At 71.2% G+C, this 56,630-nt stretch carries 49 protein-coding genes (2 of these 49 cut by a window edge); 30 read left to right on the forward strand and 19 right to left on the reverse strand.

Going from position 1 to position 56,630, the window contains the following annotated elements:
* Both dapE and ACWGI2_RS19225 read left to right on the forward strand, forming a co-directional pair.
* A protein-coding gene (gene dapE, locus ACWGI2_RS19220) for a succinyl-diaminopimelate desuccinylase (protein WP_453696474.1) crosses the window boundary here: on the forward strand, positions 1-948 show its 3' portion. The gene continues 144 nt to the left of window position 1, outside the view; 948 of the gene's 1,092 nt are visible here — the last part of the coding sequence; its start codon lies off the left edge, out of view; the stop codon is at positions 946-948.
* Positions 949-1,036: 88 nt separating this feature from the next.
* Positions 1,037-1,792, forward strand: a complete 756-nt coding sequence (locus ACWGI2_RS19225) for an LOG family protein (RefSeq protein WP_453397783.1) — start codon at positions 1,037-1,039, stop codon at positions 1,790-1,792.
* A 62-nt stretch (positions 1,793-1,854) separates the two neighbouring features.
* Here ACWGI2_RS19225 and folP read toward each other — a convergent pair whose 3' ends face one another.
* Positions 1,855-2,715, reverse strand: a complete 861-nt coding sequence (folP, locus tag ACWGI2_RS19230; protein ID WP_453696475.1) for a dihydropteroate synthase — start codon at positions 2,713-2,715, stop codon at positions 1,855-1,857.
* Between the two features lie 124 nt (positions 2,716-2,839).
* Here folP and ACWGI2_RS19235 point away from each other — a divergent pair, with 124 nt between their 5' ends.
* Positions 2,840-3,244 carry a DivIVA domain-containing protein gene (locus ACWGI2_RS19235; RefSeq protein ID WP_453397785.1) on the forward strand — a complete coding sequence of 135 codons (405 nt, stop codon included), beginning with the start codon at positions 2,840-2,842 and terminating at the stop codon, positions 3,242-3,244.
* Positions 3,241-3,840 (forward strand): DNA-3-methyladenine glycosylase I, encoded by a 600-nt coding sequence (locus ACWGI2_RS19240; RefSeq protein ID WP_453696477.1) that lies wholly within the window; start codon positions 3,241-3,243, stop codon positions 3,838-3,840. The genes ACWGI2_RS19235 and ACWGI2_RS19240 overlap by 4 nt, the downstream gene beginning before the upstream one ends.
* A gap of 12 nt (positions 3,841-3,852) precedes the next feature.
* Here ACWGI2_RS19240 and chcB read toward each other — a convergent pair whose 3' ends face one another.
* Positions 3,853-4,653: a 2-cyclohexenylcarbonyl CoA isomerase gene (gene chcB, locus ACWGI2_RS19245; protein WP_453397787.1), complete on the reverse strand. Its 801-nt coding sequence runs from the start codon at positions 4,651-4,653 to the stop codon at positions 3,853-3,855.
* Positions 4,654-4,973: 320 nt separating this feature from the next.
* Here chcB and ACWGI2_RS19250 point away from each other — a divergent pair, with 320 nt between their 5' ends.
* Positions 4,974-5,141, forward strand: coding sequence for a DUF3117 domain-containing protein (locus ACWGI2_RS19250; RefSeq protein ID WP_003966491.1), 168 nt, complete (start codon positions 4,974-4,976; stop codon positions 5,139-5,141).
* Positions 5,142-5,258: 117 nt separating this feature from the next.
* On the opposite strand, the gene ACWGI2_RS19255 is transcribed toward ACWGI2_RS19250, so the two are convergent.
* Positions 5,259-5,957, reverse strand: coding sequence for an O-methyltransferase (locus ACWGI2_RS19255; protein WP_453696772.1), 699 nt, complete (start codon positions 5,955-5,957; stop codon positions 5,259-5,261).
* Positions 5,958-6,110: 153 nt separating this feature from the next.
* Here ACWGI2_RS19255 and sigE point away from each other — a divergent pair, with 153 nt between their 5' ends.
* The 5 genes from sigE (at position 6,111) to ACWGI2_RS19280 (ending at position 11,495) form a co-directional block, all read left to right on the forward strand.
* Complete coding sequence (gene sigE, locus ACWGI2_RS19260; protein ID WP_160507070.1) at positions 6,111-6,878, forward strand: RNA polymerase sigma factor SigE; 768 nt, start codon at positions 6,111-6,113, stop codon at positions 6,876-6,878.
* Complete coding sequence (locus tag ACWGI2_RS19265) at positions 6,875-7,957, forward strand: zf-HC2 domain-containing protein (RefSeq protein ID WP_453696479.1); 1,083 nt, start codon at positions 6,875-6,877, stop codon at positions 7,955-7,957. The genes sigE and ACWGI2_RS19265 overlap by 4 nt, the downstream gene beginning before the upstream one ends.
* 126 nt (positions 7,958-8,083) lie before the next feature.
* Positions 8,084-10,066, forward strand: a complete 1,983-nt coding sequence (locus ACWGI2_RS19270) for a trypsin-like peptidase domain-containing protein (RefSeq protein ID WP_453696480.1) — start codon at positions 8,084-8,086, stop codon at positions 10,064-10,066.
* Positions 10,067-10,148: 82 nt separating this feature from the next.
* Complete coding sequence (locus ACWGI2_RS19275; protein WP_453397790.1) at positions 10,149-10,631, forward strand: sec-independent translocase; 483 nt, start codon at positions 10,149-10,151, stop codon at positions 10,629-10,631.
* A gap of 186 nt (positions 10,632-10,817) precedes the next feature.
* Positions 10,818-11,495: a hypothetical protein gene (locus ACWGI2_RS19280; RefSeq protein ID WP_453397791.1), complete on the forward strand. Its 678-nt coding sequence runs from the start codon at positions 10,818-10,820 to the stop codon at positions 11,493-11,495.
* An 86-nt stretch (positions 11,496-11,581) separates the two neighbouring features.
* Here ACWGI2_RS19280 and ACWGI2_RS19285 read toward each other — a convergent pair whose 3' ends face one another.
* From ACWGI2_RS19285 to ACWGI2_RS19295, 3 genes are read right to left on the reverse strand one after another with little or no spacing between them, the layout of a single operon-like run.
* Positions 11,582-12,715, reverse strand: coding sequence for an Mrp/NBP35 family ATP-binding protein (locus tag ACWGI2_RS19285; protein ID WP_453397792.1), 1,134 nt, complete (start codon positions 12,713-12,715; stop codon positions 11,582-11,584).
* Between the two features lie 44 nt (positions 12,716-12,759).
* Positions 12,760-13,335: a DUF1003 domain-containing protein gene (locus ACWGI2_RS19290; protein WP_453397793.1), complete on the reverse strand. Its 576-nt coding sequence runs from the start codon at positions 13,333-13,335 to the stop codon at positions 12,760-12,762.
* Positions 13,322-14,599: a magnesium transporter MgtE N-terminal domain-containing protein gene (locus ACWGI2_RS19295; RefSeq protein WP_453397794.1), complete on the reverse strand. Its 1,278-nt coding sequence runs from the start codon at positions 14,597-14,599 to the stop codon at positions 13,322-13,324. Before ACWGI2_RS19295 ends, ACWGI2_RS19290 begins: the two co-directional genes overlap by 14 nt.
* A 196-nt stretch (positions 14,600-14,795) precedes the next feature.
* Here ACWGI2_RS19295 and ACWGI2_RS19300 point away from each other — a divergent pair, with 196 nt between their 5' ends.
* A complete protein-coding gene (locus tag ACWGI2_RS19300) occupies positions 14,796-15,572 on the forward strand; it encodes a hypothetical protein (protein WP_453397795.1) in 777 nt (258 codons plus the stop codon).
* A 15-nt stretch (positions 15,573-15,587) separates the two neighbouring features.
* Here ACWGI2_RS19300 and ACWGI2_RS19305 read toward each other — a convergent pair whose 3' ends face one another.
* Both ACWGI2_RS19305 and ACWGI2_RS19310 read right to left on the reverse strand, forming a co-directional pair.
* Positions 15,588-16,100 (reverse strand): hypothetical protein, encoded by a 513-nt coding sequence (locus ACWGI2_RS19305; protein ID WP_453696482.1) that lies wholly within the window; start codon positions 16,098-16,100, stop codon positions 15,588-15,590.
* 51 nt (positions 16,101-16,151) lie between these two features.
* Complete coding sequence (locus ACWGI2_RS19310; protein ID WP_453696483.1) at positions 16,152-17,273, reverse strand: magnesium and cobalt transport protein CorA; 1,122 nt, start codon at positions 17,271-17,273, stop codon at positions 16,152-16,154.
* 471 nt (positions 17,274-17,744) lie between these two features.
* Here ACWGI2_RS19310 and ACWGI2_RS19315 point away from each other — a divergent pair, with 471 nt between their 5' ends.
* Positions 17,745-18,335, forward strand: a complete 591-nt coding sequence (locus ACWGI2_RS19315; RefSeq protein ID WP_453696484.1) for a suppressor of fused domain protein — start codon at positions 17,745-17,747, stop codon at positions 18,333-18,335.
* Between the two features lie 18 nt (positions 18,336-18,353).
* Here ACWGI2_RS19315 and ACWGI2_RS19320 read toward each other — a convergent pair whose 3' ends face one another.
* On the reverse strand, positions 18,354-19,607 hold the full coding sequence (locus ACWGI2_RS19320; RefSeq protein WP_453696485.1) for an MFS transporter: 1,254 nt from the start codon (positions 19,605-19,607) through the stop codon (positions 18,354-18,356).
* Positions 19,608-19,768: 161 nt separating this feature from the next.
* Here ACWGI2_RS19320 and ACWGI2_RS19325 point away from each other — a divergent pair, with 161 nt between their 5' ends.
* From ACWGI2_RS19325 to ACWGI2_RS19335, 3 genes are all read left to right on the forward strand, one after another.
* A complete protein-coding gene (locus ACWGI2_RS19325; protein ID WP_249587912.1) occupies positions 19,769-20,410 on the forward strand; it encodes a DUF6758 family protein in 642 nt (213 codons plus the stop codon).
* Between the two features lie 136 nt (positions 20,411-20,546).
* Positions 20,547-21,413, forward strand: coding sequence for a PHP domain-containing protein (locus tag ACWGI2_RS19330; RefSeq protein ID WP_453696486.1), 867 nt, complete (start codon positions 20,547-20,549; stop codon positions 21,411-21,413).
* A gap of 75 nt (positions 21,414-21,488) precedes the next feature.
* On the forward strand, positions 21,489-22,094 hold the full coding sequence (locus ACWGI2_RS19335; protein ID WP_453696487.1) for a MarC family protein: 606 nt from the start codon (positions 21,489-21,491) through the stop codon (positions 22,092-22,094).
* A 110-nt stretch (positions 22,095-22,204) separates the two neighbouring features.
* On the opposite strand, the gene ACWGI2_RS19340 is transcribed toward ACWGI2_RS19335, so the two are convergent.
* Positions 22,205-22,357, reverse strand: a complete 153-nt coding sequence (locus tag ACWGI2_RS19340) for a hypothetical protein (RefSeq protein ID WP_167829028.1) — start codon at positions 22,355-22,357, stop codon at positions 22,205-22,207.
* Between the two features lie 210 nt (positions 22,358-22,567).
* Here ACWGI2_RS19340 and ACWGI2_RS19345 point away from each other — a divergent pair, with 210 nt between their 5' ends.
* Entirely contained in the window at positions 22,568-23,476 is a 909-nt protein-coding gene (locus ACWGI2_RS19345; protein WP_453696489.1) for an NYN domain-containing protein, read from the forward strand.
* A 22-nt stretch (positions 23,477-23,498) separates the two neighbouring features.
* On the opposite strand, the gene ACWGI2_RS19350 is transcribed toward ACWGI2_RS19345, so the two are convergent.
* Positions 23,499-24,359 carry an alpha/beta fold hydrolase gene (locus ACWGI2_RS19350; protein WP_453696490.1) on the reverse strand — a complete coding sequence of 287 codons (861 nt, stop codon included), beginning with the start codon at positions 24,357-24,359 and terminating at the stop codon, positions 23,499-23,501.
* 379 nt (positions 24,360-24,738) lie between these two features.
* Positions 24,739-26,967: a DEAD/DEAH box helicase gene (locus ACWGI2_RS19355; protein WP_453696492.1), complete on the reverse strand. Its 2,229-nt coding sequence runs from the start codon at positions 26,965-26,967 to the stop codon at positions 24,739-24,741.
* Between the two features lie 463 nt (positions 26,968-27,430).
* On the opposite strand from ACWGI2_RS19355, the gene ACWGI2_RS19360 reads away from it, so the two are divergent.
* Positions 27,431-28,168, forward strand: a complete 738-nt coding sequence (locus tag ACWGI2_RS19360) for a ferritin-like fold-containing protein (RefSeq protein WP_453397803.1) — start codon at positions 27,431-27,433, stop codon at positions 28,166-28,168.
* Between the two features lie 75 nt (positions 28,169-28,243).
* On the opposite strand, the gene ACWGI2_RS19365 is transcribed toward ACWGI2_RS19360, so the two are convergent.
* From ACWGI2_RS19365 to ACWGI2_RS19380, 4 genes are all read right to left on the reverse strand, one after another.
* Positions 28,244-28,516 carry a hypothetical protein gene (locus ACWGI2_RS19365; RefSeq protein WP_453696493.1) on the reverse strand — a complete coding sequence of 91 codons (273 nt, stop codon included), beginning with the start codon at positions 28,514-28,516 and terminating at the stop codon, positions 28,244-28,246.
* Positions 28,517-28,714: 198 nt separating this feature from the next.
* Positions 28,715-28,942, reverse strand: a complete 228-nt coding sequence (locus ACWGI2_RS19370; protein WP_055565193.1) for a DUF3107 domain-containing protein — start codon at positions 28,940-28,942, stop codon at positions 28,715-28,717.
* A 163-nt stretch (positions 28,943-29,105) separates the two neighbouring features.
* A complete protein-coding gene (locus ACWGI2_RS19375; RefSeq protein ID WP_160507089.1) occupies positions 29,106-29,747 on the reverse strand; it encodes a TetR family transcriptional regulator in 642 nt (213 codons plus the stop codon).
* 144 nt (positions 29,748-29,891) lie between these two features.
* Positions 29,892-30,107 carry a hypothetical protein gene (locus ACWGI2_RS19380; RefSeq protein WP_453397805.1) on the reverse strand — a complete coding sequence of 72 codons (216 nt, stop codon included), beginning with the start codon at positions 30,105-30,107 and terminating at the stop codon, positions 29,892-29,894.
* A 267-nt stretch (positions 30,108-30,374) separates the two neighbouring features.
* Between ACWGI2_RS19380 and ACWGI2_RS19385 the strand changes: the two genes are divergently transcribed.
* From ACWGI2_RS19385 to moeZ, 7 genes are all read left to right on the forward strand, one after another.
* Entirely contained in the window at positions 30,375-31,364 is a 990-nt protein-coding gene (locus ACWGI2_RS19385; RefSeq protein ID WP_453696495.1) for an alpha/beta fold hydrolase, read from the forward strand.
* Between the two features lie 8 nt (positions 31,365-31,372).
* The gene (locus tag ACWGI2_RS19390; RefSeq protein WP_453696496.1) at positions 31,373-32,860 is read left to right on the forward strand and encodes a DUF3152 domain-containing protein; all 1,488 of its coding nucleotides are present in this window, start codon (positions 31,373-31,375) and stop codon (positions 32,858-32,860) included.
* A 236-nt stretch (positions 32,861-33,096) separates the two neighbouring features.
* A complete protein-coding gene (locus tag ACWGI2_RS19395) occupies positions 33,097-34,833 on the forward strand; it encodes a DUF3492 domain-containing protein (RefSeq protein WP_453696498.1) in 1,737 nt (578 codons plus the stop codon).
* The gene (locus ACWGI2_RS19400) at positions 34,830-36,050 is read left to right on the forward strand and encodes a hypothetical protein (RefSeq protein WP_453397809.1); all 1,221 of its coding nucleotides are present in this window, start codon (positions 34,830-34,832) and stop codon (positions 36,048-36,050) included. The genes ACWGI2_RS19395 and ACWGI2_RS19400 overlap by 4 nt, the downstream gene beginning before the upstream one ends.
* Before the next feature lie 178 nt (positions 36,051-36,228).
* Positions 36,229-37,182 carry an NAD-dependent epimerase/dehydratase family protein gene (locus tag ACWGI2_RS19405; RefSeq protein WP_453696499.1) on the forward strand — a complete coding sequence of 318 codons (954 nt, stop codon included), beginning with the start codon at positions 36,229-36,231 and terminating at the stop codon, positions 37,180-37,182.
* Positions 37,170-37,919 (forward strand): spherulation-specific family 4 protein, encoded by a 750-nt coding sequence (locus ACWGI2_RS19410; RefSeq protein WP_453696501.1) that lies wholly within the window; start codon positions 37,170-37,172, stop codon positions 37,917-37,919. The genes ACWGI2_RS19405 and ACWGI2_RS19410 overlap by 13 nt, the downstream gene beginning before the upstream one ends.
* 63 nt (positions 37,920-37,982) lie before the next feature.
* Positions 37,983-39,161: an adenylyltransferase/sulfurtransferase MoeZ gene (moeZ, locus tag ACWGI2_RS19415; protein ID WP_399395018.1), complete on the forward strand. Its 1,179-nt coding sequence runs from the start codon at positions 37,983-37,985 to the stop codon at positions 39,159-39,161.
* A gap of 77 nt (positions 39,162-39,238) precedes the next feature.
* Here moeZ and ACWGI2_RS19420 read toward each other — a convergent pair whose 3' ends face one another.
* The 3 genes from ACWGI2_RS19420 to ACWGI2_RS19430 form a co-directional block, all read right to left on the reverse strand.
* Entirely contained in the window at positions 39,239-40,804 is a 1,566-nt protein-coding gene (locus ACWGI2_RS19420; protein ID WP_453696502.1) for an alpha/beta hydrolase, read from the reverse strand.
* Positions 40,805-40,893: 89 nt separating this feature from the next.
* Positions 40,894-42,447, reverse strand: coding sequence for an alpha/beta hydrolase (locus ACWGI2_RS19425; RefSeq protein ID WP_453696503.1), 1,554 nt, complete (start codon positions 42,445-42,447; stop codon positions 40,894-40,896).
* Positions 42,448-42,539: 92 nt separating this feature from the next.
* Complete coding sequence (locus ACWGI2_RS19430) at positions 42,540-45,419, reverse strand: flippase-like domain-containing protein (protein WP_453696504.1); 2,880 nt, start codon at positions 45,417-45,419, stop codon at positions 42,540-42,542.
* Positions 45,420-45,580: 161 nt separating this feature from the next.
* Between ACWGI2_RS19430 and ACWGI2_RS19435 the strand changes: the two genes are divergently transcribed.
* From ACWGI2_RS19435 to nudC, 6 genes are all read left to right on the forward strand, one after another.
* Positions 45,581-46,057, forward strand: coding sequence for an MGMT family protein (locus ACWGI2_RS19435; protein WP_453696506.1), 477 nt, complete (start codon positions 45,581-45,583; stop codon positions 46,055-46,057).
* Between the two features lie 272 nt (positions 46,058-46,329).
* The gene (locus ACWGI2_RS19440) at positions 46,330-50,112 is read left to right on the forward strand and encodes a UvrD-helicase domain-containing protein (RefSeq protein ID WP_453696774.1); all 3,783 of its coding nucleotides are present in this window, start codon (positions 46,330-46,332) and stop codon (positions 50,110-50,112) included.
* A 113-nt stretch (positions 50,113-50,225) separates the two neighbouring features.
* The gene (locus ACWGI2_RS19445) at positions 50,226-50,930 is read left to right on the forward strand and encodes a hypothetical protein (protein WP_453696507.1); all 705 of its coding nucleotides are present in this window, start codon (positions 50,226-50,228) and stop codon (positions 50,928-50,930) included.
* A gap of 82 nt (positions 50,931-51,012) precedes the next feature.
* Positions 51,013-54,525 carry a UvrD-helicase domain-containing protein gene (locus tag ACWGI2_RS19450; RefSeq protein ID WP_453696508.1) on the forward strand — a complete coding sequence of 1,171 codons (3,513 nt, stop codon included), beginning with the start codon at positions 51,013-51,015 and terminating at the stop codon, positions 54,523-54,525.
* A gap of 10 nt (positions 54,526-54,535) precedes the next feature.
* Positions 54,536-55,957 (forward strand): dipeptidase, encoded by a 1,422-nt coding sequence (locus ACWGI2_RS19455; RefSeq protein ID WP_453696509.1) that lies wholly within the window; start codon positions 54,536-54,538, stop codon positions 55,955-55,957.
* Between the two features lie 58 nt (positions 55,958-56,015).
* Positions 56,016-56,630: the 5' portion of an NAD(+) diphosphatase gene (nudC, locus tag ACWGI2_RS19460; RefSeq protein WP_453397819.1), read on the forward strand. The gene runs 333 nt beyond the window's last position; 615 of the gene's 948 nt are visible here — the first part of the coding sequence; the start codon lies at positions 56,016-56,018; its stop codon lies beyond the right edge, outside the window.

Genomic DNA, 56,630 nt, shown 5'->3' on the forward strand with positions numbered 1-56,630 from the left:
CACCTCACGGTCGACCGGCACGGCAACAACGTGGTGGCCCGCACGAACCTGGGCCGGGCCGAGCGCGTGATCCTCGCCGGGCACATCGACACGGTCCCGATCGCGGACAACGTCCCGTCCCGCCTGGACGAGGACGGCGTCCTGTGGGGCTGCGGCACCTGCGACATGAAGTCGGGCGTCGCGATCCAGCTGCGCATCGCGCAGACGGTGACTGAGCCGAACCGCGACCTCACCTTCGTCTTCTACGACAACGAAGAGGTCGCCGCACACCTCAACGGCCTCGGCCACGTCGCCGAGGCCCACCCGGACTGGCTCGCCGGGGACTTCGCGATCCTCCTGGAGCCGACGGACAACCAGGTCGAGGGCGGCTGCCAGGGCACACTGCGCGTCCACCTGAAGACGAAGGGCACGCGCGCGCACTCCGCGCGCGCGTGGATGGGCTCGAACGCCATCCACAAGGCCGCGCCGATCCTGGCGAAGCTCGCCGCGTACGAGCCGCGCACGCCGGTCGTCGACGGCCTGCGGTACCACGAGGGCCTCAATGCCGTAGGCGTCGAGGGCGGCGTCGCCACCAACGTCATCCCCGACGAGTGCACCGTCGTCGTCAACTTCCGCTACGCGCCCGACCGCAGCGAGGACGAGGCACTGGCCTTCGTGCGGGACTACTTCGCCGACTGCGACATCGACGAGTTCATCGTCGACGACCACACGGGCGGGGCGCGCCCCGGCCTCGACCACCCTGCCGCCGCGGCCTTCATGGCGGCGGTCGGCGGCGAGGCGCAGCCCAAGTTCGGCTGGACGGACGTCTCCCGCTTCAGCGCGCTCGGCGTGCCCGCCGTGAACTACAGCCCGGGGAACCCGCTGCTCGCCCACAAGATCGACGAGCGCGTGAAGGCCTCGCTGATCCCGGAGGCCGAGAAGCGGCTGAGCGCCTGGCTGACATCCTGATTTCCCATAAGGATCCGTCGCCCGTAACGCCCGTAGACCTACGCTGAAGCAGCACGTCGAGCAAGACCGTCAGCGGAAGGGGACGTTCATGGGTAGTCCAGAAGGACAGGACCCGCCGGAGGAGCAGCACCTGGGACCCGTGGTGCGGCGGCGTGAGCAGATCACCCCCGGCACGACGGACCAGCGGCTCCTCGACACCGGCGCCGAGGGCGAATCGGAGTGGGTGCACACCGACCCCTGGCGGGTCATGCGCATCCAGTCGGAGTTCGTGGAAGGCTTCGGCGCGCTCGCCGAACTCCCCAGCGCCATCAGCGTCTTCGGCTCGGCCCGCACACCGCCGGGCACGCCCGAGTACGAGGCGGGCGTCCGGATCGGCAAGGCCCTGGTCGACGCGGGCTTCGCCGTGATCACCGGGGGCGGCCCCGGTGCCATGGAGGCGGCCAACAGGGGCGCGCGCGAGGCCAAGGGAGTCTCCGTGGGCCTCGGCATCGAGCTGCCCTTCGAGCAGGGCCTGAACGAGCACGTCGACATCGGCGTGAACTTCCGCTACTTCTTCGTACGGAAGACCATGTTCGTGAAGTACGCGCAGGGCTTCGTGGTCCTGCCCGGCGGCCTCGGCACCCTGGACGAGCTCTTCGAGGCCCTCACCCTCGTCCAGACCCGCAAGGTGACCCGCTTCCCGATCGTCCTCTTCGGCTCGGCGTACTGGGGCGGACTCGTCGACTGGCTGCGCGACACGGTGGTGGCGGGCGGCAAGGCGTCGGAGCACGATCTGCACCTCTTCCACATCACGGACGACGTGGACGAGGCGGTCACGCTGGTAACCAAGGAAGTCGGCCGCTAGGCCCTGTCAGGACCTCGCCGGGCGGGCTTCCGGGTCCGCCCGGCCGGTGGTCGTTCCCACCGCTACGCCAGCCCCCGCCGAGCCACGGCCGGCTCCCGGTGCCCCGCGATGGTGGTGACCATGTCGAGGACCTGCCGGGTCTCCGCGACCTCGTGCACCCGGTACACCTGCGCCCCCAGCCACGCCGACACCGCGGTCGTGGCCAGCGTTCCCACCACGCGCTCCTTGACCGGCTTGTCGAGCGTCTCGCCGACGAAGTCCTTGTTGGACAGGGACACGAGCACGGGCCAGCCGGTCTCCACCATTTCCCCGAGCCGCCGCGTCGCCTCCAGCGAATGCCGCGTGTTCTTCCCGAAGTCGTGCCCGGGATCGATCATCACCGACTCGCGCGGCACCCCGAGGGCGACCGCGCGCTCGGCCAGGCCGAGGGTGACCGAGAGGATGTCGGCCATGACGTCCTCGTACGTCAGCCGGTGGGGGCGGGTCCGCGGCTCGGCGCCACCCGCGTGCGTGCACACCAGCCCCACGCCGTACCGCGCCGCCACCTCCGCGAGCCGGGGATCGACCCCGCCCCACGCGTCGTTCAGGAGATCGGCGCCGGCCTCGCAGACCGCCTCGCCGACCTCGTGCCTCCACGTGTCAACGCTGATGACGACATCGGGGAACCGCTTGCGCACATCGGCGACGAAGCCGACCGTCCGCCGCGCCTCCTCCTCGGCCGTCACCTCATCGCCCGGACCGGCCTTGACCCCACCGATGTCGATGATGGCGGCGCCTTCCGACACCGCCTGTTCCACGCGTGCGAGCGCGGGCTCGTCGCGGAACGTGGCGCCCTGGTCGTAGAAGGAGTCAGGGGTCCGGTTCACGATCGCCATGATCACCGGCTCGTGCGCGTCGAATTCACGCCTGCCAAGCCTGAGCATCCCCTGTGAGCCTCCTTCGTCGGTGCCGTGGTCCGGCCGCCTGCGACCTTAACTGTCACAGGCGCATGGCACGATCGGACTCTGACAGTTTCAGCACGGCAGTCGAGCGTGGGGGCCCGAAGAGATGGTCTTGTTCTTGTTCCTGGTCATCGCCCTCGTCGTGGTGGTCGGCGCGGTGACCTTGGCCGTGGTGGGCGGCGGGGAGCGTGCCGCGCTGCCCGACGTGGCGGCCGAGCGGTTCGTCGACCCGTTGCCGCAGGACCGCGCCCTGCGCCGCGCGGACGTGGAGGCGCTGCGCTTCCCGCTGACCTTGCGGGGCTACCGCATGTGGGACGTGGACGAGGCGCTCGGCCGCCTCGCCGCCGAACTGGCCGAGCGCGACGCCCACATCGCGGAGCTGGAGGCGGCACTCGCCGGCGCCCAGGCCACCGCGGTCGGCGGCCCCGGCCTCCTCAAGACGCATGCCCCGGCCACGCTCCAGGACGAGCCGGCTCCGAAGGACGCCGCGGAAGAGGAGGACGGCCGATGAGCGGCGACGCGGTGGCGGGCCCTGACGGCAGACTGCGCTGCCCCTGGGGCCTGTCGACCGAGGACTACGTGGCGTACCACGACGAGGAGTGGGGCCGCCCGGTCCACGGGGACGACGCCCTGTACGAACGGCTCTGCCTGGAGGCCTTCCAGTCGGGCCTCTCCTGGATCACCATCCTGCGCCGCCGCGAGGGCTTCCGCGCCGCCTTCGCCGGTTTCAAGATCGCCGAGGTCGCGCGCTTCACGGACGCCGACCGTGAGCGCCTCCTGGCCGACCCCGGCATCATCCGCAACCGCGCCAAGGTGGATGCGACCCTCGCCAACGCGCGCGTGCTCGCCGACTGGTCCGAGGGAGAGCTCGACGAGCTCATCTGGTCGCACGCGCCGGACCCGGCCTCCCGCAAGGCGCCGAGCGCACTGGCCGACGTACCGGCGATCACGCCCGAGTCCACGGCCCTGTCCAAGGCCCTGAAGAAGCGCGGCATCCGATTCGTCGGCCCCACCACGGCGTACGCCCTGATGCAGGCCTGCGGCCTGGTGAACGACCACCTGGAGGACTGCGTGATCCGCGTCCCCCGGGGCGGCCGGTCCCGTTAGTCCCGCCGGGCCCTAACGGCCGAGGTACTTGGGCTTCGCCTTGTCCAGGAACGCCTGGACGGCGATCGCGTGGTCCTCGGACGCGCCCGCCTTGGCCTGGAGCTCCTCCTCCTTGGCCAGGGACTCCTCCAGGGTGTGGCCCGCCGCGTAGGCGAGCGACTCCTTGAGGGCCCCGTAGGCGAGGGTCGGGCCCTCGGCCAGGGTGCGGGCCAGCTTCTGGGCCTCGGCCGCCAACTCGGCCTCGGGGACGACCCTGTTGGCGATGCCCAGGTCGTACGCCTCCTGCGCGCTGATGTTGCGCGGGAACAGCAGCAGGTCGCTCGCGCGGCCGGGCCCGACCACGCGCTGCAGCGTCCAGGAGACGCCCGAGTCGGCGGTCAGCGCGACCCCGGCGAAGGAGGTGTTGAAGCGCGCGGTGTCCGCGACGATCCGGTAGTCGGCGGCGAGCGCGAAGCCGAGGCCCGCCCCGGCGGCGACGCCGTTGACCCCCGCGACGACCGGCTTGGCCATGCCGGTCAGCGCGCTCAGGATGGGGTTGTAGTGCTCGCGCACCGTGCTCATCGTCTGTCCGGTGCCCGCCGCGCGGTCCGCCATGAGGGAACCGACGTGTTCCTTCAGGTCCTGCCCCACACAGAAGGCGCGCCCGGTCGCGGTGAGCAGTACGGCACGGACCGCGGGGTCCGACCCGGCCGACTGCACCGCCTCTCGCAGAGCGACCTTGGCCTCGACGTTCATCGCGTTCATCGCCTCGGGGCGGTTGAGCGTGATGGTCGCGAGCCCGTCGCTCACCTCGTAGAGCACGGTGTCGGCCATGGTGAATCCCCTCCAGTGGTCCTGCGCCGGTCATCTTTGTCCGAGCCCAGCATGACGGAGATCATCCGGCTCCGACATGAGGGGAGATATGTGACCTGCGTCAAAGAATTCCCGGCCGTGGGGGCGTAAGAGGCGGCGAAGTATCGCAGCCACATCGCCGAATTGAGTGGTTTTGCGGGCGCGCGTTGCGCAAGCGATGCAGACCGATGTTGGTCATCGGGTCCTGCCATGCGGGATAATGGCCTGGAAGCAATGTGTTCGATGCCGGTGACACCTGGGTTGTCGGCTGCGATGAGCTGGTTTCAGGAAGGGGAACGAGCATGGCGGCCATGAAGCCGCGGACGGGCGACGGCCCGCTCGAGGTGACCAAGGAGGGGCGGGGCATCGTCATGCGCGTTCCGCTCGAAGGCGGCGGACGACTTGTCGTCGAACTGACTCCGGACGAGGCCGATGCACTCGGCGACGCCCTGAAGAAGGTCGTCGGCTGACGCGGAAGCGCCCACACTTTTTCACTGCCCCGGCATCGTACAAACGAGCCGGGGCAGTGCTATGTCCGGGGTTCGAGGGTGCCCCGTGAGGGGCGCGGGGAACTGCGCGACCAGCGTTCAGCGTTTGACCGCGCACAGCAGGCCGTCGCCCACCGGGAGCAGCGCCGGCATCAGGTCCTGGCTCTCGCGCACGGTCCGCAGGAGCTCGCGGATGCGCAGCACCTCGGCGGGCTGCGGACCGGAGTCCACCGTCCGGCCGTCGGAGAAGGCGCCCTCGAAGCAGACGAGCCCGCCCGGGCGAAGGAGGCGCAACGATTCAGCGAGGTAGTCCAGGTACTCCGTGCGGTCGCCGTCGCAGAACACGAGGTCGTATCCGCCGTCGGCGAGGCGGGGCAGTACGTCGAGTGCGCGGCCGGGGATGAACCGTGCGCGGTTGCCGGCGAATCCGGCGGCGCGGAAGGCCTCGCGGGCGAACTGCTGGCGGTCGGGCTCGGGGTCGACGGTGGTCAGGACGCCGTCGGGGCGTATCCCGTGCAGCAGGTGGAGCCCGGACACGCCCGTGCCCGTCCCGATCTCGGCGACGGCCTTGGCGTCCGCCGTGGCGGCCAGCATGCGCAGCGCGGCGCCGGTACCGGGAGACACCGAGGGCAGCCCTGCCTCCTGGGCCCGGTCACGGGCCCAGCGCGTGGCCTCGTCCTCGGCGACAAAGGCGTCGGCGAACGCCCAGCTCGTCTGCCGGTTGCCGGTAATGGCCCTCTCCTGTCCCCGTGGATGCCTGGCCGTGACTGTATCCGTTGGGGGTGGGAACCCGCAGATGGGACCGGGCGTTTAGTAGGGGTAGGCGGACGCCGGGGGTAACGAATGGATCAAGACTGGCCGCGGGCCCTTCGACCAGGCAGGACACCTGGCAGGAAGCCCGTACCAAATTCCAGTAAAAACGCTTATCCGGAGCTAACGGGCGAGGTGGTTATGGTAGGGGCTCCACTGGACACCACCAGAGCCGACAGGGGAGGTGCGGCTGCGTCCGCGAATCGGAGGGGAGCGCTGAAGCGCTTCCTCAGGTTGGTGGGTGAGCCGAAATCCGTGACCGACACCGCTGACCGATTCCACGCTGCCAGCTCCGCTCAGACCGCGACCTTTGCCGCTGACGCGGATTCGCAGGCGTGGACTCCGCCCACCTGGGAGGAGATCGTCAGCACGCACAGCGGACGGGTCTATCGCCTGGCGTATCGCCTGACCGGCAATCAGCACGACGCAGAGGACCTCACGCAAGAGGTCTTCGTCCGTGTCTTCCGGTCCCTGTCGACCTACACCCCCGGCACGTTCGAGGGCTGGCTGCACCGCATCACGACGAACCTGTTCCTGGACATGGTGCGCCGTAAGCAGCGCATCCGTTTCGACGCCCTCGGTGACGACGCTGCCGAGCGCCTCCCGAGCCGTGAGCCGTCGCCGCAGCAGGTCTTCAACGACACGCACTTCGACGCGGACGTGCAGCAGGCGCTCGACACCCTCGCCCCCGAGTTCCGCGCGGCAGTGGTCCTGTGCGACATCGAAGGTCTCTCGTACGAGGAGATCGCCGCGACCCTGGGCGTCAAGCTGGGCACGGTCCGCAGCCGTATCCACCGTGGCCGCTCGCAGCTGCGCAAGGCCCTTCAGCACCGGTCGCCCGAAGCCCGCGCCGAGCGTCGCTCGCTCGCAGGAGCCGTGGCGCTGGGAGGAGGGGGCGCGACCGCGTGAGTGGATCACGGTCGAATCCTGTTGAGCGGCATCTGGCCGAGCAGCATCTGGGGGACCGACTCGCTGCCCTGGTGGACGGCGAGTTGGGCCATGACGCGCGTGAGCGGGTTCTCGCTCATCTCGCGACCTGTCCGAAGTGCAAGACCGAGGCCGATGCGCAGCGGCGGCTGAAGAGTGTCTTCGCCGAGGTGGCGCCGCCGCCTCCCTCCGAGAGTTTCCTCGCCCGGCTCCAAGGCCTTCCCGGCGGTGGCAGCGAGCCTCCTTCCGGCCCAAGACCCCCTGGTAGCGGCGGCTTCGCCACCTCGGACAGCGAGTCGGGGTTGCCCCCGAGCGGAGTCTTCGGTGTGCGGCCCGAGACCTTCGGCTATGCCCCTGCGGGTGCGCATGCCGCGGTGCTGCCGAGTTCGGGGCGCGGTTTCCGCATCCATGACGTCGACCGCCGGGACGTGGGCCGTCACGAGGCCGAGCGGTCGCTGTGGCGCGGGCGGCGGTTCGCCTTCGCCGCAGCGGGTGCGGTGTCGCTGGCCGCGATAGCGCTGGGCGGTGTCACGACTGGCATCCCCGCCGACCCCGGTGACCCGCGCGCGGGGTCGGGCACCAGCAACAGCTCCGGCAGTACGAACAATTCGGGCAGCGGCAACAGCAACGCGTCGCCGATGCGTTCGCCGGGCGCGGGGGCCATCACTGCTCCCGATTCCGTCCGGCGCCGTGGCAGCGGGCCGCTGACGGTGCAGGGACAGCGTCCGGGAGTCCTGGCGGCGCCGGTCGCGCCGACGCAGGCGACCGGGCCTCTGCTGCCCGGAGTGCCCGCGCGCGCTCCCCATGTCCAGCAGCCCGATCCGGGGTCGGTCCGCCATCAGCTCGCGGCGCCGATGCTGACTGGTGCGGCGATCATGTCCCCGCTGATCCGGCCGATCCCTCCCGCAGTGCCGGGCGGCGCGTCTCCCGTCGGCACCGTGCCGACGCTGGGCGGGGTGGCTTCGGAGGGCGCGGCTTCGGGCGACGGGGTGGACCCGGCGCGCACCTCGGCGTCCTCGCCCATCGAGGGCACACTGCAGGGCACTTCGCAGATCCGCTGACGTGCTCTGCGCTTCGGCGCGGGAACCTGGTTGAATCCTCGGTGGGCCGTGCCTGCCCGAGGCTTGTGGCGGGCGCGGAGTTGAGCACGTGATCGGCGTCCGCCGTAGGCCAGGTGTGGGGAGAGCATGGACGAGGGCAAGCCCACGAAGGCGAAATGGTGGAGCCGCCCCAGGTCGGCGTCCGCGCCTGACGGAACGGGGCCGGAGCGGGGCGGCCCCGACGAGGCGATAAGCACCACCGGGGACGAGTCGACAGGCGCCAGCGGCCGAGCGGAGGACACGTCCGGCGACTTCACCCTGGCCGCGGCGGTTCCGCCTGGCGCGGGGCCTGACCCGACTCCGCTCGGCGCGACCCCCGAGCCCACTCCGCCCGGAGCGACGCCCGACGCCGCGGCCTCGGCTGCGGCAGCTCCTGCGCCGGGCGCCCCGGCCTCGGGCGTTCCCACGCAGGCAGGCGCGGGCCCCGTCGCGCCCGTGGACGCCGCTCCGGGTGGCCCGGCTCCGGACGCCTCGGCTTCGGACGGCGTGACTTCCGTTGCGGCCACCGAGCCTGGCGCCCCCGACTTGGGCGTTCCCGCCCAGGTGGGCCCCGCTGCCGTTGCGCCCGCCGACGCCACTCCTGGCGGCCCGGCTCCGGACGCCCCCGCTCCGGGCGCCGCCGACCGCCCCCGCCCGCTGCACGACCCCGATCCGTACAGCACCCCGCCCTACGGTGAGCCCGGCCCCTGGGCCCCCGCCCCTCCCGTACAGCACCCGGCGGCAACCCCGGCCCACGGCACACAACTCCCGGCGGCGAACCACAGCGGAACCCCGGCCCACGGCACCCCCGCCCCCGCCCCCAGCGCCACCCCGCCCCCCGCCACTCCCCAGCCCCAACCGCACCCCCACCACCCCCAACCCGCAGCCGCAGCCGTAGCCCCTCCCCGGCAGCCCTACGACCCCTGGAACGCGCCCCTTCAGCAGAGTGGTGCCGTTCCTGTCGATGAGGCCAAGCAGAAGAAGAGGGCCCGGCGGGTCATCCTGGTCGGGATCGCCGTCATCACGCTCGTGGCCGGTGGCATCGGCGGAGCCATCGGCGCCTACCTGGAGCGGAACGCCGGTGTCTCGGACATCGAGCTGCCGCAGGCGGACTCCCAGGACAAGGTGCGGGCCAAGGACAGCGTCGCCGGGATCGCGGCGAGCTCGCTGCCCGGCGTCGTGACCCTGCACGTCAGCGGCGACGAGGCGCAGGGCACCGGCACCGGCTTCGTGCTGGACGGCAAGGGCCACATCCTCACCAACAACCACGTGGTCGAGCCCGCGGGCACGGGCGGCGAGATATCGGTGACGTTCAGCGGCGGCGAGACCGCCAAGGCGGAGGTCATCGGCCGCGACGCCGGGTACGACCTCGCCGTGGTCAAGGTCTCCGGCGTACGCGGACTGAAGCCGCTGCCCCTCGGCAACTCCGAGAACGTCCAGGTGGGCGACCCGGTCGTCGCCATCGGCGCCCCCTTCGACCTCGCCAACACCGTCACCTCCGGCATCATCAGCGCCAAGGAGCGCCCCATCACGGCCGGCGGGGAGAAGGGCGACGGCAGCGACGTCAGCTACGTCGACGCGCTCCAGACCGACGCACCCATCAACCCCGGCAACTCCGGCGGCCCCCTGGTCGACTCCGACGCCCGCGTCATCGGCATCAACAGCGCCATCCGCTCCGCCGACGACAGCTCGGCGCCCGGTGGCGGCCAGGCCGGTTCCATAGGGCTCGGCTTCGCCATCCCCATCAACCAGGGCAAGCGCGTCGCCGAAGAGCTGATCAACACCGGCAAGGCCACGCACCCTGTGATCGGTGTCACGCTCGACATGGAGTACTCGGGCGACGGCGCCCGCGTCGGCGAGAAGGGCAAGGACGGCGGCCCCGCCGTGAACGCGGGCGGCCCCGGCGACCGCGCCGGAATCGAGCCGGGCGACGTCATCACCGAAGTGGACGGCCAGCGCATCCACTCCGGCGACGAGCTGATCGTCAAGATCCGTGCCCACCGGCCCAAGGACACCCTCGAATTGACCGTCCAGCGAGCGGGAAAGGACCGGAAAGTGACGCTCGTGCTCGGAGCGTCGGACGGCAGCTGATCCACGTCTGTCGCCCAGCGGCTACCGGACGGACAGGAACGCCGGGTACCGTGGACCCGGTCCGGATGGCAAGGAGCTCAAGGTGTTCTCAGACATTGGCCCGCTCGAGGTAGTGGCGCTGATCATCCTCGCCGTGCTCGTTTTCGGCCCGGACAAGCTGCCCAAGCTCATTCAGGACGCCTCGCGGACCATCCGTAAGATCCGTGAATTCTCGGACAGCGCCAAGGCGGATATACGCAGTGAACTCGGCCCGGAATTCAAGGACTTCGAGTTCGAGGACCTGAATCCGAAGACCTTCATCCGCAAGCAGCTCGACAACGACGAGCTCGGCCTGAAGGAAATCCGGAACGGCTTCGACCTGAAGAAGGAGATGGCCGAGGTCACGGACGCCGTGAACGGGCGGGAGAGTGAATCCTCCGACGGCGCGACCGGCACGGGCAGCGCGTCCGACGCGAGCGGCAGCCGTATCGACATGGCCAAGAAGGACGGCAGCGTCGACATGGACAAGAAGCCCGAGAAGGCCGCGCCCGCAGCCCCTCCGCCCTTCGACGCGGACGCCACCTGACCTCCTGCGCGTCACCCGCGGTACGCCCCTGAGCACGCACCCCGGCACGCCCGGCGAGACACCCGTCCGCCTACCGGCGTCCCAGGTTCCGGAACGGGTGTGGCTATCCTGCCTTGTTGTCCGGCTGAGGACGCCCGAGGGGGGCGGGCCCTGCGGACCGATGAGAACGAGGAGGCGGCCGGGTACATGGAGACGACAAGTCGCGTAGGCGCACAGGCGCCGGCCGCGGACGGCACCGCACAAGCGATGCCTGCCGCTGCCCGGCGCACGGTCGACAGCTATCTGCTGGCGCCCTTCCCCTGGTACGGCCTCGACGAGGCCTTCACGGGTGAGCGCTGGCTGATGCAGGTCGGCACCGCCGCGGACGGCGCGGTGGAGCACGGCTCCATCGGGCACGGCGATGAGCCGTCGGTACGGAGTGACGGACCCTTCGGGAACAGCGACAAGGAGCGCTTCGCGGTCGTGGTGACCGTCGCGGCCAACCCGGTGCGCCGCAGCCCGGACGGCACGGGCCTGTTGGAAGCGACCTCGGTGTCGTCCGCGGCCTGGCTCGCCGGAGTGGGGCTGCTGTCCTTCACCTGGCCCAGCCAGATGGACCACACCCTGCGCGACGACTGGCTGGACCAGCAGACCGAGACGGCCTGGGTTCTCGCGGACGATCTCCAGGGCGAGGACTGGTCGACGCTGTCGCTCCCGGTGGACGGGGTGCCGACCTCGTTCCACTACCGCGAGTCCGAGTTCGGCTGGGTGCTCGCCGGGTCCACCAAGGAGGGCGTCCACCTGGGCGCCTACGGGCGCGGCATGAGCGCGTACGGCCTGGGCTTCTCGGCGGTCAAGGACATCCACGAGTACGCGGCTGACTAGCCGGGCCACCGTGTACATACGCCGATGGGGGCGCCGCTCATGACGAGCGGCGCCCCCATCGGCGTACGGAAGGAGCCTTGAAGGCCTCAGAACTTGTTGCGCGGGGTGATCCCCAGGGTCATGCCCGCGAGGCCGCGCTGGCGGCCGCCCAGCTTGCCCGCGATCGTGCGCAGCGCGGAGCCCGCGGGGGAGTCCGGGTCGGTCAGGACCACCGGCTTGCCCTCGTCGCCGCCCTCGCGCAGGCGGACGTCGATCGGGATGGAGCCGAGGACCGGGACGTTCGTGCCCGTCGTCTTCGTGAGGCCCTCGGCGACCCGCTGGCCGCCGCCCGTGCCGAAGACGTCGACCATCTCGCCGCAGTGCGGGCAGGGCAGCCCCGACATGTTCTCGACGACGCCGACGATCTTCTGGTGGGTCTGCACCGCGATGGAGCCCGCGCGCTCGGCGACCTCGGCCGCCGCCTGCTGGGGCGTCGTCACGACCAGGATCTCGGCGTTCGGGACCAGCTGGGCCACGGAGATCGCGATGTCGCCCGTGCCCGGGGGCAGGTCGAGGAGCAGGACGTCCAGGTCGCCCCAGAAGACGTCCGCGAGGAACTGCTGGAGGGCGCGGTGGAGCATCGGGCCGCGCCACACGACCGGGGCGTTGCCCGGCGTGAACATGCCGATCGAGATGACCTTCACGCCGTGCGCCGACGGCGGCATGATCATGTCCTCGACCTGGGTCGGCTTGCCGTCCGCGCCCAGCATCCGGGGCACGGAGTGGCCGTAGATGTCCGCGTCCACGACGCCGACCTTCAGACCGTCCGCCGCCATCGCGGCCGCGAGGTTCACCGTCACCGATGACTTGCCGACGCCGCCCTTGCCGGACGCGACGGCGTAGACACGGGTCAGCGAGCCGGGCTTGGCGAAGGGGACCTCGCGCTCGGCGGTGCCGCCGCGCAGCGCGCTCGCGAGCTCCTTGCGCTGCTCGTCGCTCATCACGTCGAGGGTGACGTCGACGTGCGTGACGCCCTCGACGGCGGCGACCGCGTCCGTCACGTTCTTCGTGATGGTCTCGCGCATCGGGCACCCGGAGACCGTGAGGTACACGGTGACCGCTACCACCCCATCAGGGGAGATATCTACCGATTTGACCATCCCCAACTCGGTGATGGGTCGATGGATCTCGGGGTCGTTCACCGTCGCCAGTGCTTCACGCACCGCGTCTTCCGTAGCCATACGTCCGATAGTACGGCGCGGTAACCGTCCCCCGGAAAGAGCCGTCAACGGTCGCCTACATCACGCCCGCCGCTCTCCTCGGCCGGGAATACGACGCGGTTCCCCCTGCGCTGCTCCTCCAGCTCCCTGACCAGGTCCTGGAGTTCGGAACGGATCCAGTCGCGGGTGGCCACCTCGCCGAGGCCCATGCGCAGCGAGGCGATCTCGCGGCTCAGATACTCGGTGTCCGCGATGGAGCGCTCGTTCTGTTTGCGGTCCTGTTCGAGGTTGACCCGGTCCCGGTCGTCCTGCCGGTTCTGCGCGAGCAGGATCAGCGGAGCCGCGTAGGACGCCTGGAGGGAGAGCGCGAGGGTCAGGAACAGGAAGGGGAAGGGGTCGAAGCGCAGGATCTCGGGCGCCCAGACGTTCCAGCAGACCCACACGATGATGGTGACCGTCATCCAGACGATGAAGCGCCCCGTGCCCAGGAACCGCGCGATCCGCTCGGACAGCCGCCCGAAGGCCTCGGGGTCGTACTCCGGCAGGAACTTGCGGCGCGGCGGCCGCGGCTGGTCGAGCCGGAAGCGCGGGGCGGTCCGCGGCTCGACGCGGGTGTCCCGCTCCCGGTCAGCCGGCGGCATGGCGCGCTTCCTCCTCCTGGTGGAACTCGGTCTCGCGCCAATCGTCCGGCAGCATGTGGTCGAGTACGTCGTCGACGGTGACCGCGCCGAGCAGCGAGCCGCTCTCGTCGACGACGGGGGCCGCCACCATGTCGTACGTGGCGAAGAACCCGGCGACCTGCGGCAGCACGGTCTGCGGCAGGAGCGTCTGCAGATCGTCGTCGAGGATCGAGCTGACCAGCGTGTACGGCGGATCACGCAGGAGCCGCTGGAAGTGCACGGTGCCCAGGTACTTGCCCGTCGGCGTCTCGTCCGGCGGGCGGCACACGTAGACCTGTGCGGCGAGCGCGGGGGACAGGTCCTGCTGGCGCACCCGCGCGAGGGCGTCCGCGACCGTCGCGTCCGGCCTGAGCACGATCGGCTCGGTCGTCATCAGACCGCCGGCGGTGCGCTCCTCGTACGCCATCAGGCGCCGCACGTCGGCCGCGTCGTCCGGCTGCATCAGCGTCAGCAGCCGCTCCTTGTCGTCCTCGGGCAGCTCGGCGAGCAGGTCGGCGGCGTCGTCCGGGTCCATCGCCTCCAGGACGTCGGCGGCGCGCTCCTCCTTGAGCTTGCCGAGGATCTCGATCTGGTCGTCCTCGGGGAGCTCTTCGAGGACGTCGGCGAGCCGGTCGTCGTCGAGGGCGGTGGCGACTTCCGCCCGCCGTTTCGGCGTCAGGTGGTGCAGGACGTTGGCGAGGTCGGCTGGGCGCAGCTGTTCGAAGGTGGCGAGCAGGCTCTCGGCGCCCTGGCCGTGCTCCTCCAGGGAGAAGCCGTCCACGGCCGACCACTCGACGGTGAGCGTCTCCCCCTTGCGCCGGAAGGTGCCGCCCTTGCCCTTGCGTACGAAGACCCGGTCGATCTCCCAGTCGCGGCGGGCCGGCAGCTGCTGCACCGACACGTCGAGGACGGTCACCTCCTCGTCCGACTCGACGAGCCTGACCCGCCGGTCGAGCATCTCGCCGAGCACGAGGCGCTCGGTGGGCCGCTGCTCGAATCGCCGCACGTTCAGTACGCCGGTCGTGATGACCTGGCCCGTCTCGATGCCCGTCACGCGGGTCATCGGCAGGAAGATGCGGCGCCGCGTGGACAGCTCCACGACGAGGCCGAGGAGTCGGGGCGGTCTGCGCTGCACGCGGAGCATCGCCACCAGGTCGCGCACCCGGCCCACCTGGTCGCCGTTCGGGTCGAAGACGGCGGTACCGGCCAGATGGGAGACGAAGACCCGGGAGGCGCTTGCCGCCATTGCACGCGCCTCCTCCGCTCGCGGTCCTTTTTCTGGCGTTCTGTCGAGCAATGCGGGCTTCAGGCTAGCCCGTCCCGGTCGGATACGCCCCGGCGGAGCGTCCGGCAGGACTGACGACGATCCAACTGGTCAGCACGGGTACGCTGCCGTACTGCCGTAGCCGTAGCCGTCGTCCCCACGAGAGGCAGCGCCCCCTGTGTCAGCGATTCCCCCGGTCCGCCGTACCCGCAAGACGGCACTCGTGAGCGTGATGTGCGCGGGTCTCGTCCTGGGGGTCACAGGTCTGACCGGGTGCAGCAGCGAGGCGGACCCTGACGCGGGCACGAACGGCATCGGCAAACTCTCCGCCGCGAAGATCCAGAGCAAGTCCCGCGCGGCCGCCGACGCGGCGCCCGCGGTGCGGCTCTCGGGCACGGTGGTCAGCAAGGGCCATACGTACAAGCTCGACATGCGGCTCAAGGACGAGGGCGGCACCGGCTCGGTCACATCGAAGGGTGAGACCTTCCAGCTGCTGCGCGTGGGCAAGCAGCTCTTCCTGATGGCCGACTCGGCCTTCTGGACCCACGAGGACGCCAAGGGCGGCCAGAAGCCCGGCAAGGCGGACGACGACGCCGCCGCGGCCAAGCTCGACGGCAAGTACGTGAAGGTCCCCGAAGAAGACGCGTCCTACCAGCAGCTGAGCGGCTTCACCGACAAGGATGTCCTCCTGGAGGGCATGCTCACCCTGCACGGCAAGCTGGCCACCGGCGAGCGCGGCACGACGTCCGGCAACCCCAGCATCAAGATCACCGGCGACAAGGGCGCGGGCGGCACCCTGGACGTCTCCCTCAAGGGCAAGCCCTACCCGCTGCGCCTGGTGCGCGCGGGCGACGCGGGCACCCTGCGGCTCAGCGACTGGGGCAGGGACTTCCCCCTCAGCGAGCCGGAGAAGGACGAGATGGTGGACTACGGCGAGCAGCTGCCCGACTCCTGAGGGCGCGCGGACGCGCTAGCCGCGCCGCCTCTTCCGCTTGAACAGCAGCCGGGGCAGCGCCTCCGGCACCGGCTGCCGGGTGGTCGCCGGGGTCGGCAGGGGCGGGGCCGCGAGGGAGCCGTCGGGCAGGTCGGTGATCGTGTCCCGCGGGGTGAGCCTGACGACCCGGCACTCGTCCGCCCAGCGCTGCGGCATCCGCTCCCCGTCGGGTGCGTTCAGGCGCTTGCCCTTGAGCTCGGCGACGGCCGCCTCCCACGCCTCGGAGCGCGGCGCGAGCTCGGTCACGAGCGCCGTCCAGGCGAGGAGACGACCGCCCTTGTCCTTGCTGCGTACGGTCACTTCGGCGGTGCCGCCGTCGACGAGACCCGGCAGCGGCTGCTCGCCGGGGCCGTCGCCGATGACGTGCGCCGCACCCTCGTGCCACACGTGCCACAGGGCACGGGCAGGTTCTTCGCCGCGCACCCAGATGAGGCCCGACTTCTTGGTGGCCTCTTCCAGGAGGGCCTGGGCGAGCAGCGTTTCTGTCATGCGCGCAGCCTACCGAGTGGGGTGCTGCGGGGTTCCGGGCACCGACAGGGCCTAGAGCCAGCCGTTGCGCTTCAGGGTGCGGTGGATGGCGTAGCAGACGCCGCCGATGAGGCCGAGCACCATCGGGTAGCCGAACCGCCAGTGCAGCTCGGGCATGTAGTCGAAGTTCATGCCGTAGACCCCGCAGACCGCCGTCGGCACGGCGATGATCGCCGCCCAGGAGGTGATCTTGCGCATGTCCTCGTTCTGCGCGACAGCGGCCTGCGCGAGGTTGGCCTGGAGGATCGAGTTGAGCAGTTCGTCGAAGCCGACGACCTGCTCCTGGACGCGGGCCAGGTGGTCGGCGACGTCACGGAAGTACTTCTGGATGTCCGGGTCGACGAGCCGCATCGGCCGCTCGCTCAGGAGCAGCATGGGCCGAAGCAGCGGCGAGACGGCCCGCTTGAACTCCAGGACCTCGCGCTTGAGCTGGTAGATGCGCCCGGCGTCGACACCGCGCGCGGAACCCTTGCCCTTGCTCGGGGCGGAGAAGACCTCGGTCTCCACCTCGTCGATGTCGTCCTGCATCGCGTCGGCGACCGCGAGATAGCCGTCGACGACGTGGTCGGCGATGGTGTGCAGGACCGCGGAGGGTCCCTTGGCGAGGAGCTCGGGCTCCTCCTGGAGCCGGCGCCGCAGGGCGCGCAGCGAGCCGTGGCCGCCGTGCCGCACGGTGATGAAGAAGTCCCGGCCGGTGAAGCACATCACCTCGCCGGTCTCCACGATCTCGCTGGTGGCGGTGAGTTCGGCGTGCTCGACGTAGTGGATGGTCTTGAAGACGGTGAAGAGCGTGTCGTCGTAGCGCTCCAGCTTGGGCCGCTGGTGTGCGTGCACCGCGTCCTCGACGGCGAGGGGGTGCAGCCCGAACTCGGCGGCGATACCGGAGAATTCCTCCTCGGTCGGCTCGTGCAGACCGATCCAGGCGAAGCCGCCGTCGCGCCGCACCTGGAGCATCGCCTCGTGCGGCGTGAGCGTGTCGTCGCAGGCCGCGCGGCGGCCGTCGCGGTAGACGGCGCAGTCGACGACGGCGGAGGCGGCGGTGGGGTCGCGCGTGGTGTCGTACGAGCTGTAGGCGCTGCCGTCCTTGCGGAGCGAGGGACGGACGGCGGCGCGAAGGTCACGGATCATCGACATGGGCAGGCTCCTTTGACGGAGGCCGCCGGCGACGGTTGGAACTACCCGGAATGGGGACGTCCTGCTGTGGGTGTTTGGCACGTCCACAAAGCGGGGAGCACCGCACCATCGCGGTGGCAGCTTCGCTACTGACTCAGATCAGAGAACTCAGAGAGATCAGGTGGAAACGAAGTGCTCTTCCGTCGCACGCGAGTACGGGGAGTACAGGCGCACAGTGGCAGCTACAGGGCTGCGTGAGGTGTCAGACGGAAGAACGGGTGGTACTGCACGGTCGACTTCGATCCATGGCAGCCCCACCTCCTCCGGCCGGTCCCCCGTAGGGGAAGTCCCAAGCGCGTAGCGCGCGAAGTCATCTGCCCGGGCTTGAAAGCGCGCTCTGCGTGCTGCCCGGAACCAGCGGCCAACACTATCAGCCGACTGAAGAGTCAAGCCCCGCCTTTACCCACCCCTGACGAGTTCTATGCTCGCGTCATGGCTGATGTTCTTGCTCTGGTCGAAGCCCGTCTCCGCACTGGCCTCGGTGAACCGGACGCCCGCGCCGCGGTGACCTTCCTCGGCACCGACCGCGTCGAAGTGCTGCGTTTCACGGACGGGGACGTGGTCAGATACGCCACTCTCGGCATGTCGGCTCAGCCGATGGCTGACCCCACCGCTCCGCTGGCCGACTCGGTCAAGGGCCCGCGCGCGGAGCTGATCCTCTCGGTGCGGGGCGGCGTCGCCGACACGGACAAGGTGCTGCGCCCCCTCGCCGTACTGGCCGCTTCGCCGCAGGTCGAGGGCCTGATCGTGGCCCCCGGTGCCTCGCTCGACGTGGGTGAACCGCTGTGGCCCGGCGCGCAGTTCACGTCGGTCCTCGTCGCGGAGCCGGGCGGGCTGGTGGAGGACCTGGAGCTCGACGAGCCGATGGAGCCCGTACGGTTCCTTCCGCTGCTGCCCATGACGCCGAACGAGGGCGCGTGGAAGCGGGTGCACGGCGCGCAGGCCCTCCAGGAGCGCTGGCTGAACAGCGGGACGGACCTGCGCGATCCGCTGCGCAAGTCCGTGTCCCTGTCCATGGACTGAAGTCCCGTTCGGGGCGGCTCAGTTGGCGAAGACGGTGACGCTGTCCTCCGTGGCGTGCTTCGGTTCGAGCTCCTCGGCTTCGTGGGTGAGGGAGTCCTTGCGGGCCCAGACCACGACCGCGCCGAGCACCGCCGTGACGGCCGCCACCACGAAGGGGATGTGGATGTCGCTCCACTCCTCGATCTTCGGCGCGAAGAACGGGGCGGCGGCCGCCGCGAACCACCGGACGAAGTTGTAACCGGCGCTGGCCACCGGGCGCGGCGCGTCGGATACGCCGAGCGCGAGCTCGGTGTAGACGGTGTTGTTCACGCCGATGAAGGCGCCGGACAGGATCGTGCAGACGATGGCCGTGGCGTGGTTCCCGTACCCGAGCACCAGCACGTCGGCCGCGAGCAGCACGAGCGAACCGCCGAGCACCTTCAGCGAGCCGAGCCTGGCTTGCAGTCGCGGGGCCACGAGCACCGAGAAGACCGCGAGCAGCAGACCCCAGGCGAAGAAGATGGCGCCCGACTTGTACGGGGTCATGTTCAGGACGAACGGCGTGAAGGCCAGGACCGTGAAGAACGTGTAGTTGTAGAAGAAGGCGGAGGCGGCGGCCGAGGCGAGCCCGCCGTGACCGAGGGCCTTGATCGGCGCGAGCAGGGACGTCTTCTGGGCGGGCTTCGGCTGTTCCTTGAGGAACGCCGTGATGCACAGGAAGCCGACCGCCATCAGGACAGCCGTGCCGAAGAACGGGTAGCGCCAGCTCGCGTTGCCGAGCACCGCGCCGAGCAGCGGCCCGCACGCCATGCCGAGGCCGAGCGCCGACTCGTAGAGCAGGATCGCGGCGGCGCTGCCGCCGGCCGCAGCGCCGACGATGACCGCGAGGGCGGTCGACACGAAGAGCGCGTTGCCGAGCCCCCATCCCGCGCGGAACCCGACGAGCTCGCCGACCGAACCCGAGGTGCCCGCGAGCCCCGCGAAGACCACGACGAGCGCGAGGCCGAGCAACAGGGTCTTCTTGCCGCCGATCCGGCTCGAGACGAAGCCGGTCACCAGCATCGCGACGGCGGTGATCAGGAAGTACGAGGTGAAGAGCAGGGAGACCTGGCTGGCGGAGGCGTCCAGGCCCTTGGCGATGGAGGGGAGGATCGGGTCGACGAGCCCGATGCCCATGAAGGCGACGACGGAGGCGCCGGCGGTGGCCCAGACGGCCTTCGGCTGGCGCAGGAGACTGGTCGCTCCCTCGTCGAACGGGTCCGCTCCGGCGGGACCTCTTGTACTGCTGTTCATGCCTGCTCCTTCAGCGGCTTCCTTCGAGATCGTTGACGTATACACATATTAGTTAGCCAAGCTAAAAGGTGCAAGCTACATCTAGTTTCCCCTGGTGACAGGGCCACCGGACGGGTGATCGTCCTTGACGGGGCGACGACCGGGGAGGACCGTTGGTCGCTATGAGGGGCGAACCCAGTTGCCCGAAGTGTGGTGGCCGGGTCAGGGCTCCCGGTCTCTTTGCCGACTCCTGGCAGTGCGATGTGCACGGGACGGTGCATCCGCTGCAACCTGTGATCCCGCCCAGCGTCGAGGCCCTCCAGGTCGTGGTGCATCGCGCTCAGGTGCCGGTGTGGATGCCGTGGCCGCTGCCGGTCGGCTGGCTGTTCACGGGCGTGGCCTGCGCGGGCGACGACCGCAGCGGCGGCCGTGCGACCGCCGTGGCCTGCTCGGGTCCCGCGCCGCTCGGCGGCATGGGCGAGCTGGTCCTGGTCGCCGAGGAGCTCGGCGTCGGCCTCGGCGCGCGGTATGCGGGCATCGACGGCCCGGACCCCGGTCCGTATCTGAACGTCGAGAAGCCGCCGCAGGCCAAGCTCCTCGCCGCGGGCAGGCCGACCCCGATGTGGCATGTGGCGGGCACGCCGGACGACCGCGCGGTCTTCGCGGGCGAGGCACGCGGCCTGTGGCTGTGGGCGATCGCCTGGCCGGAGCAGTCGGGACTTCTGATGTACGACGAGCTGGTGCTCACCGACCTGCGGGACGCGGGTGCAGAGGTGGACCTGCTGCCGTGCGGGGCGCTATCGCCGCGGATTCTCATGCCGTGAGGGAGCTGCCGCCGCCGAGGGGCCCGCTGCCGGTGCCGTGAGGGGTGTCTCCTCTGTGGCGGGCGGTGGAACGTTCGAGTCCCGTTATCCTTGAGCGTCCCCTCGTCCGCCCCGTTCAGAGCCTGGAGTCCGCGTCGTGCGCATCGACCTGCACACCCACTCCACCGCTTCCGACGGCACGGACACCCCGGCGCAGTTGGTGCGCAACGCTGCCGCCGCCGGCCTCGACGTCGTCGCGCTCACGGACCACGACACCACCCGCGGGTACGCGGAAGCCGTCGCGGCGCTCCCCGCAGGCCTCACCCTCGTCACCGGCGCCGAACTCTCCTGCCGCCTCGACGGCGTCGGCCTGCACATGCTGGCCTACCTCTTCGACCCCGACGAGCCCGAACTCGCCCGTGAGCGCGAGCTCGTGCGCGACGACCGGGTGCCCCGCGCGAAGACGATGGTCGGCAAGCTCCAGGAGCTCGGCGTCCCGGTCACCTGGGAGCAGGTCGCGCGCATCGCGGGCGACGGCTCGGTCGGCCGCCCGCACATCGCCGAGGCCCTGGTGGAACTGGGCGTCGTGCCCACCGTCTCGGACGCGTTCACGCCGGACTGGCTCGCCGACGGCGGCCGCGCGTACGCCGCGAAGCACGAACTGGACCCCTTCGACGCGATCCGCCTGGTCAAGGCCGCGGGCGGCGTCACCGTCTTCGCGCACCCCGCGGCCGTCAAGCGCGGCCAGGTGGTGCCCGAGGCCGCGATAGCGGCGCTGGCAGCCGCCGGTCTCGACGGCATCGAGGCCGACCACATGGACCACGACCCGGCCACCCGCACCCGGCTGCACGGCCTCGCCGCGGACCTCGGTCTGCTGGCCACGGGGTCGAGCGACTACCACGGCAGCCGCAAGACCTGTGTGCTCGGGGAGTTCACCACCGACCCCGAGATCTACGGGGAGATCACGCGCAGGGCGACCGGAGCGTTCCCGGTGCCGGGCGCGGGCGGACGCCCGGGCGCGTAGCGCTCGCTTCCCCACCCTTCCCGCCGCCCTCGCGCGGCATTTTCGTACGACTCACTTCACTGCAAGGCCATCACTGTGTTCGACGTCGCCGTCTTCGGATCCCTCTTTCTCACCCTTTTTGTGATCATGGATCCCCCTGGGATCACCCCGATCTTCCTCGGACTCACCTCCGGGCGCCCCGCCAAGGTGCAGCGGAAGATGGCCTTCCAGGCCGTGTGCGTCGCCTTCGGCGTGATCGCGGTCTTCGGGGTCCTCGGTCATCAGATCCTCGACTACCTGCATGTCTCCGTCCCCGCGCTGATGATCGCGGGCGGTCTGCTGCTCCTGCTGATCGCGCTCGACCTGCTCACCGGCAAGACGGACGAGCCGAAGCAGACCAAGGACGTCAACGTTGCCCTCGTGCCGCTCGGCATGCCGCTGCTCGCGGGTCCCGGCGCGATCGTCTCCGTCATCCTGGCCGTCCAGGACGCCGACAGCCTCGGCACGCAGCTCTCCGTATGGGCGGCGATCGTGGCGATGCACGTCGTGCTGTGGCTGGTGATGCGCTACTCGCTGCTGATCATCCGGGTCATCAAGGACGGCGGCGTCGTCCTGGTGACGCGGCTCGCGGGCATGATGCTCTCCGCGATCGCGGTGCAGCAGATCATCAACGGCGTGACGCAGGTGATCAACGGCGGTTAGGGCGGGCTGAGCTGGGCGCGGGCCGCCCCGCGTGAGCCCCCCGGGCATGCCAAGGGCCCCCGTACCAAAGGTGTACGGGGGCCCTTCAACCTGTCAGTGCAACGTGTGCGTTACGAGGCCGGGGATTCGGCCGGGCGGATATAGATGCGCTGGCCGATCGCTGCGGCCTGCTGCACGATCCGATTGACGGAGGCGGCGTCTACGACGGTCCGGTCCACGGCGGCGCCGTCGACGTCGTCGAGTCGCATGATTTCGAAGCGCATAGGGCTTCTCCCTTCGTCTGGTCATCCTCCTGAAGGAGAACTACTGGAGTTGCGGCCGCCGGGACAGCAGTGTCCGGCGTTCCATATGGGTAGAACGAGTTGCCCCCAGCAAACATTCCCTACGCTAAGGAAATTTTTCGACAGACTAATTACTCACGAGTAGCGAGACCAGTTGTGTTCGCTGCGTGACCAGCAGGACAATGAGCCCCAATGAACGACGAGATCGAGATCAGCGCCCAGATCAGTGCCCAGCTGGAGCGCGCCAACGGACTCCTCGAGCGCATGCTCGCCGAGGTGGCGAAGACACCGTCCACGCACGCGATCTTCGTCGACGCCGGATATGTGTACGCGGCGGCGGGGCGGCTCGCGGTCGGCACGGAGGACCGGCGCGCCTTCGACCTGGACGCGGAGGGGCTGATCGATGCGTTCATCGACAAGGCGCGCACGATCTTCGCGGACAGCCGTCTGCTGCGCGTCTACTGGTACGACGGTGCGCGGCGCCGCATCCACACGGTGGAGCAGCAGTCGATCGCGGAGCTCCCCGACGTCAAGGTCCGCCTGGGCAACCTCAACGCGAACAACCAGCAGAAGGGCGTGGATTCCCTCATCCGGACGGATCTGGAGTCACTCGCCCGGCACCGCGCGATCAGCGACGCGGCTCTGATCGGGGGCGACGAGGACCTCGTATCGGCGGTGGAGGCGGCGCAGGGGTACGGCGCGCGGGTGCATCTGTGGGGCATCGAGGCGAGCGAGGGCCGCAATCAGGCGGAGCCGCTGCTGTGGGAGGTCGACAGCCAGCGCACGTTCGACCTCGATTTCTTCAAGCCGTACGTGTCCCGGCGCAGCGCCGCGGCGACGTACGAGACGGCGGGCACGCCGCGGCCCTCCCGCGAGGACGTGCGGTTCGTGGGCGCGCAGATCGCCGCGAAGTGGCTGGCCGCGCGGGGGAGCGGGGCGCTGGTGGACCTGCTGCCGGGGCATCCGTACCTGCCGGGGGCCGTGGACCAGGAGCTCCTGGTGGAGGCCGAGAAGCTCCTCGCGTACTCCCTGCGGGGGCAGTCGGACCTGAGACGGGCGCTGCGGGACGGCTTCTGGGGGCACTTGCAGACGCAGTACTAGATGTACGAGCAGTGCTAGCGGCCTAGGCCTGCTGGTCCCAGAAGGCGATGAGGGCGGCGGCGGTCTCCGCGGGGCGGTCGGTGTTGGGGGAGTGCTCCGCGCCCGCGATGACCGTGCGGTGGGCCCGCAGCCGCTCGGCCATCTCGTCGAGCCAGGGGATGGGCCAGGTGTCGTCGCGCTCGCCGGAGATGACGTGCTTGGGCAGGGGCGTGGCGGCGAGCTCCGTGACGCGGTCGGGCTCGACGCAGAGCTGCTTGCCGGTGGCGACGAGCTGGGCGGGACTGTGCCGCAGCCAGCGCCGGCGCAGGGCCTCGCCGTCGAGGTCGGCCTCCTCCGGCGGGTCCATGGCCTGGATGGCCGCCCAGGCCTCGGCCATGGACAGGACGCCGAGCGCGTCCGTCAGCATCTTGGCGCGGGCCTGCTGTGAGGGTGCGATCTGGGCCGGGCCTGACGCCATCAGGGTGAGCGAGGCGAAGGTGTCCGCGGGGGCGCGGAGGGTGGCGGCGCGGAGAGTGGCGGCGCGAGCGATGAGCCCTCCGAGGGAGTGGCCGAGGAGGTGCGGCGTGCCGCCGACGGCGTCGGCCTGGGCGAGGACGTCCTGGGCCAACTCGTCCTGGCTGTAAGGGAATTCGTCGTCGGCCGGGCCTGGGGTCTCGTACTGCCCCCGGCCGTCTACGGAGACGGCTCGGTACCCGGCATCGGCGATGGGCCTGAGCAGGGCGATGAAGTCCTCCTTGCTCCCGGTGAACCCGGGGAGCAGCAGGACGGTGCCCTTGGCCTCGCCGGCCGGGCGGGCGTCCAGGGTGGCGAAGCTGCCGCGCACGGTCTGGAGGAGCCGCGCGTCGACGCCGGGGGGCGGGGTGAAGGTCGGGGGCCTGCTCATGCCTTGAGGCTAGCTGCCGGCTTGGCGGGTGGGTGGGCGGGGCTGTCTCGACGCCTACAGGGCGATGGGGTAGCTGGCGTCGGTTGTTGGCCACCTGTACCGGCGCTTCGCGCCGGATCTCTCCCACCCGCCCACCCGATACCCCGCAGCGGTGAAACAACCGATCGAGCGGGCCGGGAGGTCCCCGATCACTCCGCTACTGCCGAGTAAACGGGTGGGTGGGCGGGAAAGATCCGGCGCGAAGCGCCGGTACAGGGAGCGGGGCCGCGGACCGCAACTCGCGGACGCTGGCGCGGAGTTGAGAGGGGGAGCGGCACGGCGAAGGCCCGGCACCCCCGCAGGGGACCGGGCCTCAGACGTTGAAACTCAGCGGAGCGCCTCAGCTCTCCTCGGCCGGCGCCGCCACCGCCTTGCGCGTACGGCGGCGCGGCTTCGCAACCGCTGCCTCCTCCGTGGCAGCCGGAGCTTCCGCAGCCTTGCGCGTACGGCGGCGCGGCTTCGTCTCCTCCGTCGACTGAGCGGGGATCTCCGCCTCGACGGCGTCCACGACAGCTTCCGCGGCCTTGCGCGTGCGCTTGCGCGGCGGCTTCGCTTCGGCCTGCGTCTCCGCCGCCGCCTCGGCGGCGACCGGCTCCGCGGTCTTCCGCGTACGGCGGCGCGGCTTGGCCTCGGCGGTCTCCGCGGCCTCGACCGTGTCGACGACCGCCTCCGCGGCCTTGCGGGTCCGCTTGCGCGGCGGCTTCGCTTCGGCCTGCGTCTCCGCCGCCACCTCGGCGACAACCGGCTCCGCGGCGGCCTTGCGCGTACGACGGCGCGGCTTCGTCTCAGCAGTCTCCACGGCCTCCGCAGTCTCCACGGCCTCGACCGCCTCGGCGGCAACCGGCTCCGCGGCCTTCCGCGTACGGCGGCGCGGCTTGGCCTCGGTGGTCTCCGCGGCCTCGGCCGTATCGACGACCGCTTCCGCGGCCTTGCGGGTCCGCTTGCGCGGCGGCTTCGCCTCGGCCTGCGTCTCCGCTGCCACCTCGGCGGCAACCGGCTCCGCGGCGGCCTTGCGCGTACGGCGGCGCGGCTTCGTCTCAGGAGTCTCTACGGCCTCGGCAGTCTCCACGGCCTCGACCGTCTCGACCGACTCGGCCGTCTTGACCACGGCCTCCGCAGCCTCAGAACCGCTCCGCGTCCGACGGCGGCGACGCGGCGTGCGCGGCTCCGTCAGTTCGGCCTCAGGGGCGGAAACCACCTCAGCCGCGGCCACCGCCGGAGTCTCCAGCGGCGTACCCGACCGGGTGCGGCGGCGCCGACGCGGCGTACGCGCCTCACGCGGCTCGCGCTCCGGGGCGGGCTCGGAAGCGCGCCCACGGTCACGGTCCCGCCCGTCACGGCCTCGGCCGCCACGATCGCGCGAGCCACCCTTGCCGCCGGTCTCGCCGAGGTCTTCGATCTCCTCGGCGCGCAGCCCGGCACGGGTCCGCTCGGTGCGCGGCAGCACACCCTTCGTGCCCGCCGGGATGCTCAGCTCCTCGTACAGGTGAGGAGAGCTGGAGTACGTCTCGACCGGGTCGTTGAAGCCGAGGTTCAGCGCCTTGTTGATCAGCTGCCAGCGCGGGATGTCGTCCCAGTCGACCAGCGTGATCGCGATGCCCTTGGCGCCCGCGCGGCCGGTGCGGCCGATGCGGTGCAGGTACGTCTTCTCGTCCTCGGGGGACTGGTAGTTGATGACGTGCGTGACGCCACCGACGTCGATGCCGCGCGCGGCGACGTCCGTGCAGACGAGCACGTCCACCTTGCCGTTGCGGAAGGCGCGCAGCGCCTGCTCACGGGCGCCCTGGCCGAGGTCGCCGTGCACGGCGCCCGAGGCGAAGCCGCGCTTCTCGAGCTGCTCGGCGATGTCGGCGGCGGTCCGCTTCGTACGGCAGAAGATCATCGCGAGTCCGCGGCCCTCGGCCTGGAGGATGCGCGAGACCATCTCGGGCTTGTCCATGTTGTGCGCGCGGAAGACGTGCTGCTTCGTGTTCGCGACGGTCTGGCCCTCGTCGTCCGGCGCGGTGGCGCGGATGTGCGTGGGCTGCGACATGTAGCGACGGGCAAGGCCGATGACCGCGCCCGGCATGGTCGCCGAGAAGAGCATCGTCTGGCGCTTGGCCGGAAGCATGTTGATGATGCGCTCGACGTCGGGCAGGAAGCCCAGGTCGAGCATCTCGTCGGCCTCGTCGAGGACCAGGCACTTGATGTGCTTGAGGTTGAGCTTCTTCTGGCCCGCGAGGTCGAGCAGACGCCCCGGCGTGCCGACGACGATGTCGATGCCCTTCTTGAGGGCCTCGACCTGCGGCTCGTAGGCACGGCCGCCGTATATGGCGAGGACGCGGACATTACGCGCCTTGCCGGCGGTCAGGAGGTCGTTCGTGACCTGCTGGCAGAGCTCACGCGTGGGGACGACGATGAGCGCCTGCGGTGCGTCGGTCAGCTGCTCGGGCTTGGCCCGGCCCGCCTCGACGTCCGCGGGGACGGTGACGCGCTCCAGGAGCGGGAGTCCGAAGCCGAGCGTCTTGCCGGTGCCGGTCTTGGCCTGGCCGATGACGTCGCTGCCCGAGAGCGCGACGGGGAGCGTCATCTCTTGGATGGGGAAAGGGCTGATGATGCCGACGGCCTCAAGGGCCTCGGCCGTCTCGGGGAGAATTCCGAGATCGCGGAAAGTCGTAGTCAGGGCATTGCCTCTTCTGTGAGACGCGGCGCGAGGCGAACGCTGGGGGTCGTGACCGTGCCACTACCGCCGGCTGCTTGGGGGGCGGGGCCGGGGGCGCGGGACCACTGCCTGCGCTCGAGCGCTCGTACCGCTGAGGTTCCCTCCTCGTGCCGTCCGCACTGTGCGGGCCGCCTGGAGGGCTGTCGGGTCGGAGCCGATCGGGCCTCCGACCGGGCATCCTCATTCGTACGGCCCGTCGAATATTCGGCGGGCGCATTACCACTGTACCCCGGAATCTCGCAGCCGTGTCTGGCGAAAAGGTCACGTAGTCGTCGTCACAGTCACTGACCAGGCCCTTACGCGTTGCTGCGAGCGGGCTATTGTGCGGTTTATGGAGACGCCTGACACCGCCGCTGACACACCTGCCGAACCCACGGGAATCGCCGCCCAGGACTGGAAGACCGCTTCCGCCGACCCGAACTACCGCGCCGCGGTCGTGGACCTGCTCGGAGCGCTCGCGTACGGAGAGCTCGCGGCGTTCGAGCGGCTCGCCGAGGACGCGAAGCTGGCGCCGACGCTCGGCGACAAGGCGGAGCTGGCGAAGATGGCGTCGGCGGAGTTCCACCACTTCGAGCAGTTGCGGGACCGGCTCTCGGCGATCGGCGCGGACGCGACCGAGGCGATGGAGCCCTTCGTGGCCGCGCTCGACGGCTTCCACCGCCAGACGGCGCCGTCCGACTGGCTTGAGGGCCTGGTCAAGGCGTACGTGGGCGACTCGATCGCCAGTGACTTCTACCGCGAGGTCGCGGCGCGGCTCGACGGCGACACCCGTGGTCTCGTCCTCGGTGTGCTCGACGACACGGGGCACGCGAGCTTCGCGGTGGAGAAGGTGCGGGCCGCGATCGACGCGGATCCGCGTGTGGGTGGGCGGCTCGCGCTGTGGGCGCGGCGGCTCATGGGCGAGGCCCTGTCGCAGTCGCAGCGGGTCGTTGCCGACCGGGACGCCTTGTCGACCATGCTGGTCGGGGGCGTTGCCGATGGGTTCGACCTTGCCGAGGTCGGGCGGATGTTCTCTCGGATCACCGAGGCGCATACGAAGCGGATGGCTGCGCTTGGCCTGGCGGCTTAGTCGCTCGGGCTGAGTTTCGCCTGCGGGTGTTTTGTGGTTGCTCGCGCAGTTCCTCGCGCCCCTTTGGGCGCCCCCTTACGCCGTCGCCGAGCGACGGCGTAGTTGGCCCCGGCTGGGGCGGATCAGGAGTGAGAGCAGGGCTGCTGCCACGGCTACCGCGCCGACGATGGTGCCGGTCGCGTGGCCCGCGCCCAGCGCCATGTGCGTGACGAAGGCGCCGATCACGGCGCCCGCGGCCCCCGTCGACAGGACCAGGCTGCGTGCGGGGAGCCGGTGGGACAGTCGGTGGGCCGTGGCCCATGCCAGGGCGAAACCGAGCAGTGCGGATCCGAGTGCTTCCAGAATCACAGGGTGTTCCCTCCCTCGCGGCCAGGTGCAAAACGGTCGTAGCCGGTCTTACCCGTGGCGGCCGGAATGCAACCCTCCAGGGACAGAGCCGGAGCCGGAGCCTCCCTGCGCGGAGCGCGCGTCAACGCACGAGAACGGCCCGGTGGTTGTCACCACCGGGCCGTTCTCGTACTTCGTCCTGCGTGCCGCGCCCCTGAACTACAGGGCGCTGAAACCCACCTTGCGCGCGGTCGGCTCGCCGAGCTCGACGTACGCGAGGCGGTCGGCCGGAACCAGGACCTTGCGGCCGTGGTCGTCCACGAGGCTCAGCAGCGGCGACTTGCCGGTCAGCGCCTCGGACACCGCGTGCTCGACTTCCTCGGCACTCTGGCCGCTCTCCAGCACGATCTCGCGGGGCGCGTACTGCACGCCGATCTTGACCTCCACGGCTTTGTCCCTCCGACGGTCAGTGATGTGCGCGGCCTGCCGCGCCGTACTCAGCACACATTAGCCCGGTGAGGCGACCCGCATGCTTCCGCCGCTGCACGCCAGTAGCGAACAGAGATCGGGAACAGAACGCGGGAAGGCGAAACCGGGCTCCCGGCCGGCGTCAGTGGCCGTCCACGCCGTGCAGCGGGAAGCCGGCGATGCCGCGCCACGCCAGCGAGGTGAGCAGCTCCACCGCCTTGTCGCGCGGGACCGTGCTGCCACTGGCGAGCCAGTACCTGGCGACCACCTGGGAGTAGCCGCCCAGGCCCACGGCGAGCAGCATCGCCTCGTCACGGGGCAGGCCCGTGTCCTCGGCGATGACCTCGCAGATCGCTTCCGCGCACTGGAGGGTGACCCGGTCCACGCGCTCGCGGACCGCGGCCTCGTTCGTCAGGTCGGACTCGAAGACGAGGCGGAAGGCGCCGCCCTCGTCCTCCACGTACGCGAAGTACGCGTCCATCGTGGCCGCGACGCGCAGTTTGTTGTCCGAGGTGGAGGCAAGCGCCGTGCGGACGGACTGCAGCAGTGATTCGCAGTGCTGGTCGAGCAGGGCGAGATACAGGTCGAGCTTGCCGGGGAAGTGCTGGTAGAGCACCGGCTTGCTGACTCCGGCCCGCTCGGCGATGTCGTCCATCGCCGCCGCGTGGTAACCCTGCGCGACGAAGACCTCCTGCGCCGCGCCCAGCAACTGATTGCGTCGGGCACGACGCGGCAGGCGTGTGCCCCGAGGGCGCGCTGCCTCTGTCTGCTCGATGGCTGTCACGCCGCCTCCCATGATCGTGAATGTGCGGTGTGCGCCGCGCGGCCATCGTACTTTTCGGTAACCGTGATGTGCGCGGTACGAGCGGAGAATTTCACGGACTGGATGCCCGGGAAAGCCGTGCGTAGCAGGGCAAACACGGGCAGCTCAGCGATAGTCGTCTTCGTCGATGCTGACGACGCGGGCCTGTTCGGCCAGGTCTGCCTCGTTGGCCGCGTCCGTGTCCGCGTCCCGCAAGGAGTCGTCCTCGCGCGGCGCGAGATCGGTCTGCTGCTCCGCGGCGTCGGCCTCGGGCGCTTCGGTGCTGTGGTCGGCGGTTTCTTCGGCCTCGAAGGTCTCGGGGTCGGACGGGTCGACGGTCATCGTGGCTCTCTTCCCTGGAGGACTAATGGTGCGAGTGCCCTGTTCGCCCTCTTCTATGAGCGTAGGAGACTGCCGAACCGGGCGCTACGCGATCTCTGGGCGATCTGCGGGCGATCTACAGGCGATCTGCGGGTGGCCTACGGGCGATCTCTGCGCGGTCTCCGGGCGGTCGCCGGGCGATCTCTGCGTGATCCCCCCGGCGACATCGGCCGGATCTGTGACGGCGAACACATGAACCACCGTGTGATCGTCTCGTAACATTGCCGCATGTCTTCGACCGAGCTGCCGAACGTGATCGCCGCCTCCGTCGCGCCCAAGCCGGGTGCCGTCGGGGTCGCGGCGGGCGAGCGGCTCGACTCGGTCAACCTTCCTGGGCTCACGCTTTCGGTGCGTTCCAGGCCGTCGGTCCGTGAGGGCCTTCCGGCCGCGTTGTACGTGCACGGGCTCGGCGGGTCCTCGCAGAACTGGTCGGCCCTGATGCCGCTGCTGGAGGATGTCGTCGACTGCGCGGCCCTCGATCTTCCGGGCTTCGGCGACTCGCCGCCGCCGGACGACGGCGACTATTCGGTCACAGGGCACGCGCGCGCGGTGATCCGATATCTGGACACGCGCGAGCATGGGCCCGTGCATCTGATCGCGAACTCGCTGGGCGGCGCGATCACCACCCGCGTCGCCGCCGTCCGCCCCGACCTGGTCCGCACCCTCACGCTGATCTCGCCCGCGCTCCCGGAGCTGCGGGTGCAGCGCACGGCGGTGCCGACCGGGCTCCTCGCGGTGCCCGGCGTCGCGGCGCTGTTCACCAGGCTCACCAAGGACTGGACGGCCGAGCAGCGGGTCAGCGGCGTCATGGCGCTCTGCTACGGGGACCCGGGCCGGGTCTCGCCGGAGGGTTACAGCGCGGCGGTGCGGGAGATGGAGCGCAGGCTCGCCCTCCCGTACATGTGGGACGCGATGGCCCGCTCGGCGCGCGGCATCGTGAACGCGTACACACTGGGCGGGCAGCACGGTCTGTGGCGGCAGGCGGAGCGGGTGCTCGCGCCGACGCTGCTCATCTACGGCGGCAAGGATCTGCTCGTGTCGTACCGCATGGCCCGCAGGGCCGCCGCCGCGTTCCGTGACTCACGGCTGCTCACGCTGCCGGACGCGGGGCATGTGGCGATGATGGAGTATCCGGATACGGTGGCCACGGCGATCCGCGAACTCCTCGCGGACACGGGCGAGTTGCATGCATCCGGTCATCCGGGCGCGGGGAGCTGAGGCGGCGAGTGGGACGTCATAGCCGCCGGGGTTCGGCCGACCTCGCAGACAACACGGGCAGCACGGGCAACACGGGCAATACGAACACCAACGACATACCGCCACAGCAGGGCGCGCGCCCGCCTGGCCCCGGCACGGGACGCCGCAGGCGTGCCCCGGGCGACGCCGGCACGCCCGCGCACGGCGTCCCCCAGGCAACTCCGCCGCATGGTGTCCCGCAGGCCACTCCGTCGCACGGCACGCCCCAGGCCACCCCGCCGCACGGCACGCCGCATGTCCGTGGCGGGCACCCCGAGCAGCGTGAGCCGGGCGGGGCGTGGGGATCCGGGCCGCGGATGGGCGCTGCCTACGGGGCGCCGGGAGCGCGGCCCGCGCCGCCCCACACGCCGGGGCCACGCCGCGAGTACGTGGACGCGTTCAGCGGCGAATTCGCCGACGATGACCTCTTCGGGGGCGGCGCGAGCCGTCCCTCGCCCATGTCGGCCGGGGGCCCGCCCCGGGACCCGTACGCCTCCGTCACCGACTGGGACCGCTCGGTCGACGAGGACGAGAAGGCGCGGGGAGGGCTCTGGTCCGACGGAGCCGACGGAGCTGCCGGGACTGACGGGGTCGACGGAGCCGATGGGTTCGACGGCCCCGGCGGCATCACGGTCGGCGACGCCGAAGATGCCGAAGGCGCCGATGGCGGCAAGGGAGGCGGCAAGGGCCGTACCTTCACCGGGATCGCCGCCGCCGCTGTCACCACCGTCCTCGCGGTCGTCGTGGCCGGCCAAGTGACCGACGGGCCAAAGGATTCTGCTCCCCGAACGCAGGCCGCGAAGGGCCAGGAGGGCAGGGAAGCGGCCGAGGACGCGTCCCGGTCGGACGAGCGCCCCACGCCTCCCGAGTCCGCCCCGGCGACGTACGAGACGAAGATGGCGAAGAAGTACCCGCTCGACGCCAAGCTCACGGCGTCCGGCGACTTCGACGCGATGGCCGGGTTCGACAAGGCGCCGGGCAAGGGGCAGTTGTTCCGCTACCGCGTCGACGTCGAGAAGGGGATGGGCCTGGACGGCGAGCTGTTCGCGTCGGCCGTGCAGAAGACCCTGAACGACGACCGGAGCTGGGCGCACGGCGGAGGCCGGACGTTCGAGCGGATCTCTTCGGGGCATCCCGACTTCGTCATCACGCTCGCCAGCCCCGGGACGACCGCGAAATGGTGCGCGAAATCCGGGCTCGACACCATGCAGCAGAACGTCTCCTGCGACTCCGCCGCCACGGACCGCGTGATGATCAACGCCTATCGATGGGCGCAGGGCGCCAAGACTTACGGCGACCGCATCCATCCGTACCGGCAGATGCTGATCAATCACGAGGTCGGTCACCGGCTCGGCTTCAACCACACGGACTGCACGAAGGACGGCCAGCTCGCGCCGGTCATGCAGCAGCAGACGAAGTTCCTCGACCACGACGGAATCAAGTGCAAGGCCAACCCCTGGGCGTTCCCCAAGAGTTGAGCCCGCGCCCCGACGGGAGCTGGCCGCAGCTTGACTCTGCGTAGCTAAAGAGCGCTCTCCGAGCGCCATAGCGCGACAGAACGCTACCGGTGCGGGAAAGTTACTGCCGTTCACCCCTTTTGGTGGCGTGATGGACAACCGTCCATCACGCCACCGGCATGTCCGCATACGTTCGTCCCGCTGCGAGCCACCGGGTCCAACGGCGGCTCTCCACATGGGAGATCGGGGGTGTACGCGTGCGCATCGGACTGCTTACGGAGGGTGGCTATCCGTATGTGAGCGGTGAGGCCAGGCTCTGGTGCGACCGGCTCGTGCGCGGGCTCGGGCAGCACGAATTCGACATCTACGCCCTCAGCCGCAGCGAGCGGCAGGAGGCGCAGGGCTGGATCGAGCTGCCGCACCAGGTGAACCGGGTGCGGACGGCGCCCCTGTGGACCGTCGACGGGAGCGTCGACGAGGGGATCGCCCTCGGAGCCGGGTACGGACGGCGCGCGCGGCGGCGCTTCGCGGAGTGCTTCGGCGAACTGGCCGCGGCGGTGTGCGACTCGGGGGCGGCGGGATCCTCTGCTCCTCCTGACGCGTTGGCGGACCGTTTCGGCAGTGCGCTCTACGGCCTCGCCGAACTCGCGAGGGACCACGGCGGCCTCGTCGCCGCACTGCGCTCCGAAGCCGCCGTGCGCGCCCTGGAGGGTGCGTGCCGCGCGCCGGGCGCACTCCGCGCCGCCCGCGCCGCACGAGTACCCGACCTGCTCACCGTGGCGGGCCTCCTGGAGCGCGCCCTGCGCCCGCTCTCCCTCGACTGGTACGGGGACGACGCCCTCGGCGCGGCGGACCTGTGCCACGCCACGTCCGGCGGCCCGGCGGCGCTCCCCGGTCTCCTCGCCCAGCACTTCTCCGGAGTGCCGCTCCTGGTCACCGAGTACGGCGTGCAATTGCGGGCGCACTACCTCGCGACCGGAGACGAGGCGCTGAGTGCGCCGGCGCGGGCCCTGCTCACCTCCTTCCACGGCAGGCTCGCCGCCGAGGTGTACCGCCAGGCCAAGATCATCACCCCCGGCAACACGCACGCCCGCCGCTGGCAGGAGCGGTGCGGAGCCGAGCGGGCGAAGCTGCGCACGGTGTATCCGGGCATGGAGGCTTCCCGCTTCGCGGAGGTCGGCGAGCGGGAGGACCCGGGTGACCCCGACACCCTCCTCTGGATCGGGCGCATCGAGCCGGCCAAGGACCTGATCTCCCTGCTCCACGCCTTCGCGGAGGTCCGCAAGGAGGAGCCGAAGGCGCGGCTGCGCATCGTCGGGGCCCCCGGGGATGACCCGGAAGCGGGCGCGTACCTCGCGCACTGCAGGACGCTCGCCGCGCAGCTCTTCCCGGATGAGGCGACGGGCGCGCACGCCGTCGGCGACAACCCCGTGTCCTTCGAGGAGATCGGCGCGCCCGAGACGCCCGAGCTCGCGGACGCGTACGCCGCGGGGAGTGTCGTCGTCCTTTCGAGCGTCGTCGAGGGGTTCCCGATCAGCCTGGTCGAGGCGATGTTCTGCGGGCGCGCGACGGTCTCCACGGATGTCGGCGCGGTCGTCGAGGTCATCGGCGGCACCGGGCTCGTGGTGCCGCCGCGCAATCCGCGGGCGCTCGCGGAGGCGTGCGTGGCGCTGCTGCGCGACGCCGGGCGGCGCGAGCGGCTCGGGGCGGCGGCGCGTGCGCGGGCGCTCGAACTGTTCACCGTGGAGCAGAACACCGAAGCCTTTCGCGGCATCTACCTGGAGATCGTCTCGCACTGTCCGGTGCGCAGGGAGGCGGTCGACGACGCGGGCGAGCCGGTGCCCTTCGGTCATCCGGCGGAGGCGTACATGCCGGGGCGCTGGGCTGTCGCCGCGGGCGGCGGCGGGGACGCGGGCTCGGGTGGCGCGCCCAGCTGGGCGCAAGAGGCTGACGGAGCTGACGGACCGGAGCGGTTGAAGGGGGCGGGCGTATGAGCAAGGAGCAGCAGGTGGACGCGCCACGGGCTCCGGAGAGCCCGGGCGGGTGGGACGCGCGGTCGGAGGAACTGGTCGCAGACGCGGCCCTGGTGCGGGAGCCCGCGGCCTGGCGGGGTCCTGGCGGTGGTGCCGGAGCGGGTGCCAAGCCCGCGCGGCGCGGTGCGGCGGACCCCGTGAAGGCGCTGATGCACCGGCACCGGGAGCTGTGCGAGCGCGCCGTCGACCCGCTGGAGATCGCGGCGGGGCTGGAGGCGCACGGAGTGACCGATCGGACCGCCGCACGCTTCAGGCACCGGGACGTGTTCGCACTCGCCGAGGAGATGTACGCGCGCGTGCCGCGCGACGAGGAGGACCGCGGCGCCTCCGTGGCCCTCCCCTCGCGCGGAGCCCCCGAAGTGCCCGCCGGATGGGCGCTGTTCGCCCTGCTGCCGGGTGTGGCCTGCGGCCTCGCCGCCGTGGGGATCGAGCTGAGCGAGGGGCGCGCGCGGTACGCGGTGGGGCTCGGCGGAGCACTCGCCGTGGCCGTCGCGCTCCAGGTGGCCCTTCGGTACGGTCCGCTGCGTTCCGCGCACCCTGTCGCGCCGGCCACGCGCGCGTGGCTGTGCTTTCTCGTCGCGTACGCCCTCTTCGGCGACGGGCTGATGCGGGCCGCCGTCTCGGGCGGGCCCGAAGGACCCTGGGCGCCGTCGACCGCCGCGGCACTGGGGCTCTCGCTCGCCGTGGCGCCCGCGGTGTGGTGCGCGCGGCTGTTCGCCGTGGGGGCACGGCGACGGCTTTCGCTCAGCCGGGGCCTCGCCGAATTCACCTCCGCCGTGCGGCCGTTGCTGCTGGGCGTCGTCGCGCTGTACGTGTGCGCCCTGGGGGCCCTGCTCGTGGGGGCCGGGGCCGTCCATGGCGTGTCTGCCTCCGCCGGGGCCGGGTCGCTCGGCGCGCTGCTGCTGCTTTCCCGGCTGCTCTCCTCGTACGGGTTCACGCGCGCGCCCCTGCTGATGCTGGGGGCCGCGGGTGCGGTGGAGGCGGTCTCGCTCGCCTCCGTGTTCGCGGGGCGCCTGCCCGGGTGCGCGTGGTCGGCGGCGCCGGTGGAGGCGGCGGTCCGGGCCTGGGGGCCCGGTGTCGTACCGGTCGTCGCGTGCGGCGCCGCCGCGGGCGTGCTGTTGCTCCACTCCCTGCGCGTGCTCAGCCGGGCCTCCGCGCACGGCGACGGGGCGCCCTGAGGATGCGCCCCGCCAGAAGTCCCTGGCCCCATGCGAAATCTTCCGGGCCCCATTCGCAAACTCTCTCTCCCGCGGGGCCGACACCGCGGGCCTTACCCCGTGAATTACGGCAACCCCCTGAAGGAGAACGCCAGATGAGCACCCCCAGCATCCGAGAATCCAAGTCGGGAGCCGCCCGATGAGGGTGCTGCTGATCGGAGCCAACGGATACCTCGGCCGGTTCGTCGCCGACCGGCTGCTCGCCGACCCGGCGGTGCAGCTCACCGCGCTCGGCCGCGGCGACGACTCGGACGTACGGTTCGACCTCGCGAGCGGCAGCCCCGGCGCGCTCACCCGCTTCCTGGACGCCGTGCACCCGGGCGTCATCATCAACTGCGCGGGAGCCACCCGCGGCGGCGCCCGCGAGCTGACCCGGCACAACACCGTCGCCGTCGCCACCATCTGCGAGGCCCTGCGCCGCAGCGGATGCGGGGCGCGGCTCGTGCAGCTGGGGTGCGGTGCCGAGTACGGGCCGAGCCAGCCGGGGTCCTCCACCGCAGAGGACGCCGTGCCCAGGCCCGGTGGACCGTACGGCGTCAGCAAGCTCGCGGCCACCGAGCTGGTCCTCGGGGCCGGCCTCGACGCGGTCGTCCTGCGGGTGTTCTCGCCCGCCGGGCCCGGCACCCCGGCAGGATCGCCGCTCGGGCGGCTCGCCGAGGCCATGCGGCGGGCCATGCAAGCCGGTGACGGCGAGCTCAAGCTCGGGGGCCTCGGTGTGCAGCGGGACTTCATCGACGTACGCGACGTGGCGCGCGCCGTGCACGCCGCCTCGCTCTCCGCCGCCCAGGGGATCGTGAACATCGGCGCGGGCCGAGCCGTGCGGCTGCGTGACGCGGCGGCTGTCCTGGCGCGCGTCGCCGGGTACGGCGGAGCCCTGCACGAGCTCGACCAAGGGGCCCTGAGGCAATCCATCGGGCACCCCCGCGCCGAATCCGACCACGGGAGCCCGGCCGCCTACCCCTACCCCGACGGGTGCGGCAGCTGGCAGCAGGCCGACGTGCGCACCGCGCGCGACCGGCTCGGCTGGCGCCCCCGGATCAACCTCGAAGAATCACTCGCCGACATCTGGATGGAGGCGGCATGCCGCATCTGACCAGCACAGCCACAGGCACCGCACACACCGACGTACGACTCGGCTTCGGTATCCCGGGCTTCGCGCACCCCCTCGTCGCGCCCGCCGAATGGTCCGAACTCACCCGGCCGGCCACACCCTTGCACTGGGTCGTCCTGAACGTGAGCAGAGGGCCGGGGGACAGGCCCGACCCGCACTGCCTGGAGGCGGCGGGGCGGCTGCGGAATGCGGGCGTGCGTGTTCTCGGTCACCTCGACGTGATGTACGGCGCCCGCTCCTTCGGAGAGCTGATCTCGGACGCGCACCGCTACCTCGACTGGTATCAGGTCGACGGCTTCTCCCTGGACCGCTGTCCCACGGAGCGGGCGGCGCTGCCGGAGGTGCGCAGGACGGTGATGACGCTGCGCGCGCTCTGCGACGACGCGCACATCGTCCTGGGGCACGGCACCCATCCGTATCCCGGATACGCCGAATCCGCCGACCAGTTGGTGACGTTCTCCGGCCCCTGGAGCGATTACCGCTGGTCACAGGTGGCCGAGTGGACCGCCGACTACCCTCCCGAGCGCTTCTGCCACTTCGTGCACGGCATGCCGCGCGGCCATCTCGACGAGGCGCTGCGCATCGCACGCTGGCAGGGCGCCTCGACGATCTACTTCACCGACCGGGTGGACGGCGGGGGAGCGGACGACCCGTGGGAATCGATGCCCGGGTACTGGGACGAAATCGTCTCGCGTATCGGAACGGGTGTCTCGGAATGAAGAAGGGCGTGGCAGTGTTACACGCAGAACAACTGTTCCGAAATACCGACCAACGGAGTCCCCGTGTCGCTGCCACCCCTGGTCGAGCCAGCATCTGAGCTCACCGTCGACGAGGTTCGCAGGTACTCCCGCCACCTGATCATCCCCGATGTCGGGATGGACGGGCAGAAGCGGCTGAAGAACGCCAAGGTGCTGTGTGTCGGCGCCGGCGGCCTCGGGTCACCGGCGCTGATGTACCTCGCCGCGGCGGGCGTCGGCACGCTCGGCATCGTGGAGTTCGACGAGGTCGACGAGTCGAACCTGCAGCGCCAGATCATCCACAGCCAGGCCGACATCGGCCGCTCCAAGGCGGCGTCGGCGAAGGACTCGGTCCTCGGCATCAACCCGTACGTGAACGTGATCCTCCACGAAGAGCGGCTCGAGGCCGAGAACGTGATGGACATCTTCAGCCAGTACGACCTGATCGTCGACGGCACGGACAACTTCGCCACGCGTTACCTGGTCAACGACGCCTGCGTACTGCTCAACAAGCCGTACGTCTGGGGTTCGATCTACCGCTTCGACGGCCAGGCGTCCGTCTTCTGGAGCGAGCACGGCCCGTGCTACCGCTGCCTCTACCCGGAGCCCCCGCCCCCCGGCATGGTCCCGTCCTGCGCCGAGGGCGGCGTGCTCGGCGTGCTCTGCGCGTCGATCGGCTCCATCCAGGTCACCGAGGCGATCAAGGTCCTGGCCGGCGTGGGCGACCCGCTGGTCGGCCGCCTGATGATCTACGACGCCCTGGAGATGCAGTACCGCCAGGTCAAGGTCCGCAAGGATCCGGACTGCGCGGTCTGCGGCCCGAACGCCACCGTCACGGAGCTCATCGACTACGAGGCCTTCTGCGGCGTCGTGTCGGACGAGGCCCAGGAGGCGGCGCTCGGCGCGACGATCACTCCCAAGCAGCTCAAGGAGATGATCGACGCGGACGAGAAGATCGAGATCATCGACGTGCGCGAGCAGAACGAGTACGAGATCGTCTCGATCCCCGGCGCCAAGCTGATCCCCAAGAACGAGTTCCTCATGGGCACCGCCCTGGAGAGCCTTCCGCAGGACAAGAAGATCGTCTTGCACTGCAAGACGGGTGTCCGGTCCGCGGAGGTCCTCGCCGTGCTGAAGTCCGCGGGCTTCAGCGACGCGGTGCACGTGGGCGGCGGCGTGATCGGCTGGGTCAACCAGATCGAGCCCGAGAAGCCGGTCTACTAGGCGTAGCGCCTGAAGCGCCTGAACGGAGATGGGGCCCGCACCTTCAAGGTGCGGGCCCCATCGCCGTTGGTGGAATGTTAGTTCTCGCAGACCTTGCCGTCCTTCGGGGCCTTCCCGTTCAGGAGGTAGGCGTCGACCGTGTCGTCCACGCAGTCGCTGCCCATGCCGTACGCGCCGTGGCCCTCGCCCTTCCAGGTCAGCATCACGCCGACGCCCTTGCCGAGCTCGTCGGCCATCTTCTGCGCACCCTCGTAGGGCGTCGCCGGGTCTCCGGTGTTGCCGACCACCAGGATCGGGTCCGCGTCGGGGGCGGAGACATCGGGGGAGTCGTGCAGCCCGGCCACCGGCCAGGAATGGCACCAGCCCGCCGTGTCCCAGCCCATGAACTCGCCGAAGACCGGCGACATCTCGCGGAAGTCGGCCAGCTGCGCCTTCGCCTCCGCGGGCGTCGTCCGTGCCTTGCCGTCGCGGCAGGAGATCGAGCGCTGCGAGTGGCTCTGCGTGCTGTAACGCCCGGATTCGTCCCGCTCGTTGTAGGCGTCGGCCATCTGCAGCAGTGCCGAGCCGTCGCCCTTTTCGGCCTGCTCGAGGCCGCGGGTCAGGGCGGGCCAGCTCTGCTTGCTGTAGAGGGTGACCGTGATGCCCGTGAGCGCCAGGGACTGGGTGAGCTTCCGTTCGCCCGCCCCGGGCAGCGGCTCGGCGTCGAGCCGCTTCAGGAGGCGCACTATCTTCTGCGAGCCCGCCTTCGGGTCCTGGCCCGAGGACTTCAGGTAGTTCTCCAGGGCGCGCTGGAAGCCCCGCGCCTGGTTCTTGGCGTGGCCCACCGAGTCAGCGCTCGGGTCGACGACCGCGTCCAGGGTGAGGCGTCCCACTTTCTTGGGGAACAAGTGGGCGTACGTGCCGCCCAGTTCGGTGCCGTACGAGATGCCCATGTAGTGCAGCTTCTCGTCGCCGAGCACCTGGCGCAGCACGTCCATGTCCTTGGCCGCCTCGACCGTCGAGACGTGGTCGAGCAGCTTGCCCGCGTTCCGCTCGCAGCCCGCGCCGAAGTCGGCCGCGTCCTTGAAGTACGCCGCTTCCTCGGCCGGAGTGTCCGGGGTGAGGTCGACGGACTCCGCGGCCTGCGTCTCCTTGTCGCTGCGGCAGCGCACGCCCTCGCTGCCGGCCACGCCGCGCGGGTCGAAGCTCACCAGGTCGTACCGCTCGCGCAGCGTGTCGTACATGTCCGCGAACGACGGCAGCATGGAGACGCCGGAGCCGCCGGGTCCGCCGAAGTTGAACAGGAGCGAGCCGATGCGCTTGCCCTCGCCGGTGGACCTGGCGCGTATCAGCGCGACGTCGATCGTCTCGCCGTCCGGCTTCGCGTAGTCCAAGGGGACCTTGAGGGTCGAGCACTGCCACTCGGAGCCGGGCGCGGGGTCGCTTCCGGTCGCCTTGCAGCCGCCCCAGTCGAGCTTCTGGGTGGTGAGCGAGGCGGGCAGGGTGGAGGAGGGGTCGGGCTTCGGCGACTGCTCGGGTCCGGTCGGCGCGGGCTTCGCGTCGTCCTTGCCCCCGTCGCCTTCGGAACCACCGCAGCCGACGGCGAGCCCGGCCACCAGAACCCCTGCGGCGGCCAGAGCTGCTGACCGTACGAAACGCGGCATGGAACGCTTCCCCCCTCGGAAGACAGTCAAGCCATAGTAGGCGGGCCCACCGACAGTGATCCGGGGCGCCCCGGGTGGCCCTCACCACGTCACGAGCAGACCGTGCCCTCCTTCGGCACCGTGCCGTCCAGCAGATAGCCGTTCACCGCGTTCCGCACGCACTTGTTCTTGCTGTCGTAGGCCCCGTGCCCCTGGCCCTTGTACGTCAGCTCGACGCCGACGCCCTTGCCCAGCGCGTCCGCCATCTTCTTCGCACCCTCGTACGGCGTGGCAGGGTCGCCCGTGTTGCCGATGACGACGATGGGTGGCGCGGCAGGCGCGCTGACGTCCGGGTGCTCGGCGGCGCCGTCCACCGCCCAGTCGGTGCAGCCGACCATGCCCCACGCCAGATAGTCGCCGAACAGCGGCGACGCCTCACGGAACCCGGGGAGCTTCTCCTCGACGTACTCCGGCGTGTAGCGCGCCTTGTCGTCCGCGCAGTTGATGGAGATGTTGGCGGCCTGGATGTTGCTGTACGTACCGTCCTGGTTGCGGCCGTTCATGGAGTCGGAGAGCGCCATCAGGATCTTGCCGTCGCCGTCGTACGCCTCGTCGAGGCCCTCGGTGAGATACGGCCAGAAGTCCTCGGAGTACAGCGCCTGCGCGATGCCGTTCGTGGCGGCGGTCTGTGTCAGTTCCCGCGGGGCGATGGCGGGCAGCGGCTTGGCGTCCAGGTTCTTGAGGAGCTTTGCGATCTTGTCCTTGACGTCCTGCTCCGTGTCTCCGACGGGGCAGTCGGCGACCTTCGACGTGCAGTCCTTGGCGTAGTTGTCGAGCGCGAGCTGGAAGCCCTCGGCCTGGCCGAGCGAGCCCTCCTCCGCCGTCTCGGTGGGGTCGACGACCGCGTCGAAGACGGCACGGCCCACCTTCTTGGGGAACAAGTGCGCGTAGACGCCGCCGAGTTCGGTGCCGTACGAGATGCCGAAGTAGTGCAGCTTCTCGTCGCCGAGCACCTGGCGCATCAGGTCCATGTCGCGGGCCGCGTCGGTGGTGCGTACGTGGGGGAGCACCTCGCCGGAGTTCTTCTCGCAGGCTCCGTTGAAGCCCTTCACGTTGTCGACGAGCTTTTTGCGCTCGGCGTCGTCGTCGGGCGTGGAGTCCTGCTGGAAGTACGTGTCGAGCTGTTCGTCGTCCTCGCACTTCACGCCCGCGCTGCGGCCGACGCCGCGCGGGTCGAAGCTCACCAGGTCGTAGCGGGTGCGCAGCTTGGCGTAGTCCTCTCCGAAGGCGGGCAGCGTGGTGATGCCCGAGCCGCCGGGGCCACCGAAGTTGAAGACGAGCGAGCCGATCCGCTGGCCCTTCTCGCCGCTCGCCGCGGCGCGGATCAGGGCGATGTCGAGCGTGTCCCCCTTGAGCTTGTCCCAGTCGAGGGGAGCCTTCATGGTGGCGCACTGCCATGCGGTGCCGCCTGGCAGCGGGGACGGGGCCTCACCTCCGCCTTCGGACGCGGCGGGTGCGCGGCAGTCCTTCCAGCTGAGCTCCTGGGCCGCCAGGTCTGTGTCCTTGGAGGCCTCGGAGTCCTTGGAGTCGTCACCGCCGCAGGCCGCGAGGGACGCAGACAGCAGGACGACGGTGGCGGCGGCACGCGCCTTGAGGTTGGGCATGTTCCCCATCCTGCGGGGGGCGCAGACGGGGCGCACGGCTGGCTCGGCCTTCCGTGAACAGGCGTCCTTCTGTTGAAGAAGGCCCTTCCTTTTTAAAGAAGGCCCTTCCTTGTCAGGTGGTTGAAGAACAGCCACCCCGGAAGCACCGGCAGCCACAGCGTCAGGAGCCGGTACAGAAGCACGGCCGGCGCCGCGACGTCCTTGGGCACGCCCACCGCGATGAGACCGAAGGTGAGCGTCGCCTCGACCGCTCCGACACCGCCGGGCGTGGGCGCCGCGGAGCCGAGCGCGTTGCCGGCGAGGAAGACCACGGCGACGCTGGCCAGGGTCAGCGGCTTCATCTCCGTAGTGCTGAAGGCACGTACCGAAGCGTCGAGACAGAGCACGAACAGGAGCGTCAGGAGCAGCATGCCGCCGATGCCGGTGAGCAGCTTCTGCGGGCGCTGCAGCACGTCGAGCATGCGCGGCACGACGCCCGCGAACAGCGACCGCACGCGCGTGACCACGAACTTCCGCAGGAAGGGGATCGCGGTCACCACGAGCACGAGCACCGCGACCGAGAGGAGACCGGCGATGACGGTCCGGGACGGCGACAGGGACGGCGTCTTCTCCGTACCGGTCACATAGCCGAAGATCATCAGCAGCATGATGTGCGAGCCGAGCCCGAACAGCTGCGAGGCCCCGACGCTCGCCACCGCGAGGCCGGAGCGCACCCCGGAGCGCTGAAGGAAGCGCGTGTTGAGCGCGACGCCGCCCACCGCGGCGGGCGCCACGATCTTCACGAACGACCCGGCGACCTGCGCCTGCACGGCCCGCAGGAACGGCACACGCTCCGGCACGAAGCCGAGCAGGCTCATCGCCGCCGCGAAGTAGCTCAGCGCCGAGCACGCCACGGCCACGGCGACCCAGCCCCACTCGGCCTCGCCGATGATCGTGTTGAAGTCCACGTGAGTGAGCTGGGACAGCAGGAAGTACGCGCCGATGGCACCGGCGATGAAGCTGATGAGCGTGCGCGGCCTGATCCGCTCCAGCTGAGCGGGCTCGACGGGCGCCTGCGGCCGGATGAGCAGCACTTGGTGGCGGATCTGGGTGAGCAGATCCTCCTCGCGGGCCTGTTCGAGCGCGACGTCTATCGCCTGCTTCTCCGCCTGCTTCTCCGCGCGCACGGTCTTGCGGTCGGGAGCCTTGGCACCGTCGACGGTCTCCGCCACTTCCGCAGCGGCGCTGTCGTCCGCCTCCGCCGCGCGGGCCAGCTTGTCCTTGCGGGACGCCTCCAGGACCGCCTCGCGCTCGCGCTGCGACCGCTCCCTGGCCAGCTTGCGCAGGGTCCCGCGGGTGGAGCGGGTCAGGGCGATGGGCTGGAGCAGCGGAAGACAGTCGGCGACCGTGTCGGGGCCGAGCACGTCGACCGCGGTCGCGACCGCGCGCTCGGCGCCCACGCGAAGACCGAAGGCGGTCAGGAGCTGGGCGATGTCCATCCGCAGGACCAGGTCGCCCGCGGCGATCTCACCGCCCCGCAGGTCGGTCAGGATCACCGTGCCGGAACGATCCACCAAAATCGCGTCGCCCGCGAGCCTGCGGTGCGCGATCCGCCGCGACTGGAGCGCCTGCACCTGCCGCCAGGTGTCGCACAGCAGCTCATCGGTGATGACATCGTCCGGCAGGGAGTCCAGGGTGCGGCCACCCGTGTGCTCGTAGACGAGGATCACCGCGTCGGGGCCGAGCTCGGAGGTGGCGATCAGCTTGGGTGCGTTGGCCCCGGCCGCGATCGCCGCGTACGCCAGGAGGGCCTCCTGCTCCAGGGCCTGGCGCAGCGACTGAAGGCTGCGGCGCTGGGTGATGCCGCGCAGCGTGAGCCTGCGCCACACGCGGTAGAAGAAGCCCTGCGCCTGCTGTTCGCGGTCGATGACCGTGACGTCGAGGGGCGGGCCGTCCTCAAGAGTGACGAAGTAGCGGCGGCCCCGGTCGCCGTGCTCGCTGTCCGGGGAGTCCTCGCGGGCCGCGCTCACCGGGCGGAAGCCGACGTGCCGCAGGCCGGCGAGCAGCGTCTGGCCGGTGGGTCTGACGTTCGGGGAGCCGACCGCGTACAGCGTGCCGTAGGCCACGCTCCAGCCGAGCAGGACCGTCAGGATGATCGAGAACGGCGTCGTGTAGCCGGTGACCAGCATGGTGAAGGCGTCGAGCAGGAGCACTACCCACAGGACCACCCGCCAACGTGGTCGTCGCGACATCCCCACCGCTGTCATGTACGCGATGACGGGCGCGAGATAGCCGTGCACCGGGTCGGTGAGCGCGTGCAGCTCGCCGGGGGACGGCCGGGTCAGAGCCTCCTGGATGGAGTCCGGTGCGGCCTTGGCGACCCAGAGGTCGGTGGCGAGCGTCACGCCGTGCGCGAGGACGGCCGCGAGGACGCCGTCGGCGATGCGCAGCCCGTCCCGTTTGACCAGGCGCTCGATCGCGAACGCGACGGGCACGAGCAGCACGCCGATGCTCGCGGTGAGGCCCGCGAACTTGATCAGGAGGTCGGGCGCCTGGTCCGTGCCCTTGTCGATGTCCTGGGCGAGCCCCGACGTCGTGCCGTGCGCGAACGCGGCGATGGCGAGGACGACGGCGATCCCGAGGATGCCGACGAGCAGCCGCATCAGGTCCGAAGGACGGTGCACGCGCGCGGCGAGCAGCGGTTCGTCACCGGCGACGCGGTCGGTGTGAGCTCCCTCGCCGTCGGCGCAGTCGTCGGCACACTCGTCGGCACGGTCTTCGGGCACGAAGGCGGCGTGGGCGTCCTGCTCGGCCGCGGGGCGCCCGTCCTCGTCCCAGGCGGACTTCTCGCGCTTCTCGGACTTCTCGTGCTTCTCGTGCTTCTTCAGGGAGTGCCCACCGGTGTCCGGGTGCGCCTCGGCCGCAGGGGTGCCCGCCGTCTCATCGGGGTGCACATCCTGCTGCTCCGTCGCCTCTTCTTGATCTCGTATCACCAGTCACCGCCCGCACGATGGTGGCATGCCCCACCGACAGAGGGGGGCATCAGGGTGCAATGCGGGGGCGCAAAGTGTTCACCGAGCTCCAGTTTGTCTCGTACCGCACACTCTGTCGCGGGCCGCTCACGGTGTCGGTGGGGTACGGCAGGATGGACCGGATGAGCGAGGAGAGCGGACCGGAGCAGGGGCTTCCGGAGTACCCGGAGTACGCGGAGCGGGTCCTGGAAGTCGCGGAGCTGATCCCTCCGGGGCGGGTGATGACGTACGGGGACGTCGCCGAGTGGCTGGAGGAGGGCGGCCCTCGGCAGGTCGGCCGGGTGATGGCCCTCTACGGGGGCGCGGTTCCGTGGTGGCGTGTGGTGCGCGCGGACGGCAGGCTGCTGCCGGGCCACGAGCTGCGGGCGCTCGGCCACTACCGCGCGGAGGCCACGCCGCTGCGGGAGGCGGGCCGCGCGTCCGAGGGACATGTGCCGCGCCTCGACATGCGGCGGGCGCGCTGGGACGGCACGGCAGCTGTCCACGACGCGGCGGGCGGCGGCGCGGCGGGCGGCGACGCGGGCAGCGGCGCGGCGGGCGGTGACGCGGCAGACAGTGGCGCGGCCGCTCACCCGCGTGCTCCGGAGGCTCACATCTGACAGCTTCGGCCATCCCGCGGAGTCGTGGAGGACCGGTGGCCCGTACGGGGGAAGCCACGCGTCCCGCACGCCCGCTGGCGTAGCGTCGACAGCACGCATTTCTCTCACCCCGCAGCCATCGCGCAGCTGATTTTCACCACGTACACCCACCAGGACCGGCGACCCACGTGAGCTCCACTTCTTCCGCCCGGCACACCCGGCACCCGTCGCACCAGCAGGTGCGACAGGGGTCCCAGGGCGCCTATCGACTGGTGCGTACACCGCCGGTCCGTGTGGATCCCCCTCGTCTTGACGCACGGCAGCGCGCGGTGGTTGACCACGCCGGGGGGCCGCTGCTCGTCCTGGCGGGGCCCGGCACGGGCAAGACGACGACGCTCGTGGAATCCGTCGCCGCGCGGATCGCGAAGGGCACGGAGCCGGAGCGGGTCCTGGTCCTCACCTTCAGCCGCAAGGCCGCGGTGGAACTGCGTGACCGCATGGCGCTGCGCATAGGAGCGGCCAACGCCCCGCAGGCGACGACCTTCCACTCCTTCTGTTACGCCCTCATCCGCGCCCACCAGGACGCGGACCTGTTCGTCGAGCCCCTCCGCCTCCTCTCCGGTCCCGAGCAGGACGTGGCCGTACGGGAGCTCCTCGCGGGCCAGATCGACCTGGCGGGCGAGGGACGCTCCCACGTCCGCTGGCCGGACGAGCTGCGCGCCTGCCTGACGACACGGGGCTTCGCCGACGAGGTGCGCGCGGTGCTCGCCCGGAGCCGTGAGCTGGGCCTCGGACCCGACGCCCTGGACGCCTTCGCCCGCCGCGCGGGGCGCCCGGACTGGGGCGCGGCGGCGGCGTTCCTCGCGGAGTACCTGGACGTACTCGACATGCAAGGAGTGCTCGACTACGCGGAACTGGTGCACCGCGCGGTGCTGCTCGCGCGGCGTCCCGAGGTCGCACGGGCGCTCGGCGCGCAGTACGACGCCGTGTTCGTGGACGAGTACCAGGACACGGATCCGGCGCAGGTACGGCTGCTGCACGCGCTGGCCGGGGGCGGGCGCTCCCTCGTCGCTTTCGGCGACCCGGACCAGTCGATCTACACCTTCCGGGGCGCCGACGTGAACGGCATCCTGGAGTTCCCCCACCGCTTCCCGCGCGCGGACGGCACCCCGGCGCCGGTCGAGGTCCTGACGACGTCCCGCAGGTCGGGAGCCGGTCTGCTGGCCGCCACGCGCCTGCTCACCCGCCGCATGCCGCTGACCAGGCTGCCCGCGGAGAAGGTACGGGCCCACCGGGAGCTGGCGGCGGTCAGGGACGGCGGCCGTGTGGAGACCTACACGTACCCCACTTCCGGCGCCGAGCTCGACAACATCGCGGACATCCTGCGCCGCGCGCACCTGGAGGACGGCGTCCCCTGGGGCGAGATGGCGGTCCTGGTCCGCGCGGGCGCCCACACGATCCCCGCGGTCCGCCGCAGCCTCACCGCGGCCGGCGTCCCCCTGGACATCGACGGCGACGACATCGCCCTCCGCCACGAGCCGGCGGTCACACCTTTGCTGACGGCGCTGCGGGCGGTGGCGACGGCGGTGGTGTCCGAGCTGTCGGCTGGTGGGGTGGAGTCCGAGGTTGGGGTGGAGGTCGAGTCCGAGGCTGGGGGCGTGGCCGAGTCCGAGGGCGGGGTCGTGGACGGCCCCGAGGCTGGGCGGCTCGCGGCTGGTGCCGGTGCTGGTGCCGAGTCCGGGGCCGATGCCGAGTCCGAATCCGAACTCGCGGCTCATCAGGTGCCCGAGTCTGAAGCTGGGCGTGATCCCGTGTCTGAGGCCGGGCAGGTCGCGGCCGGTGCCGGTGCCGGTGCCGGTGCCGGTGCCGGTGCCGATGGCGGTGCCCATGCCGAGTCCGAGTCCGAGTCCGAACCCGCGGCTCATCAGGTGCCCGAGCCTGAAGCCGGGCGTGATCCCGTGTTCGAGGCCGGGGGCGTGGTCAAGTCCGAGGCCGGGCGGCTCGCGGTCGATGTCGATGCCGAGCCCGAACCCGCGGCTCATCAGGTGCCCGAGCCTGAAGCTGGGCGTGACCCCGTCTCCGAGCCCGTGTCCGAGTCCGCGTCCGGCCTCGGCCCGGCGCCGGAGCCCGACGCGGGAGTTGTGGCCGGCCCCCTATCCGACTCCGACCCCGTACCCGAGCCCGAAGCCGTCGCCCCCACCGCCTGGCTCGACACCGAGACCGCGCTCACCCTCCTCACGTCCCCCCTCGCCGGCATGGACGCCGCCGATCTCCGGCGGCTCGGGCGGGCCCTTCGTGCGGAGGAGCGTGCCGCGGGGAACCATCTGCCGCCGCCCTCCGATGAGCTCCTTGCCCGTGCGCTGGCCGAGCCGGAGCGGCTCGTCGCGCATGATCCCGCGTACGCGCGAGGTGCCCAGCGGCTCGGTGCGCTGCTGCGCAAGGCCCGTGAGCGGCTCGCGGGCGGCGGCACCGCCGAGGAGGTGCTCTGGGAGCTGTGGGACGGCACACCGTGGCCACGCCGCCTGGAGCGGACCGCGCGCCGCGGAGGCGCCGCCGGGCGTAACGCGGACCGCGATCTCGACGCGGTCTGCGCCCTGTTCGCGTACGCCTCCCGCGCCGAGGAGCGCACCGGAGGGCGCGGCGCCCTCAACTTCCTGGAGGAGACCGAGGCGCAGGACATCGCCGCGGACACCCTCACGCGCAGGGCGGTGCGCCCGGACGCCGTACGCCTGATGACGGCGCACCGTTCCAAGGGCCTCGAGTGGCGGCTCGTGGTGATCGCGGGTGTCCAGGAGGGCCTCTGGCCCGACCTGCGCCGCCGCGGCTCCCTCCTGGAGGCCGACCGCATCGGAAGCGACGGCCTCGCTGAGCCCCTCACCCCCGGAGCGCTCCTCTCCGAAGAACGCCGGTTGTTCTACGTGGCCGCCACGCGCGCGCGTGAACGCCTCGTCGTCACCGCCGTCAAGGCGCCCGCGGACGACGGCGACCAGCCCTCCCGCTTCCTCACCGAACTCGGCGTCGAACCCAAGGACATAACGGGCCGCCCACGCCGCCCCCTCTCCGTCTCCGCGCTCGTCGCCGAACTGCGCTCCACCACCGTCGACCCCCGGGTGTCGGAGCCGCTGCGCGAGGCCGCCGCCCACCGCCTGGCCCGGCTCGCCGCGCTGAGCGACGCAGACGGGCGCCCGCTCGTGCCGTCCGCGCACCCGTACCGCTGGTGGGGCATGTACGAGCCGACGGCGAGCGAGGTCCCTCTGAGGGACCGCGACAAGCCCGTCGTCCTCTCCGGAAGCGCCCTGGACCAGCTCGCCAACACCTGTTCCCTGCAGTGGTTCCTGGGCCGCGAGGTGAAGGCGGACGCCCCGGCGACCGCCGCCCAGGGTTTCGGCAATGTGGTGCACGTCCTGGCCGACGAGGTCGCGTCCGGCAGGACACCTGCCGACCTCGCCGTCCTCATGGAGCGCCTCGACTCGGTCTGGGACGCGCTGGCCTTCGACGCCCCCTGGAAGTCGACGCAGGAGAAGGAGCACGCGCGCGTGGCGCTCGAACGCTTCCTCCAGTGGCATGTGATGGACCGCGCGACCCGCACCCCCGTCAGCAGCGAGCACGACTTCGACGTGACCCTCGAAGCGGGGCCCTACGAAGTACGCGTGCGCGGCTCCATGGACCGTGTCGAGCAGGACGCGCAAGGGCGCGCCTACGTAGTCGACTTCAAGACGGGCAAGCAGACGCCCACCGCCGCCGAAGTGGCGCGCCACCCGCAGCTCGCCGTCTACCAACTCGCCCTCCGCGAGGGCGCGGTCGACGACGCCTTCGAAGGCGTACGTCCGGAGGCGGGCGGCGCGGAGCTGGTGCAGCTGCGTCAGGGTGCCGCCAAGAAGGACGGCGGCGAGGCCCTCCCCAAGGTGCAGGCCCAGGAGCCGCTCGCCGGGGAGTGGGTGGGCGACCTGCTCGCCACTGCGGCGGGCAAGGTCCTCGACGAGCGCTTCTCGCCCACGACGGGCCAGCACTGCACGCACTGCGCCTTCCGCGCCTCATGCAGCGCCAAGCCGGAGGGCCGGCAGGTCGTGGAGTGACACCCGGGGCGGCGCCAGTGGCCAACGTCACCTCTCGCCGCTCGCGTTCATAGCAGCCGCACAGGCCATCTAAAGTCGCCGCAAAGCTCAACGTCTTTTGAGGAGAAACACACATGGCAGCCAACCGGAAGCTCCTGGCCGCGGCAGTCGTCTGCGCCGCCGCAGTCGTCGGCGTCACGGGCTGCAGCAAGGACGACGGCAACGACCCGTTCAAGGGGATGAGTGCCGACAAGATCGCCAAGAAGGCCATCGACGCCTCCAAGGGCGCGGGTTCCTTCAAGGTCTCCGGCAAGGGCGAGCAGCAGGGCAAGCCGATGCAGGTGGACTTCGCCGTCGCCAAGTCCGGCGACTGCCAGGGAAAGACCGGCTCCCCGACCACCGGCACGGGCGAGATCCTCGTCTCGGGTAAGTCCTCGTACTTCAAGGGCGACGACAAGTTCTGGAAGAGCACGGGCAGCTCCGCCCTCGGCGACAAGCTCAAGGGCCGCTGGATGAAGTCGCCGGACGGCCAGACGAACAAGACCTGCGACCGGGACCAGATGTTCGAGTCCAAGGAGCTCAAGGGCCTGAAGCGCGAGAAGGACGCCGAGGTCGACGGCAAGAAGACGGCCGTCCTCACCAAGAAGGACGGCGGCCAGACCCTCACGTACCACGTCGCTCTGGAGGGCAAGCCGTACTTCCTGCAGATCGACAAAAAGGGCGGCAAAGACCCCGTCGAGCTGACCTTCACTGACTACGGCAAGCCCGTCGTCGTCAAGGCTCCGCCGGCCGACCAGGTCGTCGAGCAGGACGACCTGAAGGACCTCATGGGCTCCTGACGGCCCGACCGTCGCTCGCGGCGGTGGCCACTGGCAGCCGGAGACGCCCCGATTGTCAGTGGCCGCCGCTAGCCTCTCTCACGTGCCACCTCGTATCACCGACCCCGAGCAGCTCAAAGAGCTCCTCGGCATCCCGTTCACCCCGGAGCAGACGGCCTGCATCACCGCGCCGCCCGCCCCGCAGGTGATCGTGGCCGGAGCCGGGTCGGGCAAGACGACGGTGATGGCGGCCCGCGTGGTGTGGCTGGTCGGCACCGGGCAGGTGGCTCCCGAGCAGGTCCTCGGCCTGACGTTCACGAACAAGGCGGCGGGTGAACTCGCCGAGCGGGTCCGCCAGGCGCTCATCAAGGCCGGGGTCACGGACCCCGAAGCGCTCGACCCGGACCACGCTCCGGGCGAGCCGGTCATCTCCACGTACCACGCCTTCGCGGGCCGCCTCCTGACCGACCACGGCCTGCGGATAGGGCTCGAACCCACCGCCAGGCTGCTCGCCGACGCCACCCGCTTCCAGCTCGCCGCACGCGTGCTGCGCGAGGCGCCGGGCCCGTATCCCGCGCTGACCCGTTCCTTCCCCGACCTCGTCAGCGACCTCCTCGCGCTCGACAGCGAGCTCGCGGAACACCTCGTACGGCCCGACAGGCTCCGCGCGTACGACACCGAGCTGCTGCACACCCTGGAGGGCGCGAAGCTCTCCAACGCCGACCTGCGCAAGGTGCCGGAGACGGCGGCGGCCCGGCTCGAACTGGCCGAGCTCGTCGGCCGCTACAGGGAAGCGAAGCGCTCCCGCGACCTCCTCGACTTCGGCGACCAGATCGCCCTCTCAGCGACGCTCGCCCGCACCCGCGCGGAGGTCGGCGAGATCCTGCGCGAGGAGTTCCGCGTCGTCCTGCTCGACGAGTATCAGGACACCTCGGTGGCCCAGCGCATCCTCCTGGCGGGCCTCTTCGGAGGCGGCACGGGCCACCCCGTGACGGCGGTCGGTGACCCCTGCCAGGCGATCTACGGCTGGCGCGGCGCCTCCGTGGCGAACCTGGACGACTTCCCCGAGCACTTCGCGCACGCCGACGGACGCCCCGCCGCCCGCCAGTCGCTCAGCGAGAACCGCCGCAGCGGCGGCCGCCTCCTGGACCTCGCGAACGGCCTCGCGGAGCCGCTGCGCGCGATGCACGCGGGCGTGGAGGCCCTGCGGCCCGCGCCCGGCGCCGAGCGCGACGGCATGGTCCGCTGCGCCCTGCTGCGCACGCACGCCGAGGAGATCGACTGGATGGCCGACTCCATCGCGCACCTCGTGCGCACCGGAAAGGCCCCCGGCGAGATCGCGGTCCTGTGCCGCACGGCGACGGACTTCGCGCAGATCCAGGGCGCCCTCGTCGCCCGCGACGTCCCTGTGGAGGTCGTCGGCCTCTCCGGGCTTCTGCACCTCCCGGAAGTCGCCGACCTGGTCGCCGTCTGCGAGGTGCTCCAGGACCCGGGTGCGAACGCCTCCCTGGTGCGCCTGTTGACCGGCCCGCGCTGGCGCATCGGCCCGCGCGACCTCGCCCTCCTGGGCCGCCGCGCACGCCTTCTCGTACGGCATGGGCACGCGGCCCCGGACGACGATCCGGACCGGCGTCTGGCCGAAGCGGTCGAGGGGGTCGACCCCGCCGAGGTGATATCGCTCGCGGACGCGCTCGACACGTTCCTGGAGACGCCGCTGGAGGAGGACACGGAGGACGACGGGCTGCCCTTCTCGCCGGAGGCAAGGGTGCGGTTCGCGCGCCTCGCGGCCGAACTGCGCGATCTGCGCCGCTCGCTCGCCGACCCGCTGATGGACGTGCTGCACCGGGTGCTCGCCGTCACGGGCCTTGAAGTCGAACTTTCCGCGTCACCGCACGCCCTCGCGGCCCGTCGCCGCGAGACGCTGTCGAACTTCCTGGACGTCGCCGCGTCCTTCGCCGCGAACGACAGCGGGGCGAGCCTGCTGGCCTTCCTCGCCTTCCTGAGGACGGCCGCGCAGTACGAGAAGGGCCTGGACAACGCCCTGCCCGGCGGCGAGAACACGGTCAAGGTGCTCACCGCCCACAAGTCGAAGGGCCTGGAGTGGGACGTCGTCGCCGTCCCCGGCCTGGTCACCGGGACGTTCCCCAGCACCCAGGGCCGCGAGAAGTGGACGGCCCAGGGCAAGGTCGTCCCGCACGCCCTGCGCGGCGACGCGGCGACCCTGCCCGACATCGAGGCGTGGGACTCCCGGTCCATGAAGGCGTTCCACGAGGACATGAAGGAGCACCAGCGCACGGAGGAGCTCCGCCTCGGCTATGTGACGTTCACCCGCCCCCGCTCGCTGCTCCTGGGCTCCGGCCACTGGTGGGGCCCTTCACAGAAGAAGCCGCGCGGCCCCTCGGACTTCCTCCGGGCGCTGTACGACCACTGCGCGGTGGGTCACGGGGAGATCGAGGCCTGGGCGGACGAACCGGAGGAGGGCGAGGAGAACCCCGCCCTGGCGGAGGCCGCCGCCGAGCACGCGTGGCCGCTCCCGCTGGACGACACGGCCCTGGCCCGCCGCCGGGCCGCCGCGCGGACGGTCCTCACTCAGCTGGACCGCCTGACGGGGGAGGGGCCACCGGACACACCGGACGACGCCCGCTCGCACGAAGAGCCCCACCCGTCGGCGTACGACGACGTGCCCCCGGCCGAGGACCCAGACTGGCCGCCCCCTCCGGAGGACGAAGAACCGCCCTACGGAGAAGCCGGGTTGCCCGAGGCCGCCCCCGAGGACTGGGACTCCTGGACATCGGCCCGCCCGACGATCCCGCACCAGGCGACCCCCCACCCGGAGGAGACCCACCCCACCCCGGAGGAGACCCGTCTCACCCCGGAGGAAGCCCGCACGCTCGCCTCCTGGGACCGTGACCTGGACGCCCTCACCGGCGAACTCCTGCGCGCCCGCGAGGCGATCAGGGACATCCCCGTCCCCGCCTCCCTCACCGCATCCGAAGTACTGCGCCTTGCAGCCGACCCGGAGGGCTTCGCGCAGGAGCTCGCGCGCCCCATGCCCCGCCCGCCGCAGCCCGCGGCCCGGCGCGGCACCCGCTTCCACGCCTGGGTGGAGACCCGCTTCGAGGAACTGCGCCTCCCGCTGCTCGCCCCCGACGACCTGCCGGGCGGCGCCCCCGGAGAGGCCGAGATCGCCGACGAACGCGACCTGGACGCACTGAAGGAAGCCTTCGAGCGCACCGAGTACGCCCACCGCACTCCGCACCGCGTCGAGGTGCCCTTCCAGCTGACGCTCGCGGGCCGAGTCGTCCGCGGCCGGATCGACGCCGTCTACAAGGAGGTCGACGGCGACGACGTGACGTACGAGATCGTCGACTGGAAGACCAGCCGCACCCGCACCGCCGACCCCCTCCAGCTCGCCGTCTACCGCCTGGCCTGGGCCGAGCTGCACGACGTGCCACCGGAGTCCGTGAAAGCGGCGTTCCTGTACGTCCGCAGCGGCGAGACCTCCCGCCCCGCGCACCTGCCGGGCCGGGCCGAACTGGAGCGGATCCTGCTCGAGGAACCGGGCGGGCAGTCGGGTGACGAACCACCGGACGGATCGGCTCCCGGGGGCGGCTAGGCTCGTGACCATGAGCCAGTCCGTTGACAGTGACGTCAGTGGCGTCAGCGCCGTCCGTACGTACATCCAGACCCACCGTGCCGCCTTCCTCGACGATCTCGCCGAGTGGCTGCGCATCCCGTCAGTGTCGGCACAGCCCGACCACGCACCGGACGTGCGGCGCAGCGCGGACTGGCTCGCGGCCCAGCTCAAGGAGACCGGCTTCCCGACCGTCGAGGTCTGGGAGACGGCGGGCGCTCCCGCCGTCTTCGCCGAGTGGCACTCCGGGGACCCCGAGGCCCCCACGGTCCTCGTCTACGGCCATCACGACGTGCAGCCCGCGGCCCGCGAGGACGGCTGGCACACGGACCCCTTCGAGCCCGTCGTCCAGGGCAACCGCCTCTACGCGCGCGGTGCCGCCGACGACAAGGGCCAGGTGTTCTTCCACACACTCGGCGTCCGCGCCCACCTCGCCGCCACCGGCCGCACCGCCCCCGCGGTGAACCTGAAGCTCCTGATCGAGGGCGAGGAGGAGTCGGGGTCCCCGCACTTCCGCGCGCTGATCGAGGAGCACAGCGAGCGCATAGCGGCCGACGCGGTGATCGTCTCGGACACCGGGATGTGGGCGGAGGACACCCCCACGGTCTGCACCGGCATGCGCGGCCTCGCCGACTGCGAGATCGAGCTGCGCGGTCCCGACCAGGACATCCACTCGGGCTCCTTCGGCGGCGCCGTCCCGAACCCGGCGACCGCTGCCGCCCGTCTCGTCGCCGCGCTGCACGACGAGCACGCGCGCGTGGCCGTACCGGGCTTCTACGAAGGCATCACCGAACTCACCGACCGCGAGCGCGACCTCTTCGCCGAGCTGCCCTTCGACGAGGAGCGCTGGCTGCGTACGGCCAAGTCGCACGCGACGTACGGAGAAGCGGGCCACACCACCCTGGAGCGCATCTGGGCCCGCCCCACCGCCGAGGTCAACGGCATCGGAGGCGGCTATCAAGGACCGGGCGGCAAGACGATCGTCCCCTCGTCAGCCTTCCTGAAGCTCTCCTTCCGGCTCGTCGCGGGCCAGGACCCGGACCGCGTAGAGGAGGCCGTACGCACCTGGGTCGCCGACCAGCTGCCGGCCGGGATCAGCCACACGATCACCTTCGGCGCCGCCACGCGCCCGTGCCTGACGCCGCTCGACCACCCCGCCCTGCAGTCCGTCGTACGGGCGATGGGTCAGGCCTTCGAGCAGCCGATCCGCTTCACCCGAGAGGGCGGTTCGGGACCGGCGGCCGACCTCCAGGACGTGCTCGCCGCCCCCGTGCTCTTCCTGGGCATCTCCGTGCCGTCAGACGGCTGGCACGCGCCGAACGAGAAGGTCGAACTCGATCTGCTCCTCAAGGGAGTCGAGACGACGGCCTACCTGTGGGGCGATCTCGCCGAGCACTGGCGCGATGCACACTGAGACCCGCCTTGTCGACCTTGCTGAACCACCCATTCCATCGGGGGAGTTGGAAGCACCTGTGACCACCTGGACCGACCGCACCGCTGACCGTCCCGTCTCGCTCACCGCGCCGAGCGGCATCGATCGCGCGGCCCACCACCGCCTCGACGAGGCCTGGCTCGCCGCCGCCTGGAGCCACCCCACGACACGGGTCTTCGTGGTCTCCGGCGGACAGGTGCTCATCGACGAGACACCGGACGGCAGCACCGAACTGGTGATGACCCCGTCCTTCGAGGCGCCCCTCACCGAGGCCCACCGCTACTTCCTGGGCACGGACGACGACGGCGTCAGCTACTTCGCGCTGCAGAAGGACTCCCTGCCCGGCCGCATGGACCAGCAGGCGCGCCCCGCGGGCCTGCGCGAGGCGGGCCTCCTCCTGTCGCCCCGCGACGCGGGCCTGATGGTCCACGCCGTCGCCCTGGAGAACTGGCAGCGCCTGCACCGCTTCTGCTCGCGCTGCGGCGAGCGCACGGTCATCGCGGCGGCCGGCCACATCCGCCGCTGCCAGGCGTGCGGCGCCGAGCACTACCCGCGTACGGATCCGGCCGTGATCATGCTCGTGACGGACGACCAGGACCGCGCGCTCCTCGGCCGCCAGGTGCACTGGCCCGAGGGCCGCTTCTCGACGCTCGCG

Source organism: Streptomyces sp. NPDC054866 (genome assembly GCF_053610745.1).

What these genes read in the sequence shown, in the direction of transcription:
- ACWGI2_RS19225 (WP_453397783.1), top strand. Translation starts at nt 1,037, where the DNA reads ATGGGTAGTCCAGAAGGACAGGACCCGCCGGAGGAGCAGCACCTGGGA.
- folP (WP_453696475.1), bottom strand. Translation starts at nt 2,715, where the DNA reads ATGCTCAGGCTTGGCAGGCGTGAATTCGACGCGCACGAGCCGGTGATC.
- ACWGI2_RS19235 (WP_453397785.1), top strand. Translation starts at nt 2,840, where the DNA reads ATGGTCTTGTTCTTGTTCCTGGTCATCGCCCTCGTCGTGGTGGTCGGC.
- ACWGI2_RS19240 (WP_453696477.1), top strand. Translation starts at nt 3,241, where the DNA reads ATGAGCGGCGACGCGGTGGCGGGCCCTGACGGCAGACTGCGCTGCCCC.
- chcB (WP_453397787.1), bottom strand. Translation starts at nt 4,653, where the DNA reads ATGGCCGACACCGTGCTCTACGAGGTGAGCGACGGGCTCGCGACCATC.
- ACWGI2_RS19250 (WP_003966491.1), top strand. Translation starts at nt 4,974, where the DNA reads ATGGCGGCCATGAAGCCGCGGACGGGCGACGGCCCGCTCGAGGTGACC.
- sigE (WP_160507070.1), top strand. Translation starts at nt 6,111, where the DNA reads ATGGTAGGGGCTCCACTGGACACCACCAGAGCCGACAGGGGAGGTGCG.
- ACWGI2_RS19270 (WP_453696480.1), top strand. Translation starts at nt 8,084, where the DNA reads ATGGACGAGGGCAAGCCCACGAAGGCGAAATGGTGGAGCCGCCCCAGG.
- ACWGI2_RS19280 (WP_453397791.1), top strand. Translation starts at nt 10,818, where the DNA reads ATGGAGACGACAAGTCGCGTAGGCGCACAGGCGCCGGCCGCGGACGGC.
- ACWGI2_RS19285 (WP_453397792.1), bottom strand. Translation starts at nt 12,715, where the DNA reads ATGGCTACGGAAGACGCGGTGCGTGAAGCACTGGCGACGGTGAACGAC.
- ACWGI2_RS19290 (WP_453397793.1), bottom strand. Translation starts at nt 13,335, where the DNA reads ATGCCGCCGGCTGACCGGGAGCGGGACACCCGCGTCGAGCCGCGGACC.
- ACWGI2_RS19295 (WP_453397794.1), bottom strand. Translation starts at nt 14,599, where the DNA reads ATGGCGGCAAGCGCCTCCCGGGTCTTCGTCTCCCATCTGGCCGGTACC.
- ACWGI2_RS19305 (WP_453696482.1), bottom strand. Translation starts at nt 16,100, where the DNA reads ATGACAGAAACGCTGCTCGCCCAGGCCCTCCTGGAAGAGGCCACCAAG.
- ACWGI2_RS19310 (WP_453696483.1), bottom strand. Translation starts at nt 17,273, where the DNA reads ATGTCGATGATCCGTGACCTTCGCGCCGCCGTCCGTCCCTCGCTCCGC.
- ACWGI2_RS19315 (WP_453696484.1), top strand. Translation starts at nt 17,745, where the DNA reads ATGGCTGATGTTCTTGCTCTGGTCGAAGCCCGTCTCCGCACTGGCCTC.
- ACWGI2_RS19320 (WP_453696485.1), bottom strand. Translation starts at nt 19,607, where the DNA reads ATGAACAGCAGTACAAGAGGTCCCGCCGGAGCGGACCCGTTCGACGAG.
- ACWGI2_RS19325 (WP_249587912.1), top strand. Translation starts at nt 19,769, where the DNA reads ATGAGGGGCGAACCCAGTTGCCCGAAGTGTGGTGGCCGGGTCAGGGCT.
- ACWGI2_RS19340 (WP_167829028.1), bottom strand. Translation starts at nt 22,357, where the DNA reads ATGCGCTTCGAAATCATGCGACTCGACGACGTCGACGGCGCCGCCGTG.
- ACWGI2_RS19345 (WP_453696489.1), top strand. Translation starts at nt 22,568, where the DNA reads ATGAACGACGAGATCGAGATCAGCGCCCAGATCAGTGCCCAGCTGGAG.
- ACWGI2_RS19350 (WP_453696490.1), bottom strand. Translation starts at nt 24,359, where the DNA reads ATGAGCAGGCCCCCGACCTTCACCCCGCCCCCCGGCGTCGACGCGCGG.
- ACWGI2_RS19355 (WP_453696492.1), bottom strand. Translation starts at nt 26,967, where the DNA reads ATGACGCTCCCCGTCGCGCTCTCGGGCAGCGACGTCATCGGCCAGGCC.
- ACWGI2_RS19360 (WP_453397803.1), top strand. Translation starts at nt 27,431, where the DNA reads ATGGAGACGCCTGACACCGCCGCTGACACACCTGCCGAACCCACGGGA.
- ACWGI2_RS19380 (WP_453397805.1), bottom strand. Translation starts at nt 30,107, where the DNA reads ATGACCGTCGACCCGTCCGACCCCGAGACCTTCGAGGCCGAAGAAACC.
- ACWGI2_RS19385 (WP_453696495.1), top strand. Translation starts at nt 30,375, where the DNA reads ATGTCTTCGACCGAGCTGCCGAACGTGATCGCCGCCTCCGTCGCGCCC.
- ACWGI2_RS19400 (WP_453397809.1), top strand. Translation starts at nt 34,830, where the DNA reads ATGAGCAAGGAGCAGCAGGTGGACGCGCCACGGGCTCCGGAGAGCCCG.
- ACWGI2_RS19405 (WP_453696499.1), top strand. Translation starts at nt 36,229, where the DNA reads ATGAGGGTGCTGCTGATCGGAGCCAACGGATACCTCGGCCGGTTCGTC.
- ACWGI2_RS19410 (WP_453696501.1), top strand. Translation starts at nt 37,170, where the DNA reads ATGCCGCATCTGACCAGCACAGCCACAGGCACCGCACACACCGACGTA.
- ACWGI2_RS19420 (WP_453696502.1), bottom strand. Translation starts at nt 40,804, where the DNA reads ATGCCGCGTTTCGTACGGTCAGCAGCTCTGGCCGCCGCAGGGGTTCTG.
- ACWGI2_RS19425 (WP_453696503.1), bottom strand. Translation starts at nt 42,447, where the DNA reads ATGCCCAACCTCAAGGCGCGTGCCGCCGCCACCGTCGTCCTGCTGTCT.
- ACWGI2_RS19435 (WP_453696506.1), top strand. Translation starts at nt 45,581, where the DNA reads ATGAGCGAGGAGAGCGGACCGGAGCAGGGGCTTCCGGAGTACCCGGAG.
- ACWGI2_RS19445 (WP_453696507.1), top strand. Translation starts at nt 50,226, where the DNA reads ATGGCAGCCAACCGGAAGCTCCTGGCCGCGGCAGTCGTCTGCGCCGCC.
- ACWGI2_RS19455 (WP_453696509.1), top strand. Translation starts at nt 54,536, where the DNA reads ATGAGCCAGTCCGTTGACAGTGACGTCAGTGGCGTCAGCGCCGTCCGT.